The organism is Lactiplantibacillus sp. 30.2.29 (assembly GCF_018991255.1).
Classification (GTDB): Bacteria; Bacillota; Bacilli; order Lactobacillales; family Lactobacillaceae; genus Lactiplantibacillus; species Lactiplantibacillus pentosus.
Map to the genome: position 1 here is coordinate 57,672 of NZ_JAGYGU010000010.1, position 57,671 is coordinate 115,342.

General features: G+C 47.1%; 38 protein-coding genes, 2 tRNA genes, 2 pseudogenes and 1 other annotated feature (2 of these 43 cut by a window edge). Of the genes and pseudogenes, 14 read left to right on the plus strand and 28 right to left on the minus strand.

All coding sequences use genetic code 11. The annotated features are described in order from the left end of the window. The 4 genes in view from KGF65_RS07110 to KGF65_RS07125 are tightly spaced (at most 3 nt apart) and all read right to left on the minus strand, a layout consistent with a single transcriptional unit that may run on beyond the window. Positions 1-875, minus strand: partial view of a bifunctional oligoribonuclease/PAP phosphatase NrnA gene (locus KGF65_RS07110; protein WP_105924338.1) — the 5' portion only. Its footprint begins 94 nt before the window's first position; the window shows 875 of its 969 coding nt (coding positions 1-875); it begins with the start codon at positions 873-875; the stop codon falls past the left edge of the window. Beyond that, on the minus strand, positions 865-1,488 hold the full coding sequence (cysC, locus tag KGF65_RS07115) for an adenylyl-sulfate kinase (RefSeq protein ID WP_105924337.1): 624 nt from the start codon (positions 1,486-1,488) through the stop codon (positions 865-867). The genes KGF65_RS07110 and cysC overlap by 11 nt, the downstream gene beginning before the upstream one ends. 3 nt (positions 1,489-1,491) lie before the next feature. Further along, positions 1,492-2,667, minus strand: a complete 1,176-nt coding sequence (sat, locus tag KGF65_RS07120; protein ID WP_003638412.1) for a sulfate adenylyltransferase — start codon at positions 2,665-2,667, stop codon at positions 1,492-1,494. After that, positions 2,645-4,276, minus strand: coding sequence for a sulfotransferase family protein (locus KGF65_RS07125; RefSeq protein WP_105920824.1), 1,632 nt, complete (start codon positions 4,274-4,276; stop codon positions 2,645-2,647). The genes sat and KGF65_RS07125 overlap by 23 nt, the downstream gene beginning before the upstream one ends. A gap of 1,188 nt (positions 4,277-5,464) precedes the next feature. Then, positions 5,465-5,704, plus strand: a binding site (T-box leader). 61 nt (positions 5,705-5,765) lie between these two features. Between KGF65_RS07125 and metE the strand changes: the two genes are divergently transcribed. The 3 genes from metE to KGF65_RS07140 all read left to right on the plus strand — a co-directional run bounded on the left by metE (position 5,766) and on the right by KGF65_RS07140 (position 10,375). Continuing rightward, positions 5,766-8,072, plus strand: a complete 2,307-nt coding sequence (metE, locus tag KGF65_RS07130; RefSeq protein ID WP_216748248.1) for a 5-methyltetrahydropteroyltriglutamate--homocysteine S-methyltransferase — start codon at positions 5,766-5,768, stop codon at positions 8,070-8,072. 14 nt (positions 8,073-8,086) lie between these two features. Beyond that, positions 8,087-9,943, plus strand: a complete 1,857-nt coding sequence (locus KGF65_RS07135; protein ID WP_216748249.1) for a bifunctional homocysteine S-methyltransferase/methylenetetrahydrofolate reductase — start codon at positions 8,087-8,089, stop codon at positions 9,941-9,943. A gap of 72 nt (positions 9,944-10,015) precedes the next feature. Further along, complete coding sequence (locus KGF65_RS07140; protein ID WP_181185403.1) at positions 10,016-10,375, plus strand: YisL family protein; 360 nt, start codon at positions 10,016-10,018, stop codon at positions 10,373-10,375. A 113-nt stretch (positions 10,376-10,488) separates the two neighbouring features. Here KGF65_RS07140 and KGF65_RS07145 read toward each other — a convergent pair whose 3' ends face one another. Then, positions 10,489-10,956 carry a GtrA family protein gene (locus tag KGF65_RS07145; protein WP_225083474.1) on the minus strand — a complete coding sequence of 156 codons (468 nt, stop codon included), beginning with the start codon at positions 10,954-10,956 and terminating at the stop codon, positions 10,489-10,491. Between the two features lie 158 nt (positions 10,957-11,114). Between KGF65_RS07145 and KGF65_RS07150 the strand changes: the two genes are divergently transcribed. Together KGF65_RS07150 and KGF65_RS07155 are read left to right on the plus strand one after the other, a co-directional pair. Beyond that, positions 11,115-12,128, plus strand: a complete 1,014-nt coding sequence (locus KGF65_RS07150; RefSeq protein WP_216748250.1) for a hypothetical protein — start codon at positions 11,115-11,117, stop codon at positions 12,126-12,128. 159 nt (positions 12,129-12,287) lie between these two features. Continuing rightward, on the plus strand, positions 12,288-12,713 hold the full coding sequence (locus KGF65_RS07155) for a hypothetical protein (protein WP_216748251.1): 426 nt from the start codon (positions 12,288-12,290) through the stop codon (positions 12,711-12,713). Between the two features lie 167 nt (positions 12,714-12,880). On the opposite strand, the gene KGF65_RS07160 is transcribed toward KGF65_RS07155, so the two are convergent. From KGF65_RS07160 to KGF65_RS07170, 3 genes are all read right to left on the minus strand, one after another. Continuing rightward, a tRNA-Leu gene (locus tag KGF65_RS07160) sits at positions 12,881-12,964 on the minus strand. 263 nt (positions 12,965-13,227) lie between these two features. Continuing rightward, positions 13,228-19,539, minus strand: coding sequence for a bacterial Ig-like domain-containing protein (locus tag KGF65_RS07165; protein WP_216748252.1), 6,312 nt, complete (start codon positions 19,537-19,539; stop codon positions 13,228-13,230). A 53-nt stretch (positions 19,540-19,592) separates the two neighbouring features. Continuing rightward, entirely contained in the window at positions 19,593-24,338 is a 4,746-nt protein-coding gene (locus tag KGF65_RS07170) for a BspA family leucine-rich repeat surface protein (RefSeq protein WP_216748253.1), read from the minus strand. Between the two features lie 405 nt (positions 24,339-24,743). On the opposite strand from KGF65_RS07170, the gene KGF65_RS07175 reads away from it, so the two are divergent. After that, positions 24,744-24,816 (plus strand) — tRNA-His (locus tag KGF65_RS07175). Between the two features lie 68 nt (positions 24,817-24,884). Here KGF65_RS07175 and KGF65_RS07180 read toward each other — a convergent pair. Both KGF65_RS07180 and KGF65_RS07185 read right to left on the minus strand, forming a co-directional pair. Beyond that, positions 24,885-27,152 (minus strand): excinuclease ABC subunit UvrA, encoded by a 2,268-nt coding sequence (locus tag KGF65_RS07180; protein WP_216748254.1) that lies wholly within the window; start codon positions 27,150-27,152, stop codon positions 24,885-24,887. A gap of 53 nt (positions 27,153-27,205) precedes the next feature. Next, entirely contained in the window at positions 27,206-27,493 is a 288-nt protein-coding gene (locus KGF65_RS07185; RefSeq protein ID WP_003638401.1) for a hypothetical protein, read from the minus strand. A 109-nt stretch (positions 27,494-27,602) separates the two neighbouring features. Between KGF65_RS07185 and KGF65_RS07190 the strand changes: the two genes are divergently transcribed. The 3 genes from KGF65_RS07190 to KGF65_RS07200 all read left to right on the plus strand — a co-directional run bounded on the left by KGF65_RS07190 (position 27,603) and on the right by KGF65_RS07200 (position 29,931). Next, the gene (locus KGF65_RS07190) at positions 27,603-28,124 is read left to right on the plus strand and encodes a hypothetical protein (protein ID WP_225368134.1); all 522 of its coding nucleotides are present in this window, start codon (positions 27,603-27,605) and stop codon (positions 28,122-28,124) included. Between the two features lie 113 nt (positions 28,125-28,237). Then, the gene (locus KGF65_RS07195; RefSeq protein ID WP_050340248.1) at positions 28,238-28,714 is read left to right on the plus strand and encodes a MarR family winged helix-turn-helix transcriptional regulator; all 477 of its coding nucleotides are present in this window, start codon (positions 28,238-28,240) and stop codon (positions 28,712-28,714) included. 530 nt (positions 28,715-29,244) lie between these two features. After that, positions 29,245-29,931, plus strand: a complete 687-nt coding sequence (locus tag KGF65_RS07200) for a CPBP family intramembrane glutamic endopeptidase (RefSeq protein ID WP_105923579.1) — start codon at positions 29,245-29,247, stop codon at positions 29,929-29,931. A 121-nt stretch (positions 29,932-30,052) separates the two neighbouring features. Here the strand turns inward: KGF65_RS07200 and KGF65_RS07205 are convergent, their stop codons facing one another. From KGF65_RS07205 to KGF65_RS07235, 7 genes are all read right to left on the minus strand, one after another. Beyond that, positions 30,053-30,256, minus strand: a complete 204-nt coding sequence (locus tag KGF65_RS07205) for a hypothetical protein (RefSeq protein WP_088769721.1) — start codon at positions 30,254-30,256, stop codon at positions 30,053-30,055. A 285-nt stretch (positions 30,257-30,541) separates the two neighbouring features. Then, on the minus strand, positions 30,542-30,910 hold the full coding sequence (locus KGF65_RS07210) for a hypothetical protein (RefSeq protein ID WP_088769722.1): 369 nt from the start codon (positions 30,908-30,910) through the stop codon (positions 30,542-30,544). Positions 30,911-31,154: 244 nt separating this feature from the next. Further along, positions 31,155-31,493 carry a hypothetical protein gene (locus tag KGF65_RS07215; RefSeq protein WP_003638396.1) on the minus strand — a complete coding sequence of 113 codons (339 nt, stop codon included), beginning with the start codon at positions 31,491-31,493 and terminating at the stop codon, positions 31,155-31,157. A 160-nt stretch (positions 31,494-31,653) separates the two neighbouring features. After that, positions 31,654-32,421: a response regulator transcription factor gene (locus tag KGF65_RS17410; protein ID WP_050340244.1), complete on the minus strand. Its 768-nt coding sequence runs from the start codon at positions 32,419-32,421 to the stop codon at positions 31,654-31,656. A 5-nt stretch (positions 32,422-32,426) separates the two neighbouring features. After that, a complete protein-coding gene (locus tag KGF65_RS07225; RefSeq protein WP_225083531.1) occupies positions 32,427-33,758 on the minus strand; it encodes a GHKL domain-containing protein in 1,332 nt (443 codons plus the stop codon). A 230-nt stretch (positions 33,759-33,988) separates the two neighbouring features. Continuing rightward, entirely contained in the window at positions 33,989-34,597 is a 609-nt protein-coding gene (locus KGF65_RS07230; RefSeq protein ID WP_050340242.1) for a hypothetical protein, read from the minus strand. Positions 34,598-34,726: 129 nt separating this feature from the next. After that, the gene (locus tag KGF65_RS07235; protein ID WP_216748255.1) at positions 34,727-35,548 is read right to left on the minus strand and encodes a Cof-type HAD-IIB family hydrolase; all 822 of its coding nucleotides are present in this window, start codon (positions 35,546-35,548) and stop codon (positions 34,727-34,729) included. Between the two features lie 429 nt (positions 35,549-35,977). Between KGF65_RS07235 and msrA the strand changes: the two genes are divergently transcribed. Then, positions 35,978-36,781, plus strand: coding sequence for a peptide-methionine (S)-S-oxide reductase MsrA (msrA, locus tag KGF65_RS07240; protein ID WP_105923583.1), 804 nt, complete (start codon positions 35,978-35,980; stop codon positions 36,779-36,781). A 220-nt stretch (positions 36,782-37,001) separates the two neighbouring features. On the opposite strand, the gene KGF65_RS07245 is transcribed toward msrA, so the two are convergent. Then, positions 37,002-39,401, minus strand: a complete 2,400-nt coding sequence (locus KGF65_RS07245) for a sigma factor-like helix-turn-helix DNA-binding protein (RefSeq protein WP_181185326.1) — start codon at positions 39,399-39,401, stop codon at positions 37,002-37,004. A gap of 383 nt (positions 39,402-39,784) precedes the next feature. Here KGF65_RS07245 and KGF65_RS07250 point away from each other — a divergent pair, with 383 nt between their 5' ends. The 3 genes and pseudogenes from KGF65_RS07250 to KGF65_RS07260 all read left to right on the plus strand — a co-directional run bounded on the left by KGF65_RS07250 (position 39,785) and on the right by KGF65_RS07260 (position 44,298). Then, positions 39,785-42,739: a YhgE/Pip domain-containing protein gene (locus tag KGF65_RS07250; RefSeq protein WP_216748256.1), complete on the plus strand. Its 2,955-nt coding sequence runs from the start codon at positions 39,785-39,787 to the stop codon at positions 42,737-42,739. A 422-nt stretch (positions 42,740-43,161) separates the two neighbouring features. Further along, positions 43,162-43,546: pseudogene (mscL, locus tag KGF65_RS07255) on the plus strand (large-conductance mechanosensitive channel protein MscL). Positions 43,547-43,650: 104 nt separating this feature from the next. Further along, positions 43,651-44,298, plus strand: coding sequence for a deoxynucleoside kinase (locus tag KGF65_RS07260; RefSeq protein WP_216788190.1), 648 nt, complete (start codon positions 43,651-43,653; stop codon positions 44,296-44,298). Positions 44,299-44,428: 130 nt separating this feature from the next. Here the strand turns inward: KGF65_RS07260 and KGF65_RS07265 are convergent, their stop codons facing one another. The 7 genes and pseudogenes from KGF65_RS07265 to pepV all read right to left on the minus strand — a co-directional run bounded on the left by KGF65_RS07265 (position 44,429) and on the right by pepV (position 51,697). Then, positions 44,429-45,115 (minus strand): glycerophosphodiester phosphodiesterase family protein, encoded by a 687-nt coding sequence (locus tag KGF65_RS07265; protein ID WP_050340234.1) that lies wholly within the window; start codon positions 45,113-45,115, stop codon positions 44,429-44,431. 20 nt (positions 45,116-45,135) lie between these two features. Further along, on the minus strand, positions 45,136-46,500 hold the full coding sequence (locus KGF65_RS07270; protein ID WP_216748257.1) for an ABC transporter substrate-binding protein: 1,365 nt from the start codon (positions 46,498-46,500) through the stop codon (positions 45,136-45,138). Then, a pseudogene (locus tag KGF65_RS07275) lies at positions 46,497-47,338 on the minus strand (carbohydrate ABC transporter permease). Before KGF65_RS07275 ends, KGF65_RS07270 begins: the two are co-directional and overlap by 4 nt. Next, complete coding sequence (locus tag KGF65_RS07280) at positions 47,338-48,303, minus strand: carbohydrate ABC transporter permease (RefSeq protein ID WP_088769734.1); 966 nt, start codon at positions 48,301-48,303, stop codon at positions 47,338-47,340. Before KGF65_RS07280 ends, KGF65_RS07275 begins: the two are co-directional and overlap by 1 nt. Next, positions 48,278-49,387, minus strand: coding sequence for an ABC transporter ATP-binding protein (locus tag KGF65_RS07285; protein ID WP_216748258.1), 1,110 nt, complete (start codon positions 49,385-49,387; stop codon positions 48,278-48,280). Before KGF65_RS07285 ends, KGF65_RS07280 begins: the two co-directional genes overlap by 26 nt. A 308-nt stretch (positions 49,388-49,695) precedes the next feature. Next, positions 49,696-50,202: a universal stress protein gene (locus KGF65_RS07290; protein ID WP_105923588.1), complete on the minus strand. Its 507-nt coding sequence runs from the start codon at positions 50,200-50,202 to the stop codon at positions 49,696-49,698. A gap of 91 nt (positions 50,203-50,293) precedes the next feature. Then, positions 50,294-51,697 (minus strand): dipeptidase PepV, encoded by a 1,404-nt coding sequence (gene pepV / locus KGF65_RS07295; RefSeq protein ID WP_101873773.1) that lies wholly within the window; start codon positions 51,695-51,697, stop codon positions 50,294-50,296. A 257-nt stretch (positions 51,698-51,954) separates the two neighbouring features. Between pepV and KGF65_RS07300 the strand changes: the two genes are divergently transcribed. Further along, positions 51,955-52,797: an NAD(P)H-hydrate dehydratase gene (locus KGF65_RS07300; RefSeq protein ID WP_088769737.1), complete on the plus strand. Its 843-nt coding sequence runs from the start codon at positions 51,955-51,957 to the stop codon at positions 52,795-52,797. Positions 52,798-53,044: 247 nt separating this feature from the next. On the opposite strand, the gene KGF65_RS07305 is transcribed toward KGF65_RS07300, so the two are convergent. The 3 genes from KGF65_RS07305 to leuS all read right to left on the minus strand — a co-directional run. Continuing rightward, positions 53,045-53,785: a pseudouridine synthase gene (locus tag KGF65_RS07305; RefSeq protein ID WP_003638377.1), complete on the minus strand. Its 741-nt coding sequence runs from the start codon at positions 53,783-53,785 to the stop codon at positions 53,045-53,047. A gap of 7 nt (positions 53,786-53,792) precedes the next feature. Beyond that, a complete protein-coding gene (locus KGF65_RS07310; protein ID WP_050340227.1) occupies positions 53,793-55,463 on the minus strand; it encodes a polysaccharide biosynthesis protein in 1,671 nt (556 codons plus the stop codon). 1,406 nt (positions 55,464-56,869) lie between these two features. Then, a protein-coding gene (gene leuS, locus KGF65_RS07315; RefSeq protein ID WP_105923589.1) for a leucine--tRNA ligase crosses the window boundary here: on the minus strand, positions 56,870-57,671 show its 3' end. It continues 1,625 nt past the right edge of the window; only the last 802 of its 2,427 coding nucleotides appear in the window; its start codon lies off the right edge, out of view — the gene reads right to left on this strand; its stop codon occupies positions 56,870-56,872.

Here is a 57,671-nt window from a genome sequence, read left to right on the forward strand (position 1 = left end):
CTCGCTAACGGATGACCGCCACCATTGAAGGCCTTTGCCACGCCGTTCACGTTGATGGCTTTCGAGCGGAAATGGACCCGATAATTGCCTTCTGGCGTTTCGATGAAAAATAGCCAGACTTTAACCGTTGTCAGATTCCCAGGCAGCGGTACGATCGCGTCCTCATCGCCGTAGTTAATGTCCCACTTTTCAAACAACTGGCGCGGCAACACCACGTGAGCTAAACCGTTTGCTTCAATCGTTTGCTGACTCAAGACGTAACCGTACAATTTGCTCAACGCCGGGGTCAAATCCATCTCATGGTGACTCAAAGTAGCGATGTCGATACCAGTTGCCGCGAGCTCACTCGCAATCGCTAGCGTTCTCGCCGTCGTTTCCGGCGTTGAAAACCGCACCGTATCACCGATAATACCGGCGTACAAATCGGTCGCAATCGCAGTATCGATGTTAAAACGGGCTGGGTCACTCTTTGCAAGGTCAAAAATCATTTCCGAACAACTACTGTAACTTTCATCGACCCAGTTCAGTTGTCCATAGGGATCTCGATTGGGGTGATGGTCGATTTTAATCGTAAATGCGTCGCTCGGCAGATCACCGGCTAATCGCTGCTGGTTGGCACAGTCGACTGCAATGACCAAATCCGTGGACTGCGGCGTAATGGCTGGTTGGTCGTCGGCATGCAACCACGCCAAATGGCCCGGAACTTGGGCCATCGCCACCACCGTTTTGTCTGGATAAGCCGCGCTTAATAGTGCGACCAGTCCAAACTGAGCCCCGATTGCGTCGGGATCTGGATTGGTATGACGATAGACCAAGATTCGGTCCATTTTAGCGATTGATTGCACGATAGCAGTCAAGATTTCGTTAGTTTTCATCGGCAGTCGCTAAGCTAACGTAGTTGTGATCAGCTAAGTAAGTCAGGACTTGCTTGACTGAATCCGCTAGCGGTTGTTTGGAAGTGTCGATGGTAATTTCGGGGTTGAGCGGTGCTTCGTATGGCGCATCAATACCCGTGAAGCCTTTGATTTCACCGCGACGAGCCTTGGCATACAACTGCTTAACGTCGCGTTGTTCGCAGACTTCCAGCGGCGTATCAACGAATACTTCGATGAATTCATCCGCTTCAAGGTTCTCACGAACTTTATCACGGTCGGCCCGATATGGTGAGATGAAGGCAGTCAAAGTAATGACGCCCGCATCAATGAACAGTTTGGCAACTTCACCGATCCGGCGAATGTTTTCTTCCCGGTCTTCAGCTGAAAAGCCCAAGTTACTGTTCAGTCCAAACCGCATATTGTCGCCATCTAAGACGTAACTACCAATTTGTTGGTCAAACAAGGCCTTTTCAACGGCATTGGCAATCGTGGATTTACCTGAACCTGAGAGCCCAGTAAACCATAGGACGACACTTTTGTGATGATTGAGTGCTTGGCGTTGTTCCTTACTAACTTGTGAATGATGCCAAGTGATATTCTCTGACTTTGTCATTCATTAAACCTCCTGTTGCTGTTCGCGTTTCCGCTTCAAACCTTCGATTAAGACCTTGGCAACTTCTGGACGAGAAACTTCCTTTGGTGGCACGATCCCATCAGCCAACATCTTACGGACCTTAGTCCCACTTAATGAGATATGGTCTTCTTCGCCGTGTGGGCAGGTCTTTTGAGTGGCCATTGAACCACACTTTTTGCAGTAAAAGGAGTTATCAAACTTGAAGAAGTGCATGCCCATCTCATCTTCAACGGATGAAATCAATTCTTGGGCTTCGTAAGTACCGTAGTAATCGCCAACACCGGCATGGTCCCGGCCGACGATAAAGTCAGTACAGCCGTAATTTTTCCGAACGATGGCATGCAAGATGGCTTCCTTAGGACCAGCGTACCGCATTGCAGCTGGATAAATGACTAACCGCACTCGGTCTTCTGGGTAGTAGTACTTCAGAATCGTCTTGTAGCTTTCCATCCGGACATCCGCTGGAATATCATCGGCCTTGGTTTCACCAACTAATGGGTTCAAGAATAAGCCGTCAACGTTTTCTAAGGCTAATTTTTGAATATATTCATGAGCACGGTGAATTGGGTTCCGTGTCTGGAAACCAACGATGCGCTTCCACCCTAAGTCGTGGAACATCTTGCGAGTCTCGATTGGTTCCATGTAGTAATCACTGAAGGCACCGTGGTCTGGCTTGTGGAGCAACTTGATGGCGCCACCCAGATAAACGTCACCATTGGCGTATAGGCGTTTAACACCAGGATGGGCTTCTTCGGTCGTCTTATACACGTTCTGAGCTTCAAGTTCTTTGTCAGGGACGTACTTGTCTTCAACCCGCATCGTCCCGTAAATAATGCCATCTTCACCCTTTAAGGCGATTTCACTATTTAATTCGATCCGGTCGGCATCTGCTTGGCTGACACCGAGCGTAATCGGCACACTCCAGATTACCCCACTCTTCAGGTGCATCGTGTTGACAACTGAATGGTAATCGTCACTCAACATGAACCCCGTCAGTGGACTAAACCCACCAATCCCGATCAATTCCAAATCAGAAATATTCCAATTATTGATGGTCAAGCTTGGTAATTGTTCGGCTGCTTGCCGTGTTTCATCGCTAAAATCTTCTAAGTTGATTAACTTACCACCATGGGCTTTAATTCCGTACACTGTTTGCATATTGATCACCTTTCACATTTAAAATTTCATCATAATTAACACTTACAAAATGATTTAACGTTGCTTGTTTGGTACTATCCTGACTGGCTTGTTCACATAGCGCAGTCAATGTGCCAGCGACTTCCTGGAAATCGATTGGCGTCCGTAATTTGAATGTTTCATCCGGTTTCGAATCAGTTGGCTGGTCCGCCTTAGTCGGTTCTGTGGCCACAAACGCCTTGAGCGTCGCCTGAGTCGCGGGAGTTGCTAACTGGTCAGCCATGATCACTTGGTACGGTGGCCGTTCAACGGCGTGTAGCGTCCGAATCAAGTGTTGGATGGCAATCCGCAGTTCTCGTGGATCATCGATTGCCGTCAAATCATCCGCAATCACCACGTTATGGGTGTCGGCACCCAGTTCGCGGCTGACATTGGTCAACATTTCGACGATTTCGTTGTTTTTAGCATCGCCAATACCCCAGAGTGCCTCGCGTTTGGCATTCTTACGCAAATAATTGTTGAGTTCTTCCTTCTGCTCAACGACTAAGTAATCTAACGGATAAGTCTTGACGTTCAGGGTCTCATTGTTCAACCGTTCGCTCAAATCTTCGGCAACGGCATGACTGTCGGCTTCTGTCCCGACCATTTTGACTTGGTTGGCGCGTAAAATGTCATTGACTTGGTCAACTTGCGCTTGGTCTTCACCAAAGACGAAGAACGTCTTACTGTTGATCTTAGCGTTGAAGTCCCGGTATAACGACCCGTAATCAGCTAAATATTGGTCCGTCATCTCATCGATCTTTTGTTGGAATTCTTCTGAAGCAAAGAAGTCCGGATCTGCGGCAGCTTGCCGGCCTAGTAAGTAAAGTGCCTTAACGTCTGGTTCCACATCTGTACGCGCTTCAAAATCCGCTAAGCTCTCACCGCTATCACTCTTTTGTAGGGCTGGATCAATGAAATCATCGATTTTAGCTTGCAAGGCGGCCTCATCGTCGGTCCATGGTAAATCAAATTGGGTGGCGATACGTTTGAGTGTCGTTAAGGTCTGACCAAACAAATCTTCATACGTCACAAGGATTCGGTGGGTCCGGTCACTGTCACGTAAAGATAACAGCGTCCGTACTTGCCATTGGCGCATTGCTAAGGTCGTATCCCGGTGCCAAGCACGTTCGTTCGAATGAACCACGTCCATTGGATTCCGTAACAACACGATTTCGGCTGGTAAGACATCAACGTCGGCTAAGACATGCTGCCAGAGTTCGATGTAATCATTCATCCGTGGATCCTTGATTGCTAAATATTGTTCGTTTTCAAAGAAATTTTTGAGGTAGTTGGTTAAGTCCGCCCGATCTTTTTTGATCTTCGGACTATCGTAGTAACCCTTAAAAGCCGGTCGATAACGAACGCGACTTCCTAAGGACTTATGAATTTTGATAACGTCCTTATTTTCGAAGTAACCTTTAGGATTGATTTTCTTGCTTGGTGCCAATAAATTATCGGTTCCTAACGAAATACCCATCAAATTAATGCATTTCGTCATAACTGAGGTACCTGATCGGCCGCTCCCCAGAATTAGTACTGCCTGCTTGGGCTGTTGGTGGTGGTTAAATAATCGTTGCCACAAACTCATTAATTCATCATCCTCATCATTATTTATTTTATTTCTGATACTTCGCTAGTGGGCTCACCAACTATACTAGCAACTTTTCAGTAAAAATTAATAACCATAACCCGAAAAAAATGTGATGATTTCGTGAAGGTTGCGGCAGTTTGTATGTAGATGGCTGGAATTGTCGTGATAGCTAAAAACGCTGATTTATCGGGGATTGTGGCACTTTTTCATTTTTATAAAACTGTCTGATTCAGTTTAGCTTCGAGACGGTCGCTGGCAAGCGTGAGATGTTCGGTATGAACTAATTAAATACGTTAATCAACCTAACAACCGGTCTAAATCGACGATAATTCTATTGATAATTAGCTCATTTGCGACCCCGTGGATTGCAGTTGATGTGGTTAGGATGAACAGTCTAAGTTCAAAAACTACCAGCTTAGAACCGCTGGAAAATAAGACGACTTGCCTTAAACATTCCGTGATACCTGCGTCCTATGCCAGCTTCCAGGCATTCTGGGATGGCATTCGAAGGGCAGATATGTACGGACTCAGCTTTTTATTGGATTAGTCGTTGGTTCTTAGCATACGGTACTTTTAACAAGTAACTTCACTGAATTTGTCAGGATTTCCTCTGGTTACCTGAGATAAAAAAGGCTCAAGTTATAAACGAAGCCCATTTTACCGACTAGCTTCAAGACTAGTGTCCATTGAAATTAGTGGCATTAAAAATAGTGAATAATATTCAGATAATCTTCTCAGTACTCGAACACTAAAAGTATCATCGATTCTGATTAAGCCTGTGCCTGAAGAATCTGTCACCAAATATTCAGTGGTCAATTGTGCCTAGTTAGGTGGTCGTTCATCTGTCATTCGAGCGGGTTCCCGACTGGCCGGACTGCCGGACAATGCTCAGTAGCCAAATTATTCTTAGCTGGAAGTGGGCTGCTTCCGGCTTAGAATAAGACTCGTATTTGAAATTGCGCAGTGGGTTGCTGCGTGAGTTCAAATCGATGTCCGCCCTGTTCCAGCGTTGTCAGCCGGCCCCGGAGGTCGGAATATGGCGCGCATCGGCTGACGAACAAGAATCCACAATTAGCACGTTTGAATCATCTTTAATGTCCATTAACACAAAATATGTTAAAAACATTAAAAAATAATTTGACTAAATGAGTAAACGGTGGTATTTTCTAATCAATCATAAAACACGTAAACGTCCCGAAGAGGAAAGTAATCGTCGCTACCCGTGCAGTGAGTTTGGAATAGTGGAAACCAAACCGGAAATCGACTGATGAAAAATGGCCTCCAAACGGCACCACTGAGCACTTGCTAGGTGATGACAGTTAGCTGCTGTTATTAAGCTACCGTATGAAACGTACGGGTTGAGGTCAACATCGTGAGGTGTTGGCGAATTAAGGTGGTACCGCGAACGGCAACTTCGTCCTTTAATGAGGATGAGGTTGCCGTTTTTTGTTTAAATTAATGAGCAAATGAGAAGGAGTGGTCAGCGATGACAATTATTAATAGCAATTTGGGGTATCCACGTTTAGGGGAACATCGGGAATGGAAACATCTATTGGAACATTTTTGGAAAGGTCAGCTCGACAACGCGACCTTCCACGCTAACGCCAAGAAATTACGGTTGGCTAATTTAAAAAAGCAACGTGACTTAGGCGTCGACTACATCCCGGTCGCGGATAATTCCGACTACGATCACGTCCTAGACACCCTGGTCGCCTTCAACGCCATTCCAACGCGCTTCGGCCACTTTGACCAGGCACTTGATTTACCAGATTATTACGCGATTGCGCGTGGTACGGATACGGCGGTCGCCGCTGAAATGACGAAATGGTTCAACATTAACTATCATTATATCGTGCCAGAATTCGACGATGTCACGTTTAAACTACTCGACAATCGTTGGTTGCGGTACTACCAAGAAGCCAAGCAAGAATTAGGCATTGATGGCAAGCCCGTCATCTTGGGCCCAGTTTCGTTTCTGAAACTCGGCAAACGAAACGGGCAGTACTTGGACGACGCCGCAGTCGCTGAATTACTCCCACAACTCCTGCCACTTTATCAGCAGGTCTTCCAGGAACTCGCGGACGCTGGGGCTAAATGGATCCAACTGGACGAACCAACCCTGGTCAAAACGACGCAGCCAGACGAACTCCGCCCCTACACCACTGCATTGACTGCCTTACACACAGCTGTGCCGGATCTAAAAATCGAATTACAAACCTATTTTGACAGTCTGGACCTATATGACCAAATCGTTGACCTACCCGTCCAGGCGCTGGGGCTTGATCTAGTCCACGACCACGGTGAAAATCTGGACCACTTGCGCCAACACGGTTTCCCAGCTGACAAAATCTTAGCCGCTGGGATTATCGACGGTCATAACGTCTGGGCTAGCGACCTGAACGTCAAACTCGAGCTGGTGCAACAATTGCGCCAAATCGTCAGTGACGACCAACTGTGGCTACAACCCGCTAACTCGCTGTTACACGTGCCAATCACGACCAAAAATGAAACGAAAGCCGATCCTGTTCTGCTCGGTGGCCTGGCTTTCGTCGACGAAAAGCTCCAAGAGTTGCACGTGCTGACGGAAGCCGCCAATCATGGCGTCGATGCAGTTCAAGCCGCGTTTGGCCGCAATCAGACCAACTTAACCGCGCTCAATCAATCCAGTCACCGGAATAATCAAGCCGTTCGAGCAGCTGAGGCCCAGCTCGAAAATCAGAAATTTGAACGGCAGGCCCCATTTGCGACCCGTATCAAGCTACAGCACGACCGCTTGCGGTTGCCACTACTGCCAACGACCACGATTGGGAGCTTCCCGCAAAGTGCCACGGTCCGCGCGAAACGAGCTGCATGGCGCAAAGGCAATCTTTCGGATGCCGACTATCAAGCCTTCCTCCACGCTGAAACTAAGCGCTGGATCAAGTTGCAAGAAGACCTCGGTTTGGACGTCCTGGTCCACGGCGAATTTGAACGGACTGACATGGTCGAATACTTTGGTCAAAAACTGACTGGGTTTTACGCCACTCAAAACGGCTGGGTCCAATCCTATGGGTCACGCGGGGTTCGGCCACCAGTAATCTTTGGCGACGTGGCTTATACCGAAGCGATTACCGTCGCTGAATCCGTCTACGCGCAGAGTTTGACTGACCGGCCTGTCAAGGGCATGCTGACGGCGCCGCTGACGATTATCAACTGGAGCTTCGTTCGCGATGACATCCCTAAGGCCCAGGTTCAAAATCAAATCGCATTGGCGCTCCGGCAAGAAGTCAACAACCTCGAACAAGCGGGGATCAAGATCATCCAAGTCGACGAACCCGCACTTCGAGAAGGCTTGCCACTCAAGCAGCGCCACTGGCAGGCTTACTTAGACGAAGCGGTCTACTCATTTAAGATTACGACAACTGGCGTCCAAAATGACACCCAGATTCACACCCACATGTGCTACTCGAATTTCGCCGACATCATCGACACCATCAAGGCATTAGATGCTGACGTCATTTCGATTGAAACGTCACGGAGCCACGGCGAAATCATCAGTGCCTTTGAGCAAACGGGCTACGATAAGGAAATTGGCCTCGGGGTCTACGATATTCACAGTCCCCGCGTCCCAAGTGTGGCCGAAATCGAAGCCAATATCCAACGGGCACTGCGGGTCATCGATGCCCACCAGTTCTGGATCAATCCTGATTGTGGTCTCAAAACCCGTCAGGAACCAGAAACACTGGCGGCCCTCAAGAACATGGTGGCTGCTCGTAACGCGATTCAAGCTCAGCTCACTAGCAGTGTCCATTAAAGGAGGTCGTGCGGATGAATCTCAAACAAGCCTTACAACAGCGAGTTCTCGTGGCTGATGGCGCAATGGGCACCCTTTTATATGGTAACTACGGCATCAATTCGGCCTTTGAAAACCTCAACTTGACGCATCCGGACACGATTTTACGCGTGCATCAATCCTATATTCAGGCGGGTGCAGACATTATTCAAACGAACACCTATGCGGCCAATCGGCTGAAATTGACGCGTTACGACTTACAAGATCAGGTCACGACCATCAACCAGGCTGCCGTCAGAATCGCCGTCACCGCCCGCGAGCATGCCGATCACCCCGTTTATATTCTAGGGACGATTGGTGGTCTAGCTGGTGACACTGATGCGGCCGTCCAACGCGCCACACAAGCCGAAATTGCGGCCAATGTCACCGAACAACTGACCGCCCTACTAGCAACAGAACAGTTAGATGGGATTTTACTGGAAACTTACTATGATTTGAGTGAATTATTAGCGGCACTCAAAATCGTCAAAGCACACACGGATCTACCGGTGATTACGAACGTATCAATGTTAGCCGCTGGTGTCCTGCGCAACGGGACGAGCTTCACGGATGCCATCGTCCAACTGCACGCGGCCGGCGCGGACGTGATTGGGACGAACTGCCGACTCGGCCCCTACTACCTCGCGCAGTCGTTTGAAAGTTTGGCGATTCCAGCGGATGTCAAGCTCGCCGTTTACCCAAATTCCGGGTTACCGGGCACTGACCAGGACGGCGCAATCGTCTATGATGGCGAACCGAGTTACTTTGAAGAATATGCCGAACGCTTTCGCCAATTGGGCCTGTCGATTATCGGTGGTTGTTGTGGGACGACGCCACTTCATACCGCAGCGACCGTTCGCGGCTTAAGCAGTCGCAGTCTAGTGCCGCATAACGCACCGACCCACGTGGCCCAAGCGCCAACGCTCGTCACGACGAAAAGTCAGCACCGGTTTTTACACAAAGTTGCGACGGAAAAGACGGTGCTAGTCGAGTTAGATCCACCGCGTGATTTCGATACCTGTAAATTTTTCCGGGGCGCTGAACGTCTCAAAGCAGCCGGTGTCGATGGAATAACGCTGTCGGACAACTCCCTAGCGACGGTCAGAATCGCCAACACCGCAATTGCGGCGCAGTTGAAGTTGAATTACGGCATCACGCCAATCGTTCATTTAACGACCCGTGACCACAACTTGATTGGCCTGCAATCCGAAATCATGGGATTGCACAGTCTCGGCATTGAAGACATCTTGGCCGTGACCGGTGATCCGGCAAAACTCGGCGATTTTCCGGGTGCGACTTCGGTCGGAGACGTCCGTTCTGTTGAACTGATGAAGCTGATCAAACAGTTTAATAGCGGGATTGGTCCTACTGGGAAGTCGTTGAAAGAAGCTAGTGACTTTCGGGTCGCCGGTGCCTTCAATCCGAACACGTATCGGACCGATGTGTCGACTAAATCGATCAGTCGCAAACTCAGTTATGGTTGTGACTACATTATTACGCAACCCGTCTATGACCTCGCTAATGTCGATGCATTAGCCGATGCGCTGGCTGCCAATCAGATCGACGTGCCAGTCTTTGTTGGCGTGATGCCCTTAGTTTCGCGTCGTAATGCTGAATTTTTGCATCACGAAGTCCACGGCATCCGGCTTCCTAAGTCAGTGCTGGAACGGATGCAACAGGCTGAATTGGACGGCAACGAACGAGCCGTCGGAATCACGATTGCCAAGGAGTTAATCGATGGCATTTGTGCCCGTTTCAACGGCGTCCACATCGTCACCCCGTTTAATCGCTTCAAAACGGTGCTCGAACTCGTCAATTACGTCCAGCAAAAAAATTTAACGAAAGTCCAATAAAAGAAACCGCCGCCAGCAGTTACTTTCATGCTAAAATTAGACATGAATTGTAAATGCGGAGGCGGTTTTACTATGTACTTATTCGGACACATTTTTGGTTGGCTGTGGCTGATGGTGACGGTCACGTTAGGCCTGAGTCGTCATTCCATCAAAGCAGCCAATCGTTATTTGATTCTCAGTCGTTTGGGTTACCTGCTCATCATTATTACCGGCGTCGTCTTGGCGACCAAAACCTTTGGCGGCAATTGGTGGTTGACGCTAATTAAAGCGGTGCTGGGACTCGGCACGATTGGCTTAGTGGAAATTACGTTTGCACGCAAACAGGAAAGCCACTTGAATCGCGGCCTGTTGACGTTGCTCGTCAGCTGCACCGTCATTACCATCGTTTGCGGCGCCCTACTGCACTGGCAGCTGACGGGACATTTGATTTAAAGGCGACCGTCCGCCTTTGCTGACTAACTAATATGTAGCGAGCACTTAATTAATGCGATTAAAAAAGCAAGCCGCCATCCTTGACCACTTGCTTAATACGCTTATTCACATCATTAGTTATTACGATTATTTAACCGTTTCAGCAGCATCCTGCGCATCCGCATTTTCTGATTACTTTCCATAAAAATCAGGCGCGAGGTGCCATAATTGAACAACCCAACGAGCACCTGATCAATGATTTTCACTAACATCGCTGGCCATATGAGCACTGAGATGCCGAGAAACATCAGGAAGGTATCAAAAAAGTATGACAGTCCGCGCGTTAACATGAAGCTCACGAACTCGCGACACCAGTGCCAAAAATTCTGTGATTTTGATTGAAAGACCACCGCTTTGTTGGTAAAAAAACTGAACAAAGTTGCGACGATCCACGCAATCGTGTTGGAAAATAGGTAGTGTTCAGCCAGGACAGCGTGTAGTAGCCAGAATGCCAACACGTTGATCAACGCGGCCATGAAGCCAAACACGGCATATTTCCAAAAATATTCACCTCGATGGTAGATTTTAATCAACCATTGCACGCTGTTCGCCACCGTTTCTTATCAGTCAAAATTATTATACAATAGCAATATCATACCTTGTTATCGATTCGCTGACAAGCACAGCCGTAAAATTGGCGCTCTGCGTGCTGGTCGACTATACTTAAACTAATCTGCAATTCTTCTTGGAGTGAATTATTATGAGAATTTATTTAATTGTTGCTGGGCTGATTGCTGCCTGCCTAGTCTTGATCACGATTTTAATCGCGGTGTTGGTCCACCTACACCATACAAACCAGGCAGCGGCCAAACAAGCCGAGTTATTGAAGTCGATTCGCCAACGACTCGTTCACCAAACCTTAGCGAACCAGAAACAGGACCGGCAAATCGTCAAATTGCAGACGCAAAATAACGGTTTTCGTAACCGGCTCAACCAGACGGCACCCCGGCCCGTGTCCGTTCCGCAGACGCGTCGCATCAATGCGAACTCACGCGCGATTTTTCGTTCGTATGTGATTGGCCTCGATTACTATCAAAAAGAATTCGAAGCAGCGTTAGCAGATGCCAGTGAAAGGGGCTATTTCAAGCCATATGGCGGTTATAACGATTCGGGGCTCAAGGCGGACTATTTGTACGCCAAGAAATATCGGGTCGATGCCAACGCCAACATTGGGGAAATCCAATTGGTCGAAGAAGTCGATGGGCCGCAGCGTTCAGTGCGCGTTGAACTCAAAGTTGCGGAACACGGTTATACGATTGGGTATCTGCCAAAGAAGCAAGTTGACGAAGCCTTCAATGTTATCGATATTTATGCTAATTCCGTGATGACGCTCTCCTCCAAGACTAATTTGACGGGTGGCGAATGGAAGATGGCCATTGATGCCGTTGACGAAATGCAATACATGAACGATCCGAACGCTCAGAACCGGGCCTTGCCTGATTACGGCGCTATCGACACGCCGCTCAAAATCAAGGCCGGTAAAAAATCGTACTTCCTCCAATTCACGCTCTATGAAATGGAAATCAGCAACGATGAGATTCCGCTCTACAGTCTGGTCGATACGGTCGACGGTCAACGCGGTTCAATCATCGAAGTTGATGCGGGCCCAATCTCCTACGTTATCGATGTTCAGGATGGCCCGCAGACTGGGTCTAAGATTACGGTCATTCCGGAACAGATCGACCGGGTCATTTGGGTGCCAAACTGGAAATAAGTCATCTAATGAAGTGGGGTTACCGTCATGAAAAAGTTTTTGCTAGCCGTTGTTTTAGTTTTAGCCATTGGTGTAATGACAATCGTTGATATGAAAATTATCCGACAGACCCCCTATCCGAGTCTGTCGCAGGAACAAACGAAGTAAGGAGGCCCACGCGTGACTCGGGGAATCATTATCGGAGGCTGCAGTCTATTGCTATTAGCCGGCTGCACCTCACAAGCTGAACCAAGTATCTCAACCAAAACGGCCAGTTCGGTCGCTGCATCAGACCGCGCAGAACAAACTCGGCGCGACAATCAAGCGGTCGACGCGAGTGCCAAAAAGCGTCTCGGCAATAATTATCAAGCTACGAATGACCATATTACCAGTGCCACCGGTGCCGCCCAAGCAGTTGCCCAGGTACTCCATGAACCGAAGTCGCAGACATTTGCAGTCATCCCCACCGCTAATCGCGATGGCCAGGGGCACCACTATTATCAAGTGGATGCCTACCGCAAGAAGACGGATGGTGGCCGCGGTCATTATTTGAATAGTTACTTTGTTTATGCAAATGGTAATATTACGACGAAACAGACGAATTAATGGAATTTAGAAACAAACTCAGAACGGTCCATCTCAGCTATCACTCGAAGTGAATAATGGCTGAGATGGACCGCTTTTTAATTAAAATATCTGATTGCGTTTCAAACAAAAAAGCCCTCGAATAATCGAGGACTGTTCCAAGTAGAACATATCGAAAATAAAGATAATGCCCCAGGCAGGATTCGAACCTGTACATTGTTTCCAATACAGCGACCTGAACACTGCGCGTCTGCCAGTTCCGCCACTGGGGCAGTTGAATTAACAACAATATTCATTATAGCGAAAAGTCACGAAAAAATAAACCTTTTTCTATATTTATGCAGTAATTTTTCATTGCTGTCCTCATCACAACGAAGACGCGCAATTTTGCATAGCATTTATTAATTATAAATCTCAACATCTTTGCGCTAAAATTAGAACTTATCACCCTATCAATATCAATTATTCATCAAAAAAGTCGCAACCCTCAATGCACAGGGTTGCGACCTCTTGTACTAATACAGATTAAAGTGAATTACTTTTTCTTCTTCTTGGTTGGTTTGACCATTGTAATCAGTCCGGCAAGCGCAATGCCCAACCAAGTCCACCAATTCGTGGTACCTGCATTGTGTTCATCCGTTTGTGGTAATTGTGTGGGTGAACCAACACTAGGTTGCTTGTTTGTTTTGGTGTTAGTCGTTGACTTCACACTGTCAGCAGTTATTGATTGATGTTTTGCGACCGCTGCTTTAACTGTTGCATTAGCACCATTCTCATGACTCACGGAATTTGGCTTTGCAACTTCTTTTTGCCCTGAGTTGTTGTCAGCATCATGGATCCTATCAGTATCAACTTGATGATTTGTATTCAAATTATTATTAGATACTTCATCATCATCTGCCTTGGTGCCTTGGTTGTCAGAATTAGTGTCGGTATTGCCGTTACCGTCTTGATTACCTGAACCATTGTCGGCATCACTATTACCGCCTTGGTTGCCCGAACCGTTGTCCGTATTGCCGTTGCCGCCTTGGTTATCGGAACCATTGTCCGTATTACCGTTGCCGCCTTGGTTACCCGAACCATTGTCCGTATTACCGTTGCCGCCTTGGTTACCCGAACCATTATCCGTATTACCGTTGCCGCCTTGGTTGCCCGAACCATTGTCCGTATTGCCATTGCCGCCTTGGTTACCTGAACCGTTATCCGCATTACCATTGCCGCCCTGGTTACCCGAACCATCGTCAGCAGCAATCAACGTAATCATTGTCTTCGCTAAATGCAGTTTACCTTGTTGGTCCACAAGCTCGTAAGTGAGCTGGTAAATTCCCGGGCGCTGCCAATCGACATCATCAGTAATGACAACTGCTTCGTTGATTGAACGACCATCCACATCAGTTGCCGCTAAAATATTAGCCGTTGCATCCCACTTCTGGCCGACTTTCAGCGTGACTGCTGTCGTCCGCAACTTAAGACTGGCCTCATTTTCCAATACAATAACCGTAGCCGTTGCACTGTGGTCATGACCAAGTTGGTCTAAGAAGTGGTACGTTAACAGATATTTGCCGGCTTGATTCAAATCGACAGTTCCCTGCACGCTGACTTGCTCACTCGTCTGGGCGCTACCGTCATAATCTAACACTTCAGCCACGTTTGATAATGGCGCCCAAGTTGCGCCAGCACGTAAAGTCACCGTTTCCGCGTGCAAACGCAATAACGCCTGATCGACAACAACTGGCTCAACGACTGTGACCATCGCGACTGCTTGTTGCTCATGGCCTCGCATATCCGTGAAATGATAACGGACTTGATACGTCCCTGGAGTTGCTGTGTCAACCTGCCCATCGATGACTAAATCAGTTGACGCAATTTCGTGCCCATCCACATCTCGGGCCAGTTGTAAGTTAGCTAATGGCTGCCACTCATCACCGACCGTCAGTGCGACCTGATCATGTTTTAGCAAAAGTGCCGCCTGGTTAGCTAATACGTTTACGGTCGTCACGGCCTGCTGCAGCTTATTCTGCTGATCAACGAAGCTGTATAAAACGCGATACTGACCGACGACGTTTGAATTAACGCTCCCAGAAATCCTGAGCTGGTCTGCCATTACGGGTGTCCCGTCAACATTCGTCGCTTTGACCACGTTTGCCATTGGCTGCCACTCATCACCAGCATAGAGCGTGATATCGTTTGCAGCTAACTTCAGCGCGGACTCGTTTGGTAACACAGTGACTGTTGTGGCTAATTCTTGCAAGTTCCCGTTACCATCGATGAACTGATAACTGACCTGATAACTTCCAACCACCGTTGTATCAACGATTGGTAGTGCGCGTGACCGCATCATCATCAGACGCAAGCGCTGATTTAATTTTGTCACATTCACCGAAATGCGATCTTCAGCTATCGCCTGACCATCCATGTCAGTCGCACTCACGAAGTTCATCATCGGTACCCAAGTATCACCAACATGCACTGTAACCGCCGTCTTCTCAACCACAATCGTCGCCTGATTTTCAGCAACTGTCACCGTGAACTGGGCCGTCCGCAAATGGTCTAACTGGTCAGTGAATTGGTACGTTAATTCATAATCACCGACTACCTTTAAATCATAGTGACCGAGAACTTGTAGCTGGTCAAACGTGATTGCACTGCCATCGACGTTTTTAGCACCGCCAAAGTTATCTTCTGGTTGCCACTGCCGATTACCCAGGTAAAGTGTAACGTGTTGTTGCGTCATTGTTAACGCTGCCAAGTTGTCCAAGACCGTTACCGTCGCTGTTGCACGATGCGTCTGATTGAATGAATCCGTGAAGGCATAGTTGACCAAATACGTCCCAGGCGTTGTTGAATCAACCGCATTCGTAATCTGCATGGTGGCTAAATCAATGGTACGACCATCAATATCAGTTGCTGCCGCGATATTGCTTTCAGGTTGCCAGCGATTATCTCCTGCACGAAAACTAAGTTCAGTCTGGTTAAGTTGCAAATTGGCATAGTTTGCCAACACATTCACTGGTACGATTACTTGTTGCACTGTGCCTTGCTGGTCCGTGAAACTATATGTGACCATGTATTGCCCGACTGCTTTTGAGTCAACCGTGCTGGTGATGTCTACATCAGATAAAGCAACCGCTGTACCATCGACATTTGTCGCGCAATCAAAGTTGTCTTTTTCAGACCATTTTGCACCGATGCGGAAACTTTCAGCTGTGGATTTGACCTTAATACCTGCTAAGTTTGCTAGTACCTCAACTGGAACTTCAATGCTTCGAAGCTCACCTTGTTGATCAGTGAAACTATATGTGACCTTGTATTGGCCAACTGCTGTTGAGTCAACCGTACTGGTGATATTTACATCAGCTAAATTAATAGGTGTCCCATCAACATCGGTCGCACTATCGAAGTTATCCTTCTCCGACCATTTTGCACCAATCCGGAAGCTTTCAGTCGTTGATTTGACCTTGATGCCGGCCAAGTTTGCCAGGACATCAACCGTAACCTCAGCTTTTCGAAGCTGCCCTTGTTGGTCTATGAAACTGTACGTAACCTTGTATTGACCAACTTTTTCCGGGTCAACGGTACTGGTGACGTCTACATCAGATAGAGCAACCGCTGTACCATCTACGTTCGTCGCACTTTCGAAGTTATCCTTCCCCGACCATTTTGCACCAATACGGAAACTTTCAGTCGCTGATTTAACTTTGATACCAGCTAGGTTTGCCAGCACTTCAACTGGAACTTCAACGCTTCGAATCTGGCCTTGTTGGTCTGTGAAACTATATGTGACCTCGTATTTGCCGACTGCTTTCGGGTCAACTGTACTGATAATGTTTACATCAGCTAAGTCAATTGGCGTTCCATCAACATCTGTCGCACTATCAAAGTTATCCTTCTCAGACCATTTTGCACCAATCCGAAAGTTTTCAGTCGATGCTTTGACTTTGATACCAGCCAAGTTCGCTAGTACATTAACCGTGACATCAGCCTTTCGAAGTTGTCCTTGTTGGTCTGTGAAACTGTATGTGACTTTGTATTGGCCAACCACTTCTGGATTTACCGTGCTCTCGACATCAACATTAGATAAGCCAAGCGGAGTACCATCCACATCTGTCGCACTGTCAAAATTGTTTTCCTCCGACCACTTTTCACCAATGCGGAAGCTTTCTGTCGTTGACTTAACTTTGATACTAGCTAGGTTTGCTAGTACTTCAACTGGAACTTCAACGCTTCGAAGCTCACCTTGTTGATCTGTGAAACTATATGTGACCTTGTATTGACCAACTTTTTCCGGGTCAACTGTACTGGTGATATCTACATCAGCCAAATCGATTGGCGTCCCGTCGACATCTGTCGCACCATCAAAGTTATCCTTCTCCGACCATGTTGCACCAATGCGGAAACTCTCAGTGGTTGATTTAACCCTGATACCAGCTAGGTTTGCCAGCACTTCAACTGGAACTTCAACGCTTCGAAGCTTACCTTGCTGATCAGTGAAACTATATGTGACTTTGTATTGACCAACCACCTCTGAATTTACAGTACTCTCAATATCAATATTAGATAAATTAATAGGTGTCCCATCAACATCGGTCGCACTATCGAAGTTATCCTTTTCAGACCATTTTGCACCGATTCGGAAACTCTCAGTGGTTGATTTAACCTTGATACCGGCCAAGTTTGCCAGCACTCCAACCGGAACTTCAGCGCTTCGAAGCTTACCCTGCTGATCAGTAAAACTATACGTAACCTTGTATTGGCCAGCCACCTCTGAATTTACAGTACTCTCGATATCAATATTAGATAAATTGATAGGTGTCCCATCAACATCGGTTGCGCTATCAAAGTTGTCTTCCTCAGACCATTTTGCCCCAATTCGGAAACTTTCAGCTGTGGATTTGACCTTAATACCTGCCAAGTTTGCTAGTACCTCAACTGGAACTTCAATGCTTCGAAGCTCACCTTGCTGATCAATGAAACTGTAGGTGACCTTGTATTGGCCAACCCGCTCTGAATTTACCGTGTTTTCAACATCAATATTAGATAAATTAATAGGTGTCCCATCAACATCGGTCGCACTATCAAAGTTATCTTCTGCCGACCATTTTGCACCAATGCGGAAACTTTCAGTGGTGAATTTGACCTTGATGCCGGCCAAGTTTGCCAGCACTTCAACCGGAACTTCAGCTTTTCGAAGCTGGCCTTGTTGGTCTGTAAAACTGTACGTAACCTTGTATTGACCAACTTTTTCCGGGTCAACTGTACTGATAACATCCACATCAGCTAAATCGATTGGCGTCCCGTCGACATCTGTCGCACCATCAAAGTTATCCTTCTCCGACCATTTTGCACCAATGCGGAAGCTTTCAGTCTTGGATTTAACTTTGATACCAGCCATGTTCGCTAGTACATCAACTGGAACTTCAACGTTTCGAAGCTTACCCTGCTGATCAGTAAAACTATACGTAACCTTGTATTGGCCAGCCACCTCTAAATTTACAGTACTCTCGATATCAATATTAGACAAATTAATAGGTGTCCCATCAACATCTGTTGCGCTATCAAAGTTGTCTTTCGCCGACCATTTTGCACCGATTCGGAAGCTTTCAGTCGTGAATTTAACCCTGATGCCAGCTAGGTTTGCCAGCACTTCAACTGGAACTTCAACGCTTCGAAGCTTACCTTGTTGGTCGGTGAAGCTATATGTGACCTTGTACTGACCGACTGTTTCCGGGTCAACGGTACTAGTGACGTCTACATCAGATAGAGCAACCGCTGTACCATCGACGTTCGTCGCACTTTCGAAGTTATCTTTTGCCGACCATTTCGCACCGATTCGGAAACTCTCAGTTGTTGATTTAACCCTGATACCAGCCAGGTTTGCCAGCACTTCAACTGGAACTTCAACGCTTCGAAGCTCACCTTGTTGATCTGTGAAACTATATGTGACCTTGTATTGGCCAACCTTTTCCGGATCTACTGTACTGGTGATGTCTACATCAGCCAAATCGATTGGCGTCCCGTCGACATCGGTCGCACCATCAAAGTTGTCTTTTGCCGACCATTTCGCACCAATGCGGAAACTTTCAGTGGCCGATTTAGCCTTAATGCCGGCCAGGTTTGCCAGCACTTCAACTGGAACTTCAACGCTTCGAAGCTTACCTTGCTGATCAGTGAAACTATATGTGACCTTGTACTGACCGACCACTTCCGTATTTACCGTGCTCTTGACATCAACATTAGATAAGCCAAGCGGAGTACCATCCACATCAGTCGCACTATCAAAGTTATCTTCTGCCGACCATTTTGCACCGATTCGGAAGCTTTCCGTCTTTGACTTAACCCTGATATCGGCTAGGTTTGCTAGTACTTCAACTGGAACAACAATGCTTCGGAGTTGGCCTTGTTGGTCTGTGAAACTATACGTAACCTTGTATTGGCCAACCACCTCTGAATTTACAGTGCTTTCAATATCAACATCAGCCAAATCGATTGGCGTCCCGTCAACATCAGTCGCACTATCAAAGTTATCTTCTGCCGACCATTTTGCACCGATTCGGAAGCTTTCCGTCTTTGACTTAACCTTGATATCGGCTAGGTTTGCTAGTACTTCAACTGGAACAACAATGCTTCGGAGTTGGCCTTGTTGGTCTGTGAAACTATACGTAACCTTGTATTGGCCGACTACCTCCGAATTTACAGTACTCTCGATAGCAACATTAGATAAGTCAACCGAGGTACCATCCACATCTGTCGCACTGTCAAAATTATTTTCCTCCGACCATTTTGCCCCAATCCGGAAGCTTTCAGTGGTTGATTTAACCTTGATGCCAGCCAGGTTTTCCAGCACCATCACCGTAGTGTCCTTGCTATGTTCTTTTCCAAGGCTGTCCACGAAACTGTAGGTTAATTTATTTTCGCATCCTCGACCGTACTACCATCCACATCAGTTGCGTTCACGACAACGCTAGCTGGATTCCAAATACCGTTCGCATACAGCGTGCCACTGTTATTATCTAAGCTAATTGCCGCTTGATTTTCCAGCACCTCAACCGTAGCTTGTGCCGAATGCGCAACGCCGAATTGATCAGTAAACTGATAGGTGATAGTGTATTTTCCGACCTGATTCAAGTCAACCGTACCAGTAACACTCAGAGCCGAGATATCCAGCGTTTCGCCATCGGAATCCATTGCTGATACAAAATTGTCCGTTGGGGTCCAAGTACCGAATTGATAAACGCGACTATCTTTAACCTGCAAATCAGCATGATTCTCATCAGCCTTAACGTTCACCGCTGCGGTCGCAGTATGTTCACCATGCGCATCCGTAAAGTGATAGTTGAGTTGATAACTTCCCGGTTTCTTGATGTTGGCGACTTCTGCATCATTCGCATCCGTAATTGTGAGTTCAACCGTAGCTTCATTACCCTGATCATCAATCGCCTTGTCGATATTGGTCAGCGGATCCCACCGGTCATCTGTTGAAACGTTGACCTGGGTTTCTTTAAGTGTTAGCCCGTTGACAATCACAGTAGCCGTGGCTGTCCGCACCGTGCCAGTACTGTCAGTTATTTGATAGTCAATTTGATAGACGCCCGGAATCGTTGTGCCAACGGTACCGTTTTCAATTCCATTAACACTAACAACACCATTGACCTTGGTTAAATCAGTGACCGACCCGTCAGCATCCAGTAGCGAAGCAATGTTATCGGCCGCAGTCCATGTCGTCCCTAGTTGTAAGACTGAATCCTTAGTGGTGATGAGACTCTGATTAGCAACCAATGATAGTGTAACGGGTACGGAAATCTGTTTGGTCCCATCACCATCAGTGTACTGATAAGCAACTTGATATTCACCCGAATGAGCTGGCTGTTGCAATAGCGCATTTAACTGACTCGACGTTAAAGTTTGATTAGTCGTTGCGTCCGTGACCGTGGTTGTTAAATCATCAACCGTCTTACTCGTATCAATCAAACCAGCGAGACTATCTTTGGGTGCCCAAGTACTGTTCGTCCCACTAATCACCTGCAAATCCTTGCCCAGAATATTTTGCCAGGTCCAGGTGGCATCAGTTGCAAGCGAGTTAGTACCATCGTAGCGGGCCATGAGCTGTTCTGAGGTGAGCGTCTCGGCGGTGGCATTGTTGATCCAAACACCATCGAATCCTTGAGACGGTGCTAAATCTGCACTTACCAGCCAATCGGGCTTTAGGCCAAACTGTGCTAAAGCTTGCTCTAGGGCCTCAACTGTGGAAAACTCCGCAATTATTTCCTTTCCTTCTGCTGTAGATGCATCAACCCAATCGATCACACTTGTTGGCTTAGACAACGATAGTCTTGTTTTTTGGCCAAGTATCAATGTATTTAGATGTGTCTGATACAGGCCCATCTGTGGTTCGCTATCATTAGTGTCATCCATTATCAAGTTAAATAAACCAAACACCCTAAGCGGTAATAACGTCGCATAAGTCAACTGCAGTTTTTCACCACTGAACGATGAAAGATTCAAATTTTTGAGCGCACTATCCAAATAAAACATTTTGTACATACTCTCGACATTGCTGGTATCAAAACTGGTCAAGTCCAGTGTTGCCAAGCGAGTATCACCACTGAACATCGCCGTCATGTCCGTCACTTGACTGGTATCAAACTGGTCAAAATCGACATGAACTAAAGCGATGTCATTTGCAAACATCCCTTGCATGTCTGTAACCTGGTCCATACTTAATTGTTGCTTCCAGACAAACGTTTCCATATCCGGTGAGTCGCTAAACATATAAGCCATCGTTGTCACGCTGTGCGTATCTAAATTATTAGACCAAGTAAACTGAGTATGATTGACGAGACCACTTAACATATAGGACATATCCGTCACATTGCCTGTCTGCAAATAGCTTAAATAATTATCTTTGAAATTAACATAACCCTTGAACATTCCTTGCATATTCAGCACTTTACGAGTATCAAAATTAACAAGGTTCAATGACATTGCAACTGGCAAGAAGAAGCCTGCAAACATATAGGACATGTCTGTCACGTTGCTTGTATCCAACTTTTCAAGCCCCGTAAATGATTGGACTTTCTGATCTGCAAACACATCTTCGAACATGTGACTCATCGTAGTGACCTGACCAGTCCCCAATTTACTAATATCTAGCGAAACAAGTGCTCGGTCTCCCTTAAACATCCCTGACATATTAGTCACATTGGTTGTCTTCAATGGCGTTGTATCCAATGCGCTTAATGCTGCACAGCCAGCAAACATATTGGCCATATTCACGACCTGGCTAGTGTCAAGACTTGATACATCTAACGCAGGCAACGAGGCACAATTATTAAACATGTTGGCCATCGTAGTCACCCGACTGGTCTCAAAGTTTGACAGGTCAAGTGCCGTTAATGAGCGACAATTGCTGAACATGTTGGCCATTGTTGTGACTGAAGCCGTATTTAGATGTGTAAGGCCCTCAATATTTGTTAAGGATTCACAATCATTGAAGAAATCTGCCATATTCGTTATATGGCTCGTATCAAGTTGACTGACATCTAGGCTGGTCAGCTTTTGACAACCAGAAAATAGTTGATCCATGTTGGTCACATTACGGGTATCAAAATCATCTACAAGATCAATACTTGTGAGTGTCGCACAATTAGTGAACATCTGCTTCATACTCGTCACTTGCTGATCCACAAAGTGCGTTGGTAATATCAGGCTAGTTAAACTTTCACAGTTTGTAAACATATTATCCATATTCGTGATCAAATGTGTATCAAAGTTACTCAAATCTAGTGTCTTCACATGGACTGCATTATTAAACATTGCTTGCATATCCGTGACCTGACTCGTATCAAAATTTGCAACATCTAATGTGGTCGCATAACAGTATTCAAACATATGGGACATATTAGTCACCTTGCTGGTCATAAAGCCACTAACATCTAAGTTGCCTAATGCATCGCACCGCGTAAACATGTGCGACATATTAGTGACATTACTGGTATCAAAAGTCTGGTCAGGATTATTGGGGGAATAGGTACTAATCACCAGTTTCCCCAGATTTTCATCGCCATTAAACATATGGGACATATCTGTAACATTGTGCGTATCAAATTTGCTTAGGTCAAGTGACATTAGTTGCGTACAATTATTAAACATGTATGCCATGCTCGTCACTTGACTCGTCAACTTAGAGGCATCAGAGGCACTTGTCGCCATAGCGATACTTGAAAACCCACTATTATTAAACATGTAAGACGTGTCAGAATATGCTTCGGCGAGAGCTGGCAGTGCGACTAACACTCGTTTATCACGATCAGCATTTCCGATACACCTGACGTTTTCAAACATATGTGAGGCATTGACCGAGTCAGCCGAACTAGACCAAAGATTGAGTGCCACCCAAGAGGTCATAAATGTCACTCGCTCAAACATATAGGACATATCCGTCGTTTGTTCGACACTTATCTGAGAAAAATATGTTTTCGGGTCTTCTTCATTACTTAAGTCAAAAGTTAATCCATTAAATAACCCACGTGCGTTAGTGCCAACAGCAATACTGCCTTCGAGTGCGAGTGTCAACTTTGCATTGTGCGCTTCTACATATTGGCCCCAGCCCACGTTACCCCAATCTGTCACTTCAGCATTATCATCAAACTGAACATTAGCATCCGCCAATTGCCCAGCCCCTAAGTGCAGCGTATTATCACTGTCATCGATCCACCATTCAGAAGTCCCCATGATGCCTTTGCGGGTCGTATCCGTGATTGCATCCCAAGCAGCATAATCCTGCGCTACGGTTGGCGCTGCATCCACGGTATCCAACTGCAACGAACTGGCCTGAACTTGGGCTAACCTTGGCTGTAGGCTGCTGAGTGAGTCAGCGGTGAGTCCCGCACTGGTTTTCTCATCAGTCACAGTCTGCGAGTCGATTCCATCAGTGGACGATTGTGTCTTATCAGTTCCAGTCTTGTCGGTTTCACTAGCTTGACTGCTATTGACATCTGTACTAACCGCGTCATAACCATCGTTAGACAGGCTTGTATCGTTAACTTGATCAGCTTTCGTGGCTGAATCAACCGGCACTGAATCGCCGGCATAACCAGCTTTATCGGTTTCAACAGACTGTGCTGGTGTCGTACCGGTTTCAGTAGTCGACTGTGACCTGGTTGCTGATTTGTCTGCACTTGTTGTCACAGTGGTGGTATTTTGTTTATTTTCAACAGCGTTATCACCATCGGTATACGGTGTTGTACTTACGCTTTTTGCTCGATTATCTGCTTCCGCGGTCAAGTCCGACGCAGCCTGGCCAGACTCACCAGTCTTCGCGCCTGAACTAGCAGTCCCACTTGCCGACGTGGCTTGAGAATCACTGCCAGATTGTTGTGGACTCGTTGAATCGGTCTTAGTTGATTCGGCGGTCGGTGTCGTCTTCGTGCTAGTCTTAGTGCCACTCTGCAATTGAACGACATTCGACGCTGCTGTCGCATTAGCTGTGACAACAGTCGTATCAGCACTACTCGTTGGCGTCTGTTGGACATCCGCCTGAGCCGTTTGATTGTTGACTTGCCATACTAACAACGCCGTCCCCGCTGCAAGCCAAAAGCGCCGATTTTTACGCGCCGCCATCATTACATATTCCTGATTATTCTTCATGAATTGCCCCTCCAAAGGTTTACCATTATCAAAACATGATGTTCATATAATTCTACCCACTGATAGTATACCGCGTTAATCGATGAATGAAAACGATTCCAGCGATTATTATTTATATTCTTATTATTTAACACAAACATTATTGACCGGTGACAACTACTTACCCATTTTTCATCAATGATTACGCCCAATTTTTGGCTCGCTCACTTAGATTTGAAGGCCTTAGAATCGCGACATCACAATCATGGAATCATTGGCTCATTTAATCAGCCCCAGACTCACCATCGTTTGCTCATCACTTGACGTCACGTCATTTACATAAATTTTCAAAAATCCAATAAAAAACACTATGCACCCCAGCATTTTAGTGTATACTAGATATGTTGGCGAAAAGTTAACGTGATGGCGGTAGTGGCGAAGTGGTTAACGCACCGGATTGTGGCTCCGGCACGCGTGGGTTCGATTCCCACCTACCGCCCTTCTAAAAAAGCACGCGCAATTTATTTTGCGCGTGCTTTTTGTTTACATTTATTTTCATGATTCACTTCAAGCTTGCATCCAAGCCTTCAAGGCCGCGCCGGTCCGTGAACCACTGACTGCTACGGCGTCTTGCGGCGTGCCACTGTACTGAATCTGGCCACCATACCGCCCAGCATCTGGGCCGACATCTATTAACCAATCTGCCTGACTGATGACTGCTAAGTTGTGTTCGATAATAATCAGACTATTGCCCGCATCGACTAGCTCAGCAAATAACTTCAATAGCCGTTCGGTATCCTGCAAATGCAGTCCGGCGGTCGGTTCGTCTAATAGGTAGACCGTCCCCTGTTTACCAAGCTCAACTGCCAACTTCAAGCGTTGTAGCTCGCCACCGGATAAGGTCGTCAGTGGCTGTGCAAGTGTCAAATAACCTAAACCGACGCGCACCAAATTGTTCAACGGCGCGGCAACTTTGGCCGTATCCGCAAAGAATTCGAGCGCCTTAGTCACGGATAATTGCAGTACTTCCGCAATCGTTTTGCCCAGATAGGTGTAACTGAGCGCAGTCTCATTATAACGTTGCCCATGACACAACTCACAGGTCTGAGCGACGGGATCCATGAATGCCATATTGGTGATCGTCACACCCTTGCCTTTACACCGCGGACAAGCGCCCTTACCATTGTAGCTGAACCAGCTAGTCGCGACGCCATTAGCCTTACCGAACAATTGGCGAATCGCGTCCAGAACGCCTAAATACGTGGCGGGCGTCGAACGAATATTGAGGCCCACGGGAGTTTGCGCTAGGTCAATGTAGTCGGTCTTTAGCTGCCGCTTCAAAGCAGTCACTAGCGAGCTCTTACCTGAACCCGCCACACCTGAAATGACCGTCATCACGCCCAACGGCACGTCAACGCTGACATCTTGCAAGTTGTTTTCGCTCACGTGCGTTAAGGCCAGCGTCGACTTGACTGGCCGCTCGATGTCCCACTGATGTGGCTGACGCAACCAGTGACCAGTCAATGTATCCGAAGCCAATAATTCTGGGTACGTCCCAGTAAAGGTCACTTGTCCACCGGCACTGCCAGCTTGTGGGCCCATTTCGACCACGTAATCCGCTAAGGCAAACATCGCGGGGTTGTGCTCCACGATTAGAATCGTGTTGCCCTTTTGTTTGAGCTTATTGAGTGCCTGCTTAATTAGTTGAATGTCGTGCGGATGCAGCCCAACACTCGGCTCATCTAAAATGTAGACCATGTCGACGAGTGCACTGGTCAGGTACTTGGCAATCTTGATACGCTGCGCCTCACCACCCGACAACGAGCTGGTGCCACGATCCAAGGTCAAATAGCCTAGGCCAATATCGACCAACGACTGAATTTTAGTTGCTAATTCACGGACGATATCTTGTGCGAGTGGCGCGTCAATCGTTTGCAAAAAAGCCAGGACGTGCTTCAAATCCATCGCACTCACTTCCGCAATGTTGACGCCGTTGATGTGATTGGTCAGTACGACGGGTTTCAAACGGGACCCGCCACAGTCGGGGCACGGCTTGCGAGTCACCACCGCCGCAATGGCATCGCGATGGTGTTCCGCTTCCTTTTTGCCAATAATTGACCGCTTGATGCGTGGAACAACGCCCTCGTACAACGCCGTTCTTGGAAAGCCAGCACCGGGATGGTCGAGCTTTTGTTGGGGCGCGTGCATTAACAAGTCATATTCTTCCGCGGTATAATCCTTGATAGGCTTGTCATTATCGAATAAGCCGCTAGTTGCATAACGCCGCCAGCGCCACGTGTCGGGTGCGAAGCTCACAAAGGTGATGGCACCCTGATTAAGGGACTTTTCGGGGTCGATCAACTGGTGCTCATCAATATCGTCGACATATCCCAAGCCCTGACAGGTCGGGCACATGCCTTGTGGTAGATTAAACGAGAACGTGTCGGAATAGCCGATAAACGGTTGGCCGACTCGCGAGAATAACAGGCGCAATAAGGAATAAATCCCGGTATAAGTCGCTAGTGTCGAACGGGCATTTTTACCCAAACGCTGCTGGGCAATCACGATGGCGACCGGCAAATGTTCGATGTGGCCGACATGCGGTTGCCCATACTTTGGTAAATACTGCTGCGTGAAGCTCGGAAACGTCTCATTCAGTTCGCGTCGTGACGCCGCCGCAATCGTATCAAAGACTAGCGACGATTTTCCGGAACCGGACAGTCCCACAAAGACCGTCGTGGCATACTTGGGGACCCGGAGACTGACGTGTTGCAAATTATTTTGGGTCGCGTCAAAGACTTCGATTGCCCCATGTTCAAATGGTTGCTTGCTCATCTAATCTTCCCCTCTCAAATCAAAAAAGGACCTGAATTTTCAGATCCTCCGCCTCAAACCGATTCGTCCACTAATTTGACGACCGTCCCGTAGCCCGTAACGACTAGGAACCGGGGCGCCACACTCATCTGAGCAACTTCTGTATTGAAGTTCACGTAAATGAGGCCGTCGCCACCCTGTTCTTCGGCTTTTTTCAGCAACAATGGTTTGACTTGTTCAATCAAATCATCGAAACGTTCAAATTGGTCAACACCATCAGATTCGAACATCAGGTGCTTGGTGACAGAAACAACACCTTTAATCATGTGTGACCGTTGTAGATCACCGGTTGTCATAAACATTTTATCCCAACCCCCTATCACCTCAATTCTACTTGAAAACCGCGTGACTAGCAAACGTAACCAATTATTTGACCATCCGTTTTTAAAGGACTAAGTTAAAGGTTAGGGAGTGATATTTTTGGAAACAGCAACACAACTTTTACAACAGTATACTTTCGAGCCCGTTAAGTCGAAACTGCGGGCCGAACAACACACCTTAGCTGTCCAAGCACAGGACCGCGCCATTCCATTCGGTCACTTCAAGATTCGACTGAAAAATATCGATAACCAACAGTCCTACTTGCTTGAACTGAAGCAAGCGTTACAATTGACGACCACGACCGGACTCCAGTTACGTTCCCGGTTACACGGTGTGCACGTCAAACACGCGCGCCACTTGGTTCCCAACGGTTATCACGTGCTCGCGTCATTAACGATCAAATCGGCACCCGAAGATACCCACCAGTTTGTCCATGATAAAACCAAACTGGCCTGCCTGATTCCGGTCAGTGAGCACCACGCAACTGATTTACCCGACCAAGTCCCGTTATACGCCTTCACGGATAATCACCAGTTAGTCATTAACCAGCAAGCCATGGCCCACTTATTCCTAACTTGCATCCGGCAAACGACCCATAGCAAGGTCAGCTAATCAACCTTTTTATAAATAATTTGATAGAAAACAATGTATTTGCGCAATATTAATTGCATTTAGCAAATTAATTGCGTACAATGTACTAGAATAATAGTAAAGGAGGCGGTTTGATGGCGACACCAACGAAGAATATTTTGTTAGACGAACAACTCTGTTTTGCGCTTTACACTGCCAGCAAACGCTACAATCACTTTTACGCCGAAGCTTTAGCACCCTTTAAGCTGACTTATCCGCAGTACATTACGTTACTTGCATTGTGGGAAAAGAGTCCAATGACGGTCCGGGAACTCGGATCGCATGTCAACTTGGATAGTGGGACGTTGACTCCACTGCTCAAGCGGATGCAGACTCAAGGCTGGGTCGAACGGAAGCGTGATACTGATGACGAGCGGCAGGTCAACATTTCCTTGTCACAAAAGGCGATCGATGCTAAACCTGAGATTTTCGCGCACGTTAACTCATGCATGGACCTATTAGGCTTAGACCAAGACACCTATGACCAAATCCGCGAAACAGTCAACTTTGCTTCTGAACGCATTAAGAATGCTAAACCAAGCACAATTGATTACACGGGTGACACGTTCTAACAGAATCAGACGATTAAAGCCGAAGCACGCTGCTTCGGCTTTTTTGGTGCAGTTATCAGCTGTAAATGCCCTTTCCAAGAAACAATCAATCCCAGAAATCAGCTGCAAATCAGACTTGATCAATACGGGTTTATTAATAATTTTGTCCAGTTCAGACTGCGATTTGAGCAAAAAAATGACTCTACCGCTTATTAGCAGTAGGGCCAAAGAGTTAGGTTTAAGTACAATATGGGGGATTGTACTTGCTCGTCCATCCACTTTGGGGGAGTAAAATGAACAAGTGTATAACTATTAGGTACAAGTATATACTATTACATAATTGTGAAGAAATTGTGAAGATTTATCCGGAAACGGTAAAATTAAAGATTATTTTTTAAATATATGATTGTTTTTACATCATTTTTTAAAATTCAACATATTAATAATGCTGAAATCCAAACAACCTCATTCATACAATCTATATTTCAGATTTGCAATTGCGTGTTCCAGGACCATGACTGCGGTAAAATGAGCTCAAGAGGTGAAGTCCAATGGAATTAGTTGACCGGGGATTAGGCTGGCTCGCCCGGGTATTACTGACGATTGGCCTGATAATTGGCGTCGTCGTTCCCCCAATGTTACTTAGGTTAATTAACCAACTTAATCGGCAATCACGAACCACAAACTTAGAGATCATCTTAGCCGTTGTTTACGTGCTTGTCTTCGGTATCGTCATTTTGGCCGCTAACGCCTTGATGCGTCATTATACAGGAGCCTATCAACCACAACGAATGACTCGCCACGACTGGCACATCGTTCTTGGCGGTTACGCCGTCATCTTAGTGCTGGAAAGTATATTTCAATTACTTAATCAACTTATTTATCATCAGAGTCAAACCCAAAATAATGCCGCAATTCAAAATTTAATGGCTGGTAGCACCCTCTCGCTATGGCTGATGGCCCTCAGCGCGGTGTTTTTAACGCCGATTACCGAAGAGCTGGTCTTTCGTGGCGTCCTCATGAATGCTTTTTTTAAGCAATCCTGGCTCAAAATCATTCTCAGTGGCATCGTCTTTGGCAGCCTGCACAGCAGCTCAACACTGCCCAGTTTTATGATTTACCTCACGATGGGGCTCGTCCTGGCAAGTGTTTATCAGATGACCGGCAAAATTCACGCCAGTATGAGTCTTCATTTCATCATTAATGCATTAGCAATGAGCCTGCTCTTGATGCATTAAGTTGACTGATGTTCATTCACATTTTTGAGAGCCGTCTGCCATATTTTGGGCTAAATACGTGCTACACGATACGATAAAAATCCGCACCAGTCGTAAGGCCAGTACGGATTTTTGTTCATCCCTACTTTTCGTTCTCATCACCATACTCATCCATTAGCTCACACAAGTCAAGCGCTACCACATTCCAATCAGACCTTAATGCATCAAAATCTTGTTCCTGTTCACTCACAGAAAAATTATATCCTTTTAACGTACTTCCTAGGTCGAGTGGCCTTGCAACACCACTTAGAAATGAGGGGGAAGCAAATGAGGTTCCATATTCCATCAAAGAGGCCTCCTGCAACTGGCTAGAAATTTAATAATGGCGCAATACCAGCTGTTTAATATCATTGTCACGATTACTTCTTTAGTTGTCAACTATTTCCTGTTACACAAGTAATTTCTCTCTTATATCGATGTATTCGCTTCTAGTTCTTAACAAGCTCGCTTCGACAACACAATCATCATCCACCCTATTTTAAATGAATCACAATTATCCATCTCAAAAAAGACGACCCCAGCCGCCCCAGTTCCAGTCTTCACTTGATATACAAATACCGGTCCAAACTCATCACATATCCGCGCCCACCCACACGAATAACACGTCAAAGATCAAAAACAAGACGTTAAAGTGCAGTAGCCACCAATTCATCAGGCCTTTTTCGCGAACCATGCCGAAAATGGCGAGCCCAATCCCGATAACGGGAATCAAGCCGCCTTGTAACAGCCGATAAATTGGCAAGTAGGCCCACTGCGACAACAAGACTGGTCCGGTGAGTTGTCCCAGCAACACGAATAATAAAAAGACGCCGATATTCAACAACGAACACGCAAACGCGGTCTCAGTCACTGCGCCCATCGATAATCGAAAATGAAATTGGAATCGTAGGATAAAAGTTCCGATAATCCCGATGATCAAAATAATGCCAATCACTAACATTCCCGCACGCTCCCCTTATCTGGTCATGTTCACCTTACGCTAAAATACGGGTAGCGCCTAGCCGTTGGGATGAAGCTTAATGGATTTTTAGCAAAGAAATGTGACTCACTCAATAGCGCTGCTAGATTCGAGTCAAGCATACGGCCTGGTTCAATTAATGTCCCTCAATGCTTAGCCGTGTTCTTGCAAACGGGGCTCATTTTACAGCCAACAAAAAAAGAGCGTGCAATACGCTCCCACCAAACTAACTCTTTGTCCCACTTGGTACCTTTAAGACTTTTGGTTTCAACCCCACGACCCGAATTGTCACTTGCTTTTTAACGGGCATCTTAAGATAAAACTTGCCATTTTGCTTATTTGAAATCACCTGGCGAACATGCTTGCCACTCTTGACTGTCACGATCACGCCATGTTTCGTGTGACCGCTGATCGTGGCGGAGGTGGCGTTTTGATGATAAACCACTTTCGACACTGTCAACTGCTTGACCGGCCGATGATAATCGCCTTGTAAACTATATTCAGAACCAAAAATCAACAGACAGCCCGCCAGAATCATTAGACTCAGTGACCAAAACTGCTTCATGACACCACCTCCGATCCAGTCCCCATAACTGGTATTTGATACTTTAAGGATACCTGCAAATCACGACTGCAACACAAAAAAGGTGCAAAGCTCAAAATAGCCTGCACCAACGTTAGGATTATTCAGTTGTCATTAACGATTTTGTTACATAAGAGTCAGCTTAGTCCATCGTGACCGATAAATCGGACTGTTTGATCAAGGCGACTAAATCATGCATCTTCCGAATGGCAATGTCGACCGTTTCGCCGTTTTCGAAGTAGCCCAGCTGGTGTTGCTTATCGATCCGCACCAACATCTGCGGATTGACCAAGAAACTCTTGTGCACCCGAAATAGCTCGGGATGCGCGACCGTTTCGTCACTGATTTTGCCATTATACTGGACGATGCGGTCTAATAAGTGCAGGACCAACTTGTTACGGCTGGTTCCAGTCTCGATGAACAAGACTTGTTCCAGCGGCACGTTGAAGAGCTGTCCACCCTTAGAATAAGAGAACATCGCCTTGCTCGTCGCCCCCTGCTTGGTATAGCGCTCATACGCCACGCGAATATCGGTCTCGACCTTGGCTTTGACGGTGTCTTGGCCTAAATCCTTGACGATAAAGTCCAGTGGTTCGATGCGCCGTTCGAACGTCAAAAACGCCATTTCAGAGTGGGTCGAGACAAAGACGATCTTAGCATTCACGTCAGCCTCGCGAATCTTGGTTGCGAGCGACAAGCCGTTCAAGTCCTGGCCCGGGTATTCAATATCCAAAAAATACAAGCCTTCTACACTTTCATGGCTCTGAACGTAATCCAACAGCGTTTGGGCTTGACCAGTTGCTAGGGTCAATTCCATGTCAAAATCATTAATCATAATGTGATTCGTAATAATTTGCTTTAAGGTCGCTAATTGTTCTGAATCATCTTCCACAACAAAGGTTTTTAACACGCTGCTCACTCACTTTCAATGCTAATAATAAACTCAAATCGGTGGCGCGAACTGACTTCATAAGTCACGTTGGCCAATGGGTCTAATAACTCACGGACAGTCGCTAATCCCTGTCCGTGACCCGCGCCTTTGGATGTATGACCGGCCACCATCAATTGGTCCAATCGTTCGATGGGCGCCGCCAGTGAATTGGCAAATATCAATTCGACCATCTTCGGATACTTGACCACTGCCACGGTGATTTGGCCGCCACTCTGTCCTTTGACCGCTTCAATGGCGTTATCCAATAATATCCCACTGACCCGCGCTAAGGTCACCGGGTCGATGGCCAACGCAGCGACGGGGTCATTGGCTTCCAGCCGGACTTGAATCCCCGCTTGGCGCGCGGCCGAAAACTTACTCTGGACAATTGCTTTGAGGGCTTTGTCCTTAATCTGTTCTAAATTATCAAAATGACCAAAATCGCGGCTCAAACTCTGCTGGGACTTGGTGACGACCCGATCAAAATAGGTCTGCAATTCAGGGTCATCCGCCGTATGGATGTATTCGCCCAACGACAACAGAATATTCTGGTAGTCGTGGCGGAACTTACGTAAATTCTGGTAGCTACTTTCAAGATTTTTAACATAAATATCATACTGCTTGCGCTCGAGGGCCTGCCGATTGCTCTGAAGGCGCATCGTATAGCTATAAAACAAGTAAATAAACGTGCCGGCATTGATCATCAAGATTGCCACTAGTATCAACATCAGGATGCCTAAAAAGCCGGAGCCAATATTGTAATTATCAGCGGCAGTCGTAATGGTGAAAAAGGCCACTGCCACGACGACCAAAGCACTGACGATCACGTTCAAGGTCACTTCATCACTAAATTGCCGTGGGTAACGTTTTTGTAAAATTTTAAAACTGACCACTACCGCCAGCATGCAGGCAGTTACGATCGTCTCACCAATCAATTCAAATAACCAGCCGCTCCAATCATTCAATCCGAGATTGAGCAGGTGCAGAATCGACTCAGTGGCGTAATTACCAAAGAAACTAAATAGAATGTAAGCTAACGTCGCCGTCAGACTGGTGACAATGAAGTACTTTTTACGACGCACAAACGCCAGCAACCCCATATTGACCATAAAGGTGATAATATCTGAATAGTCGTCGTATAGCATATAAATCGCGGTCAGGAGCACGGACATCACCGCGATACTGGCATACACCCTTTTCTGGCGTAACTCGCGATTGATCAGTATTTGTAGTAAAAATACCAGCATGACCGAGTACCAATGGTCAAACGCCGCGATATACCAATAAACGTAAACGATAACTGCTCCCCTCCCCACATTCAGCTCAATACTACCATTGTAGCGAAATTAATCCGGTTTGTATATTTACAGCATAAAAACTTAACAATCTTTATCGAATCACTGACTTCTAACAAAATCGTCCTCAAACCGGTCGTCCCATGGCATCCAGGCCTTTTGATAGCCGATCGCTACCCCTGCGGCCAACAGTTATGACCGCATCAAAAAAGCGACCCCCATACACTATTGGCGTCGCTTGATTAGTTTAATTAATGAAAATCACCGGGCATGAAACTTTCAATCACCGCGGTGGTGTTAAAGGTCTCAAAGCTATGGAAACTGGCCTCATCAATTTCGGCATAGCGAATCGCAATTTGCGGCCGCTTTTTGAGGTCAAACATATCAACGTAATTGAATTCGATGTACTTCTTGTGTTCACTGTGAATAAAGCCGGCATAACTATCACCGTGTTTCTTGATGCGACCAGACAATTGAATGACTTGGTCATGGCGAAAGGCCTGCTTCAATAGTGTCTTGAGCAGTGAATGCTTGGTCTTACTTTGTTTCTTCAACAACTTAGCAACCAACCGTTCCGTATTCCAGACATCAAAGTACCCGCGTTGCTTGGCGAGTGTAATGATAGTCGTCATACTCTTCAAATAATCAGTGTCACTAATCACGCGGGCTAACGATGCTTTACGAAAAACCACTAGCCCATCTAGTTCACCATCGACATTAACGGCCTTAACCAGCACAAACTTTTCGTCCTGCTGAATGACATAGCCGACACTAAATTGCTCATTGGTTCCCTTGGAATAAATCTCAACGAGGTTTTTATCCTTAATCGCCTTAGCTAAATCGTCGCGAATCGCACTCATGCGTGTTCCCCCATTCGGTAATTTGTAACAAATAATTTATCTCATATTAGCACATTTTCAATTACCATGATACCACTCGTAAATATTGAAATCCAAATGGTATCTTTCATTTTGACGATAAAAATCGGTTTATAATACAAATTTATTAATTACTTCAGCTAACGCATCATGATTATTATCCGCTGCCGTCACATACTTCGCTGCTGCTTTGACGGTATCAATCCCGTTCGCAACACTGACTGGCAGGCCCACGGCGTTTAACATTGGCAGATCATTTCCGTTATCACCGACTGCAATGATTTCATCCGTGGTGATGCCGAGTAATTTACCCAATTGTAGGGTCGCACTCCCCTTATTCACGCCGGCGGGATTGAATTCCACGTACCGGTCCGATGAATAGGTGACGGCTAACTTGCTGGCGTCAACCCGTTGTTCAGCCGCAGCCCGCATTGCTTTGCGGTCAGCCATCGTTGGCAAGGCCATGATGATCTTCATGATATTCATATCCTTGAAGCGTGAAAAATCAGGTTCGTTCATTACTTCAAACGTCACCCCACGGTTTTCAAGGTAGGCGGAATCACTAGCAACCGGATTATAAATGTACAGTTTATCTTGCGTATATACATGGGTCGCTGCGCGTTCATCGGCCACCCCAGCTTCAAAGACGCCCTTGGCAAGTTCGTAAGGCATGGCGTTAACGGCCAGCGGTTTGTTACCGGCATTTTCCAAAATCAAGCCACCATTATATGAAATCGAATATTGGTGCGGTTGATTGCGAAGCCCCATCGTTTCCAAATCATTTTGAAAAGAGGTATAACTCCGCCCTGAATTTGGCACGAAGAACACGCCCTTTTCAGCCGCCGCTTTGATGGCCGCTGTATTCTTAGCTGACAGCGTCCCGTCATCATTCATCAATGTTTCGTCTAAATCACAAACAATCATTTTATACATATCAATCGTCCCTCTCATCCAGTCCACTACGACCATCCTCGGTCAGTTTAGGTTTACCATTCCACTCTAGCGAAAGATTGGGGGAAATGCAACCGCTTTATTTTGAAGTGTAAAGTACCAATCTGATTTGAACATGTTTTAATTCCATATTCTTGCGAATCAGTAAATCGGGATACGTTAAGGGTCTGTCCTAGAGCACAAAATACATATAGTCGTGATTGCCAAGCCAAATCTCCTCTATTTCTATCCATCCTGGCGAAAAACAAGCTATAATTTTTGCTAAAGCGTACAACTCCCAATCATGGCGTTAGGTGTATACACTCGCACCATGCTAAAATGTACCTAATTCAAACGAACCAAACCAGAAACGAACTTAAATTCCCACGCCTCCCCCAACACAGTCAATCAACTAGCAGCGGGTGATTAATCATGAAAACAAATAATGCCGCGTTAATGCGCGACCTATACAACCTAATCTTAAATCCTGCGACCCGCGACTGGGAGCGGCATTTACTCGTTCAGGCCAAAGATAATCCGCAACAATTATCCCCAACTGGTCAATTGAAGCAGTTGGAAGCCGATTTACGGCCACTCGCGACTCGTGATAACCTCACGCCGGACGTGATGGATTTCTACTTGGCACTGACCGGCAACGGGTCCGTGGTGCCCAAATCAGATTATTCTGACACACCACAAATCGATGCTAGCCATGAAGAACGCGCCGTGTTTGCCGGCGGCTGTTTTTGGTGCATGGTCGAGCCCTTTGACCAACGTCCCGGAATTATTGCCGTCACTTCGGGCTATACGGGCGGTTCGTGGGCACAACCCACCTACGAGCAAGTTAGCGGTCAGTACACCGGCCACGTTGAAGCGGTCGAAATCAGGTATGACGCCCGTACAACGTCTTATCAGGAACTTGTCGAACTATACTGGCAACTGATCGACCCGACCGACCAGTTTGGACAGATTAATGACCGCGGCAACCAATATCGTCCGGTCATTTTCTACGCCAATCCAAGCCAAAAGGCAATTGCCACGGCGTCTAAACAAGCCGTCATTGATTCAAAGCGCTACAAACAACCGATCGTCGTGGCAATCGAACCACTAAATCATTTCTGGCCGGCTGAAAATTACCATCAGAATTTCTACCGCAAGCAACCGCAACGTTATCGGCGAATGAAAAAGGCGCATGACCATTATTTGAAGTGGCTGGCGTTTAAAAACAAGTTGTGACTCGTACTTCTTCTTGATATGCAACATCCGCTAAATAAGCGCAGTAGAAGGCGGCGTAATTCGCGTCAAATCATAACTATCAAAAAATTAGGCTGACCGGTCTCCGTTGGGACTAGTCAGCCTAATTTCATCTAAATTTCTTCATTAAAAATAAATTTTTTGATTAAATAAACGTTGATTTATTGGTCATGAGTAGCTTTTGAACCGTTTATGGCGCTCATTAAACATCGATTCCTAATTCTTGGTAAGTATCTTCATACATACTCAATTTATCTGGATAGATATGATTAGTCTCTGTTGAATACGCTAATTGGCCCTTAGCCAACTTCTCAAGTGCTCTTGTTCTAGTCACATCCAGGCCGAATTTAAGATTCAGCTCACGTAAAAAATCGTCGATATCACGTGACTGCCCACCCAGTTCTTGTGCAAAAAAATCATTTAATGGCGGACATTTTGGTGTCGGATGACTCTGATTAACATAGACTGAACCTCGCGTCTTGATGGTTCTAATGGACGGAATGGTGAAAATCAACCGTTCATACGCAAAGTCGCTCAGTTGAGATTTAGCCATAAAATCACTTTCAAAGCCTGAATCAAGCAACGATTTCCAAGTGAAAAAGACGTCATCCTCAATAAATGACATGATTTCTTGCAGAAACCGATCAATATCCGATTTGGTCACGCCAATGCGACCCAATCCCTTCGCCGTCAAGTAACGGGTCGAATCTATCGCAACCAGGTCATGTTGCAATTCCAAATTATACGCCTTGAATCTAAACCAGTTGTTCGGATAAGCTTGAACCTTCTCAACTGAAATTTCGTCATCCGCCAACCACAGTGCTCTAATTGCATCATTCAAAGAAGCATAAGATTTTTGCATTAACAGGGCACTTCGCTCGATGTAACCGAGTCGATCCATCAGTAATGGTGACACTTGTATCGACGGATCAACTAGCTTAATAATCGCTGCAGCCTGGTCATAAGGATATATTGGTTCATTGAGAACAACTTTCATTTTACGATAAAAATCTACATCACTGGGCAACTTAACATTCATATTGATCATATTGCGATGAATGTATGGCTTATAAGTTGTTCCCAAGTATGACCACATCGTTGGACGCTGAAGCGCAAAATTAGCTTCAAGGTAGTCAACGGTATCTGCCAATGATTGCCCGTCAAACTGTGAAAAAACACCAAGATAAAATTGCTCCTTGCACTGGGTATCATTCTTGATTGCCCCAATGTAAACCTGCGACTGACGAACAATTGTATTTAAGCGCTCAAACCGCTCATAGCCCAAGCCTTTTAACAAATTAGCTAACTCAGAACTTTCTTGCAGCCCTAGTTCGGCCATCAGCGACTGATTGTGGTCAAAAAAGTAATCAATCCCATAAATGCCATCTGCAACATCAAATAGTGCATTCAACTCGTCCAGATAGTCCAGTATATCGTGCAGATCCAACTCATAGTACCGAAAGTAGCCATTCGTTCGTTGAATAATATGTGCTTGACGTTCGATCTGGGCCAGTACCGCACGAGCCGAAATGGCAGTCGCCTGCATTTGACCATGAGCTTCAAAAAAGCTTTCCATTTGAACGACCATTTCATCATTATCAAAGACCCGTCGATTGTTAAACAGAATTTCATCAATCACATTGGCGGCCGAAAAAGGAACCACTTGATTCGCGTGATTAATGAATTTTCCGTGCTGATTCAATCGGGCCCCTAAAGCATCCGGTGCCACTTTATTCAGTGCGAGTAAGTATTGGTCCAATGACGCCAGCGTTTTAGGGCGTTTGTACTTAAGAGTCAAATAAGTATATATTTCCTCAGTCCCTTGAGTATAGTTTAAAAATTGATCGAGTTGGATATCATAAGTCAATACTAATTTGTGATATTTCTCAACATCGTCAAATAATGGAAGCTGCTGAACCATTTTGGCAATGATCTGACGAACACGCTCACGCGTCAGCCCATGTTCATCACCAATTTCTTGTAACGTCTTCCCTGACAAACGACTCACTAGGAGGTCTTTCTTCTTAAAGTCTAACGTTAAAAATGCCATTAACGTCTTCGGAATTTTCTCAACGCCAAACCACTTTTGAAGCTTTGCTGCGGTTCGCTGCTGATTTGCAACTTGCGCTAATCGCACACTCAAATCAACCTCTGGCTTGGTTTCAAGCTCCCGCTGTAATTCCGCTTGATTGGTGACTTTCCAATCAAGATAGGCTTGAACGAGGGCGGCATTTTCCATTGGATTTTTCCGCCAATCAGTTGGCATCTTCATCTGTTGCCTAATCATATCATCTAGTTGCGAGACCGTTCTGACCCCATTTCGTTGCAAGCTTCGGATTAACTTATCACTTGCGCCCACGATTGCTAGAAAGTACAGCGAATCAGCCAGATCAGGATGATTTTGCTGCCAGTTCACTTGAGCAGCTTCGATTTGACTCACCGCTTGGGCACTTTTACGACCCACTAATTGTTCCCACAATAATGCAACGTGCTGTTCATTGATTAAGTCATAAAAGTGACAAGTGGTGGGATCTAACTTATCAATTTTCCCCTGACTTACCCCTAAAGTGGCTAAGGCACAACACATGATTGGATTTTTCATAACAATAGCCATTCCTTTCGATTATCCGCCAATAATAACTTCAGCGTTAATGCAATTCCCCTACCCTTGCGTTTATTATAAATGTACGCTCATGTTCAAGAAAGCAAATCCGCAATTTCTAATCCAACTATATCCGGAAGTATACTTGAATTTTAATAGACCCCATCTATTCCCATCTGTAATGGGTGATCTGTTCGTCATACTAACAATCTCCAAATGTCAGCGCCGTTTTACACCCCACTTACGCCCCAAGTGTGGCATAAGCCTCACACGCGGGGAAACTGATGTGGCACTTCATTTAAAACCTGTTATTCTCATTGGTGCACAGGCGAATTTCCAGCGGTGTTACCTGACACCTTTCACCACAAGGGGGAGTAATGACAATGATTAAAGCAGAATGGGCCTATATGCAGCGCCACAAATTTATGATGATCGTCATGGCAATTATTATGTTGATTCCATCGATATACGCCGTCACATTTCTTCGGTCAATGTGGGATCCGTACGGACGGCTCAATCACTTACCGGTCGCTGTTGTCAACCAGGACCAGGCTGTCACTTACCAGGGCCACCGACTCAGTATCGGCCACGACCTGACGCACACACTCAAGCAATCCGATGCGCTGGAATTTCATGCGATGACGGCAGACCAAGCCCAAGCCGGATTAAAAAATGGCCGCTACTACATGGTTCTCACGATTCCTAAAAACTTCTCGCAGCACGCCACGACCTTGCTCAATCGGCACCCACAGGCGATGGTGCTGCACTATGACACGAGCGCTGGCCATAACTTTGTCGCTAGTAAAATGGCAACTTCCGCGGTCGGCTCGATTCGGACATCCGTCGCACAAACGATTACGACCAGCTATGCCAAGACGATGTTTGCAGCTATCAAGCAGCTAGATGGCGGTCTCAAAACCGCTGCGACGACTAATCAAAAACCCGCCACCGGTGGCACCCAACTGGCATCGGCCAATCGGCAGCTCGCCACACACCTTGATACGCTAGCTACCAGTTCACTGAAACTGGCACAAGGTAGTCAAACGATGCGTATCGGTTTAAATCGATATATTAACGGCGTCGACCAACTGCAAGCAGGTAATCAACAAGTCGTCGCTGGACTGACGCAACTACTCGTCAAAAGTAATCAGCTGGTGACTGGATTCGATCAACTTAATACCGGCGCTCAAGTGCTGAATCAGGGCGTCAATCGCTACGTCACCGGCGTTCAGCAAGTTAACGTCGGCACCACCACGGTTAATAACGGTGCCGGTCAAGTGGCGACTGGTGCTCAGCAATTCAGTCATGGCACGGCGCAATTAGCTACTGGGACGCAGCAATTTGGAACGGGACTGAATCGCTATGTGGACGGTGTGAGCCAGGTCAATACTGGTGCCACGAGTCTTAGCCGTGGCACCAGCCAGTTACAAGCTCAAACGACCCGTTTAACTGGCGCAACGACCGCACTTACGGATGGCGCTAGTCAGCTTAACACCGGTCTTCAAACGCTAGATTCACATAGTCAAACACTAACTGCCGGACTGCAACAGCTTCAAAATCAGCTGCAACACCGGACCAGCGACCAGGCAGCGCTCAACACAGCTGTGACCGCCTTGCAAAAGCAAGCGACGGGCAGTGACTTGACCACCGTTAACAGCGCACTCAACGCCCTGTCAGCAGCCATCAAGGCTAGTGCAACGGTCCACGCCAACGTCGCTGCAACAGCGGATCGTCAAAACCTAACTTCCACTCAAAAATCCGCCATTTTAGCGACGGTGGATCAGTCAACCAATCAGGACGCCATCAACGCTGCGCTTGCGAGTTTGACGACTGCACTCGCACAAGTTAAGCAGCCCACTGTTGACGCGATCGCCCTTACTAACGCCCTCAGCGTCATCAATCAGCAGCAGACGGTCCTCGCCGGCTCAGTCGCTCAGCTTGCTACCGGCGCACAAGGGTTGACTAACGGCATTCAAACTGCCGGAACAGCGGCCAGCCAACTGAACACTGGTTTGACCCAATTCAAGACCGACCTGCCACAGCTCACGACCGGCATCACGACGCTGGCCAATGGCGCAACGCAACTAGCTTGCGGAACGGCCGGACTCACGACCACTAGCTCACAGCTGACCCAGGGCTTCCAGGCGTTAAGCACAGGCACCGACCAACTTAACCAACGCAGTCAGCAGCTCGCCGCTGGTGCTGGTCAAGTCGCAGCGGGAACCCAACAATTAGCGACGGGAACGGCCCAACTCAGTAGCCAAGGCAACCAGCTCACCCGCGGCAGCAATCAAATCGCGACTGGACTTGGCACAATTCAGACTAAATTGCCTGGCCTCACGACTGGTATTACCCAACTTACTAACGGGGCGCAACGTGTCGGCAATGGTCTCAACCAACTCGCCGCTAACGGCAACACCTTAACGACTGGCAGCACCCAGCTCGCCAATGGTAATCAACAGTTAGCAAGTGGCGCGCAACAACTTGCCAACGGTGCGAACCAGGTCACGGCCGCTGACCAGACCATTCAAAGCGGCAATCAAACCTTGGCGACCAAATTAGGGACGGCTGCCAAGCAAGGCCAAGTCAACCCGTCCAAGTTGACGTATCAGCAAATCGCTAAACCGGTGACGACGACTCATTCAGATTCGGATCAGGCTGCCAACAACGGGACTGGCATGGCACCCTACATGTTAAGTGTGTCGCTCTTCGTCGGCGCGCTTGCCTTTAACATGATGTTTGATTTATATACGCCACGCAAGCATCCAAAATCCGCCTTCGAATGGTGGTGCAGTAAGGCAATCCTAGTGCTGGCCTCTTCACTGATGGAAAGCACCATTATGCTTGGGTTAATGATGCGAATCGATGCGCTCACACCGATTCATCCGTTCGCCACCTGGTTGGTGCTGATTCTGACGGCACTCCTATTCATGACGATCGTCGCCTGGCTGAACCTCGTCTTCGGTAAGGCCGGTGCCTTCTTCAGCATGGTCTTGCTGGTCCTGCAGCTCGGCGGTTCAGCCGGCACTTACCCGATTCAACTATCCGGCCGCTTTTTCCAGATGATTCACCCGTGGTTACCGATGAGCTACAGCGTTAACGGATTACGACAAACCTTAATGACTGGCAATTCCGCGCTTGGTGAGCTGGGCATCTTAGCACTGATTCTGGTGCTATTCGTTGCTTTTACTGGGCTGTTCTTCCTGCGTCGTTACCCACGGCTCGCACAAATTGATTTCGACGACCCGGCTGCCCTCAAAGCGACCCAGAGCAAACTAGCTACGCATATTCAGCGTCGGTTGCGAGCTAAAGCAAGCGATGGCCCCGACCTACACTAACCGAATATGATGATTGGTCAGTGCACCGCTTAATATTGACCACCTGTCTAAAAACGTCTCGCACACTTGTGTTGGGGCGTTTTTTGTATCGATTTTGTCAGTAACTGAACGCTTTTCGCGACTAACCGATATACTGGGGTTGATTCGAGCTTGTCGTGCCATGTTCCCGAAGTCTTGAATCCTAGTCACTAGCCACCGATAACGTGCCGGCTGTGCTCCCCATCCACCCCCCGCCTCAAGCACAGCGTCCACCAGATTAAGTCACTATCCAAACGAAACAAATCGTTAGTACGGGCAAAATTCGACCGCGTATGCTGTGGTTAACCACCAATTGCCCCGAAATTCATCTCGTATATCAATTGAGTCAACGTTTGATTTTGGCTATACTGTTATCAGCTAAACAAAAAAGGAGCGCTCGTCACATGATTAAAGAATTTAAGGAATTTATTGCTCGTGGGAACGTGATTGACTTGGCCGTTGGGGTCATTATCGGGTCTGCTTTTACCGCCATCGTCAAATCGTTGACCGATAACTTGATCAATCCGTTGATTGGGATTTTCCTAGGTCGTGTCGATTTATCCAACTTAAAAGTCAGTATCGGTGATGCCACTTTCAAGTACGGGTCATTTTTGAATGCCATCATTAATTTCTTCATCGTCGCCATCGTTGTGTTCATTCTGGTGAAAATTATTAATAAAGTCGTTAAAAATGAACCGGAAGAAACTGAGGATGAAGAAGAAGTCGATCTTTCCGCGCAATACTTTGGAAGAAATCCGTGATTTATTGAAGGAACAAGCCAAAAAATAGCCCAAAATAGCACCGAAGCAAATTTTTCATTAAAAGTCTATATGGTATTCCAACTTTTTTTGAGATACAATATATTGTGCAATTTTTTATAAAGAGGGGCTATCATGGTGATAATAACAGCAGGAATGATTGGGGTCGGCAAAACCACGTTAACGGGGCTGATTGCAGACCACCTTGGAACGAAGGCATTTTACGAACCGGTTGGCGACAACTCAGTACTGCCACTTTACTATTCGGATCCAAAGAATTACGGGTTCCTATTACAAATCTATTTCCTCAACAAGCGCTTTGCAATGATCAAGAAGGCATTGGCCGATGATAACAACGTTCTCGACCGCTCCATCTACGAAGATGCCCTCTTTACCAAAGAAAACAACGCTGAGGGTAATATTTCTGACACTGAGCTGAAAGTTTACTTGCAACTATTAGACAATATGATGACCGAATTAACTGAGTTGCCTAAAAAGGCGCCGGACTTGATGGTCTACTCCGAAACCGACTTCGATACGATCCTCTACCGGATCAAGAAGCGGGGTCGTGACTACGAACAATTCGATAACAATCCTGAACTTGAATCATATTACTACAAGATGTGGACCGCCTACCGCAAGTGGTATGACGAATATGATGCGAGTCCGAAGATGAAGATCGACTTACAACAATACGACTTAGAGAAACCTGAAAATCAACAAGCCGTACTCGCACAAATCGATGCTGAATTGGGTAAGATTCGCAACCCAGCCAGTGTTTAAGCTTTCGAATGATAAAAAGGAGTGGATTTCCGCCATGGAAATCCACTCCTTTTCTTATGCTGACAATTAATCACAACTATCAATAATTGATAAGTGCGTTTGAACTAACCTGTCGCGCTTCGAGCTGCACTTACATGGCCGCTCGTACTTGTTGCGCCAACTCAAAATTATTCGTAATGACCGCGTTAACGGCCGCTGCAAACAATTGTTGCATGACTGCCGGCTCATCAACGGTCCACACGCGTTCCGCAACTTCTTTCACCGGTTGGAAATGCTCGAGATGCACGCCTTCCAAATGTTCATGGGTGGCAAATTCATCTGGATTACCCAAATGTGCTGAGGTCAAAAAGGCGTACTTTTGACTGGCATCAATGGCATAGGCGCGCTTCAAGCTCTTCAAATTGAAGGACGAAAAGACGACCGGATAGACTAAATCTGTCTGCTTGATCATCCGCAGTACGATCCGTTCGATGCCAGGATAGAAGTGGCGGTCGGTCTTGAACTCTAGGTTTAAGTGTACCGGCTCACCACTGACGAGGCTCAAAAACTCTTGCAGTGATGGCACGGGTTCTCCGTTAGCCAGCTTGAAGTAACGTAACTGTTTGAAAGTCATATCGGCAATGGCACCCTCACCATCTGTGGTTCGATCGATGCGTTCATCGTGCATGATGACGGGCACCATGTCCTTGGTCAGATGCACATCAAATTCGAGTCCGTCGATATGATGGTTAATGGCGTAGGCGAAGCCCGCTAAGGAATTCTCTGGAAACTTCACGGGCACGCCGCGATGACCGTAAATTAATGACATATTTGGCACGTGGTTTCAACTCTTTTCGATTAATGACGACCGTTTGCACGGTTATTTGATTCTAACACTTGATTGTAAGTATTTTCAGCTGTTTGCAAAGATTTACGAATATCTTGACCCGCAAAAATTTGTTGCATCGCATTTTGAATGGCGGTCCGCGCTGGCACCCATCCGTCCACAAAGACACCCGAGTTGGTATTATTAGGTTTGGTGCGAGCCATTTGATTCCCAGAGACTTCCAACACTGGTGACTTCTTGAAGAGCTTCTTCAGTGTTGGTTCATCCTTGGCATCCTTATTAACAGCTAAGTAGCCGGTCTTGGCCTGCCAATCCGCTTGGACTTTCGGACTAGTCAAATACTTGGTGAATTCCCAAGCCCCGTCTTGAACAGCACTAGGCTTGTCATTTGCGATCCACAGCGCTGCTCCCCCAACAGCAATTCCGTTGGCCTTTTGACCATTTGGCCGTGGGAAGTATGTGACGCCGAGGTCGTTCTTCAAGACTTGATAGAGTTGGCCGGTCTTCGCTGATGACTGCATGAAAATCCCAAGGTGCCCCGATAAGAAGGAAGCTGCTTCATTGGCGGCCGCATTACCACCGGAACCAAAGTTCATGAAGTCACCGTAATCAATATTTTCTTTGACCCACTTCATGGCATTGATGGCGGCGGGACTCGTAAAGTTGACCTTCGTCGCATTACCGGTGTGACCATTATCATGATTAGCGACTGGAACGCCTGCATTGGCCACGAGTTGTTCGAAGAGCCATGAGTAGGCCTCCATGGTCATCCCCTTCACTTCGCCATGTGATTTATCATGAATCGCTTTGGCGACCCGCGTGATATCATCATAGGTTGGATCGACAGGTGGTGGTGTAATGCCGTACTTCCGCAGCACCGCTTTGTTGTAATAGAGGGCAGTTTGGGAGGCGTTGAACGGCATCGCTAATAATTGGTCCTTACGCATCACGATAGCCTTTGCCCCTGGAATAATCTGACTGGCATCATAGCCATCACGGTCGATGAACTTTTGCATCGGCGTGGTAAAACCACTATGATACATCTGACTCGTCGAGATGTCCATCGATTGGAACAACGCTGGCGATGCCGCGGTCCCGTGCGTATTGAGAATCTTCTGAATGAAGCCGTTGTAGCCGCCTTCGAATTCAGCGACCACTTCATATTTAGACTGCTGCTGATTAAAGGCTTTGACATAGGCATCGATTGCCTTTTGGCCGGGTCCCTTCATTTCATGCCAAAAGACGACTTTGATGCGGCCAGTATTGGCTTGCACCTGACTGCGATTATAGGCGAAGGCCCCCAGCGCGAGTACCAGAACAACTAATCCGAGTCCCCATTGCCAGGACCACCGCCATTTGTGCATCATTTTCATCATTTCACTGAGCCCTCGTTCAATCCAGATTTAAAGTAATGTTGCCCCCAGAATAGGACGATTAATGTCGGAATGACGACGATGGCAGCACTGGCTTGGACCAGGCCCAATTAGTCGCCGTTTCTTCAGAATGCAATTGACGCAGGCCATCTTGCACCGGCCGTAAACGATTCGAGAACGTCGTCAACATTGGCCACAAGTATTGGTTCCAACTTCCTAAGAAACTGTAGGCGGCTAACGTCAATAGACTGATTCGCGAATATGGTAGCGCGACCTTACGATAAAATTGCCAGTGGGATAAACCATCGACATCCGCGGCCTCTTTTAAGTCCCATGGAATCTGTTTGAACGCTTGCCGCAACATAAAAATCCCAAATGCGGAGGTCAAAAATGGAATTACCATCACCGCATAGTGGTCCAACAAGTGCATGGCACGGACGGTGTGGAAATTAGGAATGACCTCGGCTTCAAATGGCAGCATCATCGTCGCCAGGACCACGTAGAAGAGCTGATCCCGGTACTTAAATTCCAAGAACACAAAGGCGTAGGCTGCAATAGACGCGAAGAATAAGTGTGCAAACATCTGGATCAACGAAATCACCAAACTATTGAACAAATAGCGCAATATTGGCGTTTGAGTGAAGGCTTCATGGTAATTCTGCCAGGACATCACCCCGCTCAACGACCCTTTGGCGATGGCAGTCGTTGGTAAGAAACTCGTCCAGAGCCCTAAGATAAAGGGCAAGATAATGATCAGGGCTAACACGCTGAGTACCAGATATTTTAAAGCTAGTGCTACCCGCCGCCGGACGATGGCTTGATGGCCTAATGTATTTTCCATTAATAGTTCACCCGCTTTGCTAAAAGTTTGAATTGAACCACCGTGATAGCAGCAATGATGACCGCTAAGACGATTGACTCGGTACTTGCTAAGGCGTAATTACCGTCCACGAAGGCATCTTGATAAATACGATACACGAGTAAATTCGTCGCGTTGGTTGGGCCACCAGCAGTCATCAAATCAATCAAGCCAAAACTTTTGAAGGCTGAAATCAATGTGATCACGGCCACGAAGAATAGCGTTGGCGAAATCATCGGTAGCGTAATGTGCAGGAACTGGTAACGTCGATTCGTACCAGCCACATCTGCAGCATCATATAACGTCTTGGGCACTGATTGAAGCGCACCAAAGAAAATCAAAAAAGTAAAGCCCAGGTGCATCCAGACGCTGGTCATGATGACAGCGACCATCGCCCAATGTGGCTCCGTCAGCCAATTAACGGCCGGTAAATGCAGCCAAAGTGCCACTTTGTTGAGAACCCCAATTGACGGATTAAACATGAATAACCAGAAAATGGCTGAGACCGAGACCGAGACCCCCATTGTCGATGTAAAAATCGTCCGAAAGAACTCGATACCCCGCACTTTTTGGTTGGCGACGGCCGCTAACAATAAGCCACCAATCAAGGTAAAGACCGTCACACCAACGACGTAGAGTCCGGTGGCCTGCAAACTGGCCAAGTAACTCTTCGTACGCAACAAATGAATGTAATTTTGGAGCCCGACGAACACGGTCGGTTCCCCAAATGAATTGGTCAAAAAGAGGCTGAGATAAAAGGTCCGTAACATCGGATAAAAGACGAAGATGCTGAGTAACAACAGTGATGGGCCTAAAAACAGCCATGCATAATACTTATCGTTGCGCTTGAGCTCAAAGCTGACCGGTTGGGCCTGTGCCTGGTCGTTGGACTCTGGTGACAGTCCCGGTTTAGGACGTCGCTTAATGGACGGAAACGAATTGATCACTGGTTGCACCCCCTTCTTCTGCAATTAATTGTTCGTGTTCATCAAAGATAAAGACTTTACCACTGACTGTGACCGCAATGCGCTGATCTAGTGGTAGTTGAACTTGTCCAGCTTGAACGATTCGCAGGGCTTTGCCATTGTCGGCCATCGCTTCAATGATCGTCGTCTCACCTAAAGCTTCCACGTTCACGACGGTCGCATTACCTTCATTTGCGGCAACTGGGGTCGCGACCAGTTGATTAGGCCGAATCCCGACCGTGTACGTGCCGACGGTGATTGGCCGTTCTAAAGTGACTTGGAACCCTTCCGCCACTTGTAATTCACGGGTTGCTTTGCTCGACATCGTAGTTGCGGTTAACAAATTGATTTGGGGCGTCCCAAAGAATTGCGCCACAAAATGGTTGGCCGGATGATTGTAGATATCTAATGGCGTATCGATTTGTTGGACATGGTGGTCATTTAAGACCATCACGTGGTCAGCCATCGTCATCGCTTCAGTCTGGTCATGGGTCACGTAAATCAAAGTCAGGCCTAGCTTTCGCTGTAATTCACGAATCTCAGCACGCATCCGAACGCGCAGTTGGGCATCCAAATTGGAGAGCGGCTCGTCCATCAAACAAATCTTAGAATCACTGGCAATTGCACGCGCCAGGGCCACCCGTTGTCGTTGTCCACCAGACAATTCACGTGGCTTGCGGTCACGAAAGGCGGTTAAGTTAACCATGTTCAAGGCATCATTGACCCGTTGCTCGATTTCTTCAACGGGCATTTTACGTGCGCGCAATCCGAATGCCACGTTGTCGGCAACCGTTAGAAATGGATACAGCGCATAACTTTGAAAGACCATCGATAACTGGCGGTCCTTTGGTGGTACGGCATTCATCACTTGGTTGTTGATCAGGAGTCGCCCACTTGTGATTGGAATAATCCCCGCAATCATGCGTAACAGCGTGCTCTTACCACAACCGGATGGCCCGACAATGACCAACAACTCCCCATCTTGAATCTCAGCATTAACATCGTGCAAGACTGGTTGTTCATTCTTGTCATAAGCTTTCGTGACGCTTTGTAACTCAATTCCCATAGTGTTATCCCCTCGCATTACCCTTTGATTTGTCATTGATTTAACTTACTCTTAAATCATGACAGACCAACGTATCAGAACTGTTAGCATAATGTAAAAATAACGTATGGGTTATGTATTTTTTTCATAAACATCATTAAAGTTCAGGTGCCCACTCCTTAACTAAATTCTGAAAAGTCGCTCGTTTCAAAACGTCGGGGCACTTATCACCAGTCGTAAACACACGGCACTACAGCAAAAAAAGAGTGGCAACCATCTCAAATTGAAATGATTGCCACTCTTGAGTGAACAAGTGAAGCTAATTCAAATTAAAGTCGGCGCGTCGAACGCTTGCTGAATTTGACCGGCTGCTGATCTTCGTCAGTTCGAACGACCAACGTATCACAGGCGGCGTTGCGAATCACATAGGCCGCATTGGAGCCAATCAGTACCCGGGCCACATTATTCAAACCGGTCGCGCCAATGACGATTAAATCAGTGCCATAGCGTTCAGGGAGCGTCGTCGCCAGTAACAGCTTGGAGTTACCCGAATGCAAGTGAACCCGGACATCCGTGACACCCGCATCCACTGCTTGCTGACGGGCCTTTGCGAGGTTGGCTTTCAACATCGTCGTCAGTTCATTCAATGACTGCGGTGTGGTCGCGCCAAAACCCATCGGCCCCTGAGTCAGCCCAATAAACTTTTCAGTATTGATCACCGTCACAATATCCAGCGCGGCCTGTTGCTCAAGAGCAATCGTAATCGCTTTTTGCAAGGCCACCTGAGATTGGTGACTGGTATCAATTCCCACTAAAATTCGCTGTACGAGACTCATTCGTCGACACTCCTTTCAAATTCATCGTTTATCCGTAACCGACACGCATCATCACCGCAGCTGCCGCAAACATATGGCAGCCTAGCATCAATTATTTATCCGTCGCTAAAACGGCGATTGATTCCGCATAAATGGCCATTGCTGCCATTAATTCATCGATTGGCTGGAATTCATTGGCTTGATGCATCGTGTCTTCGGTATCAGGGAACAAGGCACCAAAAGCGACCCCACGTGCCATCATCCGGCCGTAAGTCCCACCACCGACGATTTGTGGTTGTGAGGCCGTATCACCGGTCTGACGGCGATAAACGTCCATTAAATCCTTAACGATTGGGTCTTCAGGATCAACATAGTGCGGTACCATAAAGTCCCCTTGGCTGACCGTCGCACCGGCTGGTAATTGGGCTTGCACTTTGGCCGTCAAGTCGGCTGGTTCGATGCCCTTAGGATAGCGGAAGTTCAAAGTTACTTGGCCACCCTTTTGATGGTCGAAACTGAGTAACCCTACGTTCATCGTTAAGTCACCCATCACGTCATCCGTATACGCCAATCCGAGTTCTTTAGCCCGTGAATCATCGTGTAATTTGTGCGCGATGAAGTCCAGGAAGGCAGCCGCATCGTCACCAAACGCATAGTTGGTTAAGAAAGTTGCGAGATAAGTGCCGGCGTTGATGCCGTTACGTGGTTCCATCCCATGCGCAGCCTTGCCGACCACTTCCAACTTGACACCTTCTGGAACGACAGTCAATTCACCAGTGACTGGTTGTTGGTCTAAAAACGCGGTAAAATCAGCCGCAAATTGTTCGTTGTCACTCGTTGACACGATAGCTTCGGCGTCACGTGGTACCATGTTTTCCCGTAAGCCAGCATCGAAGGAAACGAGGTTGAAGTCGCCACCATCTTCATGGCCGAATTGCAGTTGCAGACTCACATTCCCTTTTTCACCATTGATCAATGGGAACATCGCGTCAGGTGAGAAGCCCAAGGTTGGCGCAGGTTCAACTTCAAAGTACCGTTTCATCCCAGTCCAATTACTTTCTTCGTCCGTCCCAACAATGAACCGAATCTTCTTGTTGAGCTTCAAACCGAGTTCCTTGACGATTTTCAAGCCGTAATAGGCGGCCATTCCGGGACCCTTATCATCAGAAACACCGCGGGCATACATCTTGCCGTCCTTGATGGTTGGTTCGAATGGATCAGTATCCCAACCATTTCCGGCGGGCATTTCATCGACGTGGGCTAAAATTGCTAAGGTTTCATCACCTTCACCGATTTCAGCATAGCCAACGAGGTTATCGATGTTCTTCGTCTTGAAGCCATCCCGTTCGGCAATCGCCAAAAACGTCGTTAACGCTTGTTTAGGGCCTGGTCCAAGTGGGGCGTCATCGGTCGCCTGACTATCATCTCTAAAACTTGGTACCCGGAGCATCGTGGTCAAATCTGCTAAATAATCTTCTTGGTGCTTTGTCGCTTCATTTTTCCAATCAACTGACATGTCAAAATCCTCCCAGATATTCGGTCGCGCACTTCAGCATATTAAAACGCAACCACTGTTGTTATCTTAATTTTATCATAGCTCGCGGTAACTTAATAATCGTAAGTAACGGCTTTTAGAAAATGGTATACTCAAAGTATACGCAGGTGCGGCCACCAATGCGACTAAATGCCATCGCAACTGCATTTTGACGTCACAATATCACTGGCAAACGTGGCCGTATCTCAATCAATCAAATTTAGAAAGCTGGCAACCTGATGCAACCCATTACAACTGAAATTGTCAGTCGGACGATCATTAAACGGCCGGCCGATTCTTATAAAGGCACTTATGGCCGCGTCATGTTGATTGGTGGCAACCAGAATTTTGGTGGCGCCATCATCATGGCAGCGACGGCCGCAACTTATAGTGGCGCGGGACTCGTGACCGTCGCCACCGACCCAACTAACTTTACAAGTCTGCACGCCCAACTCCCCGAAGCAATGGTCATGGACTATCATCAAACGGATGCCCTGCTCCAACTATTAGCTGGAATGGACGTGATCGTGATTGGACCGGGACTGGGAACGGATACGGTCGCCGATCAATTACTCAGCACGGTGCTGACGGCGGCGCACGCCCCCCAGCGACTCGTGCTCGACGGTTCGGCGCTAACTTTACTGGCGCAACACTCGCGGGCGCTACCAGCGACTGACATCGTGGTGACGCCTCATCAGATGGAATGGCAACGCTTGAGTGGCATTGCCATCAAGGATCAGACCCCGACCGCCAACCATGACGCCCAACAACGACTCGGCGTGACCGCGGTCGTTAAAGCCCACCGCACAACGGTCTACACCAACGAACGCGTCTGGTTCAATCCGGGTGGCACGCCCGCCATGGCAACGGGAGGGATGGGCGACACCCTCGCCGGTATGATTGGTGGCTTCGTCGGCCAGTTCGACAACTTCACCAATGCTATTTTGAGCGCCGTCTACTTACACAGTGCGATCGCCGACGACCTCGCTGCGACCCGCTACGTCGTCTTACCGCACCAAATCAGCGCCCAAATTCCGCGCTATATGCACCGCTTCAGTCAGGAGACCCCCGCCGAATCCTAGTGCTGACGAGCAACTGGTTGATTTTTTTGCAAATGGGTTCACTGACTACAACGACTCACTCGCAGCCTACTAATCACCTGAACCGGTCGCGTACTGGGCGTCATTTGGGGCTCGCAGGTTGACACACCCTTTAATCGCCGACAGACTAAAAGGCCGTTTCAAGCATACACACTTGAAACGGCCTTTTGTCTCTCATTAAAATATCTGACGAACCGACCGCAGTGTCGTACAGGTCTCTGTACCCGACTTATTCGCCGACTGGTTGATGCGCGTCCGCCTTCAAAGCAGCGACTTCATCGTCCGTCAGCGCGCGATAGTTCCCCGCCAACAAGCCAACCGGCAACGTCAGTGACCCGAATTTGATGCGGCGTAAACCGACGACCCGTTCACCGAGAGTCCCGACCATTCGTTTGACTTGGTGATACTTACCTTCATGAATCTTGATTTCAATCGTGGTAAAGTTCTCAATCTCATGGAACTGAATGATTTCTGCTTGAGCTGGCTGCAATTCAGTGCCATCCTTCAACGTGATACCGTCATTAAATGCAGCCAGTTGGGCCGCTGTAATCTCACCAGTCACTTCAGCCTGATAAACTTTCGTGACGTGGTGATTGGGCGATAAGAGGTCGTGAGACAAAGCCCCATCATTGGTAATCACCAAGATGCCCTCCGTATCCTTGTCCAAGCGTCCGACTGGAAATAAGTCATCGCGGAAATCAGTCGTATTGAAGAGATCCATGACCGTTTTGGCCGAAGCATCCGTCGTCGCCGTAATCACCCCGACCGGCTTGTTCATCACATAATAAAAATATTGTTGATACCGGACCGGCGCGTCGTCTAAAAAGACCGCATCGTTGCCGGGATCAATCTGTTGTTTGCCCGAAATCACAGGTTCGCCATTTGCGGTGATATGACCATCCTTGATCAAGCGCCGCACCTGAGTCCGTGTTCCGATTCGCATTGCATGTAAAAATTTATCTACTCGCATAATTCACCTATTTAATTCTTAGTTTCCGTCGTAAACCGGCCGCCTTGGTCCCAATCATCAAGTCTGCCATCCGTGAGCGCAGCGCCAAATAAACGTAGACTGCCCCACCGGCGATAACAGCCAGTGCAACGATCAAGAACGACTGGGTCTTACTATGTTCATTCAAAATGAAGTTTAGACCGTAAACGACCAGCCGTGCAGTGGCGTATGTCAAAATTGAATAGACCAAAATTCGGTTGATTTTTGGCAATAACTTGACGTACCGAATACCAAAGTTGACTTCCAAATCGTACATTGCCATCAGACTTGCGACCATCATCCCGATTGCAGTCGCCACTAATGGACCGGCCGTCGACAGGAAGTAAATACATGGGAACTGAATAATGATCTTGACCAATAAGCCAATCAGATAGTACCGGATAATGTCCCGATTTCGTGACAAGCCTTGCATCAGCGCTGAAATCACCGTGAAGAACCCGAGGGCAATCGCCGTAAACGCCGAAATCTGTAAAATCAACGTGCCAATCTGGTCGTAACTATAGAACAGCGTGTTCAGTGGTTGCGCCACCGCAGCCATTCCTAACGCCCCTGGAATCATGATAAATAGGAACAGGATAATGGAATCTTCCAGTTGTTTACGAATATTACGCATATTATGACTGGCTAACGATTCAGATAAAATCGGAACGACCGTGACCGCAATCGCGGAGGCCAATGAGACGATAATCATAACCAGTTTATTGGCGTTAAACGCAAAGTAAGCGTACAAGGTATCGATTTGTTTGGTGCCTAAATGGAAAATAAGGCGCATCATTGGCTGGAACGTCGCTTGGTCCAACAAGTTGAAGACCGTCGTCGCCGTATCAATAACGATAAACGGAATCGCTTGAATAATGATGTCGCGGAACAACTGCCAAACAGGAATCACTAGTTGATTCTCACTCTGGGCGGCCAATGCATTCAATTCCGGTCGCTTGCGGAAATAGTACCAACCTAACAGTAAGAAACTCGCTGCCGCACCGACAAAGGCCGCAAACGTGGACTGGGTGACCGCATCGACCCAGTCACCGTGAGCCACGCGCATGATAAAGTAAGTAGCACCCAACATGTAAATGACGCGGAACACTTGCTCCACAAATTGTGAAATCGCAGACGGCGCCATCTGCTGGTACCCCTGGAAAAAACCGCGCGTCAACGACATGGACGGCAAGATGACCAGGGCGATTGCCAGTGCATGTAGAACTGGAATCAAGTTGGCATCGTAGCCCCCGAACGCCGTCGAAATCGCGCCGGCCCCGAACCACAAAATAATCGCACCAACGATCCCAAACGCGGACGTCAACAACAAGCCCCGTTTGAACAACCGCTGCCCAACTGCATACTCGTTCATCGCATTATATTCGGAAAGCTGCTTGGAAATCGCGGACGGAATCCCCCCGATAGCAATCAGTAAGAAAAAACTATAAATATTATACCCTTTGGCATAGAGGGCGTTTCCTTGCGTATAATCCGCGCCCATCCAGATCACCCACGGGATAATGTAAATGGCTCCCAGAACCCGTGAAAAGAGGCTCCCAGCCGTCATCCAAGCTGAGCCCCGGACCATCTTTTGGTGCGCTTCAGCTTCGGAGTTCACGTGTGTTGTCTTGGGCTGATTAGCTTTTGATTCCTCAGACATGTTCGTAACCCACTTTCTTAATTCAATCCTAATCATTTTAGATGAAAAACAAGCAAGTTGCAATTCAATTCCAGCCTTATGCCAGAGTTTAACTGAACTTTAATGATACCGAATAACTTGTTACCACTTACGATTGAAAACTGGTGTCCCTTGAATCATGATTCAAATGTGCCAGTTTAGATTCCTGTTCGTCAGCCGAGGCGCGCCATATTCCGACCTCCGGGGCTGGCTGACAACGCTGGAACAGGGCGGACATCGATTTGAACTCACGCAGAAACCCACTGCGCAATTTCAAATACGAGTCTTCTTCTAGCCCGGGAACCCCACCCGGACAAGAAGAATTTCGCCCTTGAGCATTGTCAGCCAGCCCCTCCGGTCGGGAACCCGCTCGAATGGCGGATGAACGACTACCTATCTGGGTACAATTGACCACTGAATATTAGGAGACCGGCCCTTCAGGAAAACTTTCAATTGGTATTGATGATGCTTTGTGTCATTTGTATACTAAAAAGATTTCCTGAACGTTATTTACTAATTTAAATGGTACCGAGTGTTGAAATTAGTCGATAAAATGCCTTCGCTTACAGTTCAAAACTTTGTTATCTCAGACGACTAGAGAAAATTCTGACGAGTTCAGTGAAAATGCTTGGTTAGAAGCCTTAAAACATGGATATAAATTTAGCACTCGTTAGAACCAGTCTGACAGTTGACTATCAAAATGACTCTGTATCTAAGGACCAACAACTAATCCAACAAAAAATTGGGTCCGCACATGTCTGCCTTTCGAATACCATCCCGGCTGGAAGGTATTCTGGGCAAGGCCAAGTATTTTCAGCCTGTGAGGTTCAGACGGGTTGGGACTGAGGATTAGCGGCGTATTTCCGCTTGGCGTTCTGGCATAGCTAACTGGAAGTCCCTGCCTGACCCGAACATGTTTGGCAATATTGTAGCTAACGTGAAAGACCAGTATTTAAGACGTGGGTTGTCGGCTTAAATCTGTGTCCACCACGTTTTGGCCATTGTCCAGAATGCCTGGAAACCAGTCTAGGACGAACTTATCACGGCAGGTTTACGATAACTCGCACTGTTTCCAGTCATTCTCAGCTGGCGGCCCTTGACCTTAGTAATCGACAGCTCTCAATCATCATCAATACTTAAAAACAAACACATTTTTCTCCGAACGCCACCACATCCAGCATAGTAGCGTCGATACCCATTGACCAACGAATGCACCTCTGGCACACGTAAAAACCGGCGACTTCCAGCCAACGAACCATTGTTCACCGAACAAAGGCGCGGCGAATACCGACTAATGGCACCCGATTCAATCAAAAAAATCGTGGCCCCAACCCCAACGGGTCAGTACCACGATTCATTCAATCTAATTGTAGTGTCAATCAGTCGAACTAGTTAGCAACCACGTTGACTAACTTGCCAGGAATGGCGATGACTTTCCGGACAGTCTTGCCGGCAGTGAATTCCTGAATCTTGTCGTCGGCGAGCGCTAATTTTTCAAGCTCGTCTTTGCCCATATCCTTCGCAACCTTTGCGTGGGAACGGACTTTACCATTAACTTGTAGGACCACTTCGACCGTGTCTTCAACCAACTTAGATTCATCATAAGTTGGCCAAGCCGCGTACGTGATGGTGTCGTCATGGCCTAATAGTGACCATAATTCTTCACACAAGTGTGGCGCGATTGGTGACAGAAGTTTAACGAATCCTTCAATATAAATGATTGGCAAATCGTCTACCTTGTAGGCTTCGTTCACGAAGACCATCATCTGTGAGATGGCGACGTTAAACCGCATTGCCTCGTAGTCTTCGGTGACCTTCTTGACCGTTTCATTGTAAACCTTAGTGAGTTTACCGTCATTGATGGTCGTGACCCGGTCACGGACGCGGTTGTTTTCGTCAATCATTAACCGCCAAACCCGTTCGATCCACTTATTGGCACCGTGTAACCCATCGGTACTCCACGGAATTGAAGCTTCCAACGGTCCCATGAACATTTCGTATAACCGCAGCGTATCGGCACCATATTGGTCAACGATGTCATCTGGATTGACCACGTTACCGCGTGACTTGGACATCTTTTCGTGGTTGTCCCCAAGAATCATCCCTTGGTTGACTAACTTCTGGAATGGCTCCTTGGTTGGGACAACGCCTAAGTCATACAAGAACTTGTGCCAGAAACGGGCATAGAGT

Coding starts and splice junctions, on each gene's coding strand:
- KGF65_RS07245 (WP_181185326.1), bottom strand. CDS start 39,401: ATGAAAAATCCAATCATGTGTTGTGCCTTAGCCACTTTAGGGGTAAGT.
- sat (WP_003638412.1), bottom strand. CDS start 2,667: ATGCAAACAGTGTACGGAATTAAAGCCCATGGTGGTAAGTTAATCAAC.
- KGF65_RS07270 (WP_216748257.1), bottom strand. CDS start 46,500: ATGATGAAAATGATGCACAAATGGCGGTGGTCCTGGCAATGGGGACTC.
- KGF65_RS07210 (WP_088769722.1), bottom strand. CDS start 30,910: ATGTTAGTGATTGGCATTATTTTGATCATCGGGATTATCGGAACTTTT.
- KGF65_RS07230 (WP_050340242.1), bottom strand. CDS start 34,597: ATGAGTGCGATTCGCGACGATTTAGCTAAGGCGATTAAGGATAAAAAC.
- KGF65_RS07150 (WP_216748250.1), top strand. CDS start 11,115: ATGAGAATTTATTTAATTGTTGCTGGGCTGATTGCTGCCTGCCTAGTC.
- KGF65_RS07285 (WP_216748258.1), bottom strand. CDS start 49,387: ATGGGAATTGAGTTACAAAGCGTCACGAAAGCTTATGACAAGAATGAA.
- KGF65_RS07250 (WP_216748256.1), top strand. CDS start 39,785: ATGATTAAAGCAGAATGGGCCTATATGCAGCGCCACAAATTTATGATG.
- pepV (WP_101873773.1), bottom strand. CDS start 51,697: ATGTCAGTTGATTGGAAAAATGAAGCGACAAAGCACCAAGAAGATTAT.
- KGF65_RS07300 (WP_088769737.1), top strand. CDS start 51,955: ATGCAACCCATTACAACTGAAATTGTCAGTCGGACGATCATTAAACGG.
- KGF65_RS07305 (WP_003638377.1), bottom strand. CDS start 53,785: ATGCGAGTAGATAAATTTTTACATGCAATGCGAATCGGAACACGGACT.
- msrA (WP_105923583.1), top strand. CDS start 35,978: ATGAAAACAAATAATGCCGCGTTAATGCGCGACCTATACAACCTAATC.
- KGF65_RS07180 (WP_216748254.1), bottom strand. CDS start 27,152: ATGAGCAAGCAACCATTTGAACATGGGGCAATCGAAGTCTTTGACGCG.
- KGF65_RS07140 (WP_181185403.1), top strand. CDS start 10,016: ATGTACTTATTCGGACACATTTTTGGTTGGCTGTGGCTGATGGTGACG.
- cysC (WP_105924337.1), bottom strand. CDS start 1,488: ATGACAAAGTCAGAGAATATCACTTGGCATCATTCACAAGTTAGTAAG.
- KGF65_RS07200 (WP_105923579.1), top strand. CDS start 29,245: ATGGAATTAGTTGACCGGGGATTAGGCTGGCTCGCCCGGGTATTACTG.
- KGF65_RS07235 (WP_216748255.1), bottom strand. CDS start 35,548: ATGTATAAAATGATTGTTTGTGATTTAGACGAAACATTGATGAATGAT.
- KGF65_RS07290 (WP_105923588.1), bottom strand. CDS start 50,202: ATGAGTCTCGTACAGCGAATTTTAGTGGGAATTGATACCAGTCACCAA.
- KGF65_RS07170 (WP_216748253.1), bottom strand. CDS start 24,338: ATGAAGAATAATCAGGAATATGTAATGATGGCGGCGCGTAAAAATCGG.
- KGF65_RS07215 (WP_003638396.1), bottom strand. CDS start 31,493: ATGAAGCAGTTTTGGTCACTGAGTCTAATGATTCTGGCGGGCTGTCTG.
- KGF65_RS07165 (WP_216748252.1), bottom strand. CDS start 19,539: ATGGTGCTGGAAAACCTGGCTGGCATCAAGGTTAAATCAACCACTGAA.
- KGF65_RS07205 (WP_088769721.1), bottom strand. CDS start 30,256: ATGGAATATGGAACCTCATTTGCTTCCCCCTCATTTCTAAGTGGTGTT.
- metE (WP_216748248.1), top strand. CDS start 5,766: ATGACAATTATTAATAGCAATTTGGGGTATCCACGTTTAGGGGAACAT.
- KGF65_RS07310 (WP_050340227.1), bottom strand. CDS start 55,463: ATGTCTGAGGAATCAAAAGCTAATCAGCCCAAGACAACACACGTGAAC.
- KGF65_RS07185 (WP_003638401.1), bottom strand. CDS start 27,493: ATGTTTATGACAACCGGTGATCTACAACGGTCACACATGATTAAAGGT.
- KGF65_RS07125 (WP_105920824.1), bottom strand. CDS start 4,276: ATGAGTTTGTGGCAACGATTATTTAACCACCACCAACAGCCCAAGCAG.
- KGF65_RS07135 (WP_216748249.1), top strand. CDS start 8,087: ATGAATCTCAAACAAGCCTTACAACAGCGAGTTCTCGTGGCTGATGGC.
- KGF65_RS07260 (WP_216788190.1), top strand. CDS start 43,651: ATGGTGATAATAACAGCAGGAATGATTGGGGTCGGCAAAACCACGTTA.
- KGF65_RS07195 (WP_050340248.1), top strand. CDS start 28,238: ATGGCGACACCAACGAAGAATATTTTGTTAGACGAACAACTCTGTTTT.